The sequence below is a fragment of the Candidatus Polarisedimenticolaceae bacterium genome (genome assembly GCA_036376135.1).
Classification (GTDB): Bacteria; Acidobacteriota; Polarisedimenticolia; order Polarisedimenticolales; family DASRJG01; genus DASVAW01.
In genome coordinates this window covers 1-45,611 of the sequence record DASVAW010000008.1, presented here as the reverse complement: position 1 = coordinate 45,611, position 45,611 = coordinate 1, and the positions used below count along the sequence as shown (strand labels likewise).

Annotated in this window: 41 protein-coding genes; 29 read left to right on the top strand and 12 right to left on the bottom strand. The window is 71.1% G+C overall.

The genetic code is table 11. The features are described from left to right. The 4 genes from VF139_00705 to VF139_00690 all read left to right on the top strand — a co-directional run. Positions 1 to 295 (top strand): hypothetical protein (locus VF139_00705; protein HEX6849896.1); only part of this gene is annotated, 295 nt, incomplete at its 5' end. Continuing rightward, entirely contained in the window at positions 292 to 771 is a 480-nt protein-coding gene (locus tag VF139_00700; protein ID HEX6849895.1) for a pyridoxamine 5'-phosphate oxidase family protein, read from the top strand. The genes VF139_00705 and VF139_00700, both read left to right, overlap by 4 nt. A gap of 22 nt (positions 772 to 793) precedes the next feature. Next, positions 794 to 1,687 (top strand): carbon-nitrogen hydrolase, encoded by an 894-nt coding sequence (locus tag VF139_00695; GenBank protein ID HEX6849894.1) that lies wholly within the window; start codon positions 794 to 796, stop codon positions 1,685 to 1,687. Continuing rightward, a complete protein-coding gene (locus tag VF139_00690) occupies positions 1,684 to 2,730 on the top strand; it encodes an agmatine deiminase family protein (protein ID HEX6849893.1) in 1,047 nt (348 codons plus the stop codon). Before VF139_00695 ends, VF139_00690 begins: the two co-directional genes overlap by 4 nt. Here VF139_00690 and VF139_00685 read toward each other — a convergent pair. Both VF139_00685 and pgl read right to left on the bottom strand, forming a co-directional pair. Next, entirely contained in the window at positions 2,702 to 3,118 is a 417-nt protein-coding gene (locus VF139_00685; GenBank protein ID HEX6849892.1) for a hypothetical protein, read from the bottom strand. The two genes, VF139_00690 and VF139_00685, sit on opposite strands and share 29 nt — an antisense overlap. A gap of 76 nt (positions 3,119 to 3,194) precedes the next feature. Next, positions 3,195 to 3,899: a 6-phosphogluconolactonase gene (gene pgl / locus VF139_00680; protein ID HEX6849891.1), complete on the bottom strand. Its 705-nt coding sequence runs from the start codon at positions 3,897 to 3,899 to the stop codon at positions 3,195 to 3,197. 55 nt (positions 3,900 to 3,954) lie between these two features. Between pgl and bcp the strand changes: the two genes are divergently transcribed. Beyond that, on the top strand, positions 3,955 to 4,419 hold the full coding sequence (gene bcp / locus VF139_00675) for a thioredoxin-dependent thiol peroxidase (protein HEX6849890.1): 465 nt from the start codon (positions 3,955 to 3,957) through the stop codon (positions 4,417 to 4,419). Here the strand turns inward: bcp and VF139_00670 are convergent. Further along, the gene (locus tag VF139_00670; protein HEX6849889.1) at positions 4,416 to 6,155 is read right to left on the bottom strand and encodes a peptide-N-glycosidase F-related protein; all 1,740 of its coding nucleotides are present in this window, start codon (positions 6,153 to 6,155) and stop codon (positions 4,416 to 4,418) included. The two genes, bcp and VF139_00670, sit on opposite strands and share 4 nt — an antisense overlap. Positions 6,156 to 6,204: 49 nt before the next feature. Further along, on the bottom strand, positions 6,205 to 7,773 hold the full coding sequence (gene norR / locus VF139_00665) for a nitric oxide reductase transcriptional regulator NorR (protein ID HEX6849888.1): 1,569 nt from the start codon (positions 7,771 to 7,773) through the stop codon (positions 6,205 to 6,207). 107 nt (positions 7,774 to 7,880) lie between these two features. Here norR and ric point away from each other — a divergent pair, with 107 nt between their 5' ends. The 7 genes from ric to VF139_00630 all read left to right on the top strand — a co-directional run bounded on the left by ric (position 7,881) and on the right by VF139_00630 (position 18,260). Continuing rightward, positions 7,881 to 8,543, top strand: coding sequence for an iron-sulfur cluster repair di-iron protein (gene ric / locus VF139_00660; protein ID HEX6849887.1), 663 nt, complete (start codon positions 7,881 to 7,883; stop codon positions 8,541 to 8,543). A gap of 17 nt (positions 8,544 to 8,560) precedes the next feature. Beyond that, the gene (locus tag VF139_00655; GenBank protein ID HEX6849886.1) at positions 8,561 to 10,816 is read left to right on the top strand and encodes a nitric-oxide reductase large subunit; all 2,256 of its coding nucleotides are present in this window, start codon (positions 8,561 to 8,563) and stop codon (positions 10,814 to 10,816) included. A gap of 130 nt (positions 10,817 to 10,946) precedes the next feature. Next, positions 10,947 to 12,551, top strand: a complete 1,605-nt coding sequence (locus VF139_00650; GenBank protein ID HEX6849885.1) for a hypothetical protein — start codon at positions 10,947 to 10,949, stop codon at positions 12,549 to 12,551. Positions 12,552 to 12,668: 117 nt separating this feature from the next. Further along, positions 12,669 to 14,060 (top strand): hypothetical protein, encoded by a 1,392-nt coding sequence (locus VF139_00645; protein ID HEX6849884.1) that lies wholly within the window; start codon positions 12,669 to 12,671, stop codon positions 14,058 to 14,060. A gap of 51 nt (positions 14,061 to 14,111) precedes the next feature. Next, positions 14,112 to 14,693, top strand: a complete 582-nt coding sequence (locus VF139_00640; protein HEX6849883.1) for a sigma-70 family RNA polymerase sigma factor — start codon at positions 14,112 to 14,114, stop codon at positions 14,691 to 14,693. Between the two features lies 1 nt (position 14,694). Further along, positions 14,695 to 17,301, top strand: a complete 2,607-nt coding sequence (locus tag VF139_00635; protein HEX6849882.1) for a serine/threonine-protein kinase — start codon at positions 14,695 to 14,697, stop codon at positions 17,299 to 17,301. Beyond that, a complete protein-coding gene (locus VF139_00630) occupies positions 17,298 to 18,260 on the top strand; it encodes a DMT family transporter (GenBank protein ID HEX6849881.1) in 963 nt (320 codons plus the stop codon). Before VF139_00635 ends, VF139_00630 begins: the two co-directional genes overlap by 4 nt. Here VF139_00630 and VF139_00625 read toward each other — a convergent pair. The 3 genes from VF139_00625 to VF139_00615 all read right to left on the bottom strand — a co-directional run bounded on the left by VF139_00625 (position 18,241) and on the right by VF139_00615 (position 20,925). Next, on the bottom strand, positions 18,241 to 19,029 hold the full coding sequence (locus VF139_00625; protein HEX6849880.1) for a hypothetical protein: 789 nt from the start codon (positions 19,027 to 19,029) through the stop codon (positions 18,241 to 18,243). The genes VF139_00630 and VF139_00625 overlap by 20 nt on opposite strands. Positions 19,030 to 19,096: 67 nt before the next feature. After that, the gene (locus VF139_00620) at positions 19,097 to 19,591 is read right to left on the bottom strand and encodes a YkgJ family cysteine cluster protein (protein HEX6849879.1); all 495 of its coding nucleotides are present in this window, start codon (positions 19,589 to 19,591) and stop codon (positions 19,097 to 19,099) included. Further along, on the bottom strand, positions 19,588 to 20,925 hold the full coding sequence (locus VF139_00615) for a sodium:alanine symporter family protein (protein ID HEX6849878.1): 1,338 nt from the start codon (positions 20,923 to 20,925) through the stop codon (positions 19,588 to 19,590). Before VF139_00615 ends, VF139_00620 begins: the two co-directional genes overlap by 4 nt. 87 nt (positions 20,926 to 21,012) lie before the next feature. Between VF139_00615 and acs the strand changes: the two genes are divergently transcribed. Both acs and VF139_00605 read left to right on the top strand, forming a co-directional pair. Next, a complete protein-coding gene (acs, locus tag VF139_00610; GenBank protein ID HEX6849877.1) occupies positions 21,013 to 22,965 on the top strand; it encodes an acetate--CoA ligase in 1,953 nt (650 codons plus the stop codon). Beyond that, a complete protein-coding gene (locus tag VF139_00605) occupies positions 22,965 to 24,053 on the top strand; it encodes a PLP-dependent cysteine synthase family protein (protein HEX6849876.1) in 1,089 nt (362 codons plus the stop codon). Before acs ends, VF139_00605 begins: the two co-directional genes overlap by 1 nt. Here the strand turns inward: VF139_00605 and VF139_00600 are convergent. Together VF139_00600 and VF139_00595 are read right to left on the bottom strand one after the other, a co-directional pair. Continuing rightward, entirely contained in the window at positions 24,016 to 24,462 is a 447-nt protein-coding gene (locus tag VF139_00600) for a hypothetical protein (GenBank protein ID HEX6849875.1), read from the bottom strand. The two genes, VF139_00605 and VF139_00600, sit on opposite strands and share 38 nt — an antisense overlap. A 7-nt stretch (positions 24,463 to 24,469) precedes the next feature. Continuing rightward, entirely contained in the window at positions 24,470 to 26,185 is a 1,716-nt protein-coding gene (locus VF139_00595) for a M14 family zinc carboxypeptidase (GenBank protein HEX6849874.1), read from the bottom strand. A 77-nt stretch (positions 26,186 to 26,262) separates the two neighbouring features. Here VF139_00595 and VF139_00590 point away from each other — a divergent pair, with 77 nt between their 5' ends. Further along, positions 26,263 to 26,778, top strand: a complete 516-nt coding sequence (locus VF139_00590) for a ferritin (protein HEX6849873.1) — start codon at positions 26,263 to 26,265, stop codon at positions 26,776 to 26,778. A gap of 4 nt (positions 26,779 to 26,782) precedes the next feature. Beyond that, positions 26,783 to 27,598, top strand: coding sequence for a class I SAM-dependent methyltransferase (locus tag VF139_00585; protein HEX6849872.1), 816 nt, complete (start codon positions 26,783 to 26,785; stop codon positions 27,596 to 27,598). A 22-nt stretch (positions 27,599 to 27,620) separates the two neighbouring features. Here VF139_00585 and VF139_00580 read toward each other — a convergent pair whose 3' ends face one another. The 3 genes from VF139_00580 to VF139_00570 are packed head-to-tail and all read right to left on the bottom strand — an operon-like array spanning position 27,621 to position 30,345. Next, entirely contained in the window at positions 27,621 to 28,340 is a 720-nt protein-coding gene (locus VF139_00580; protein HEX6849871.1) for a DUF1295 domain-containing protein, read from the bottom strand. Continuing rightward, positions 28,337 to 29,317 carry an NAD-dependent epimerase/dehydratase family protein gene (locus VF139_00575; protein ID HEX6849870.1) on the bottom strand — a complete coding sequence of 327 codons (981 nt, stop codon included), beginning with the start codon at positions 29,315 to 29,317 and terminating at the stop codon, positions 28,337 to 28,339. The genes VF139_00580 and VF139_00575 overlap by 4 nt, the downstream gene beginning before the upstream one ends. Further along, positions 29,314 to 30,345 carry an NADH:flavin oxidoreductase/NADH oxidase gene (locus VF139_00570; protein HEX6849869.1) on the bottom strand — a complete coding sequence of 344 codons (1,032 nt, stop codon included), beginning with the start codon at positions 30,343 to 30,345 and terminating at the stop codon, positions 29,314 to 29,316. The genes VF139_00575 and VF139_00570 overlap by 4 nt, the downstream gene beginning before the upstream one ends. Positions 30,346 to 30,498: 153 nt before the next feature. Between VF139_00570 and VF139_00565 the strand changes: the two genes are divergently transcribed. The 13 genes from VF139_00565 to VF139_00505 all read left to right on the top strand — a co-directional run. Then, complete coding sequence (locus VF139_00565) at positions 30,499 to 31,773, top strand: PLP-dependent aminotransferase family protein (GenBank protein HEX6849868.1); 1,275 nt, start codon at positions 30,499 to 30,501, stop codon at positions 31,771 to 31,773. A gap of 139 nt (positions 31,774 to 31,912) precedes the next feature. Further along, positions 31,913 to 33,295, top strand: coding sequence for a 3-methyl-2-oxobutanoate dehydrogenase subunit VorB (vorB, locus tag VF139_00560; protein ID HEX6849867.1), 1,383 nt, complete (start codon positions 31,913 to 31,915; stop codon positions 33,293 to 33,295). 3 nt (positions 33,296 to 33,298) lie between these two features. Then, positions 33,299 to 34,747 (top strand): 2-oxoacid:acceptor oxidoreductase family protein, encoded by a 1,449-nt coding sequence (locus tag VF139_00555; GenBank protein HEX6849866.1) that lies wholly within the window; start codon positions 33,299 to 33,301, stop codon positions 34,745 to 34,747. Further along, positions 34,744 to 35,010, top strand: coding sequence for a hypothetical protein (locus tag VF139_00550; GenBank protein ID HEX6849865.1), 267 nt, complete (start codon positions 34,744 to 34,746; stop codon positions 35,008 to 35,010). Before VF139_00555 ends, VF139_00550 begins: the two co-directional genes overlap by 4 nt. 3 nt (positions 35,011 to 35,013) lie before the next feature. Beyond that, complete coding sequence (locus tag VF139_00545) at positions 35,014 to 36,135, top strand: alanine dehydrogenase (protein HEX6849864.1); 1,122 nt, start codon at positions 35,014 to 35,016, stop codon at positions 36,133 to 36,135. A 1-nt stretch (position 36,136) separates the two neighbouring features. Further along, a complete protein-coding gene (locus tag VF139_00540) occupies positions 36,137 to 37,438 on the top strand; it encodes an acetyl-CoA hydrolase/transferase C-terminal domain-containing protein (protein HEX6849863.1) in 1,302 nt (433 codons plus the stop codon). Between the two features lie 38 nt (positions 37,439 to 37,476). Then, positions 37,477 to 38,136 (top strand): hypothetical protein, encoded by a 660-nt coding sequence (locus tag VF139_00535; GenBank protein HEX6849862.1) that lies wholly within the window; start codon positions 37,477 to 37,479, stop codon positions 38,134 to 38,136. A gap of 11 nt (positions 38,137 to 38,147) precedes the next feature. Further along, positions 38,148 to 40,325: a DPP IV N-terminal domain-containing protein gene (locus tag VF139_00530; GenBank protein HEX6849861.1), complete on the top strand. Its 2,178-nt coding sequence runs from the start codon at positions 38,148 to 38,150 to the stop codon at positions 40,323 to 40,325. Next, positions 40,322 to 40,957, top strand: coding sequence for an RNA pseudouridine synthase (locus VF139_00525; GenBank protein ID HEX6849860.1), 636 nt, complete (start codon positions 40,322 to 40,324; stop codon positions 40,955 to 40,957). Before VF139_00530 ends, VF139_00525 begins: the two co-directional genes overlap by 4 nt. 29 nt (positions 40,958 to 40,986) lie before the next feature. Further along, the gene (locus tag VF139_00520) at positions 40,987 to 41,484 is read left to right on the top strand and encodes an RNA polymerase sigma factor (GenBank protein ID HEX6849859.1); all 498 of its coding nucleotides are present in this window, start codon (positions 40,987 to 40,989) and stop codon (positions 41,482 to 41,484) included. Continuing rightward, positions 41,481 to 42,014 (top strand): hypothetical protein, encoded by a 534-nt coding sequence (locus VF139_00515; protein ID HEX6849858.1) that lies wholly within the window; start codon positions 41,481 to 41,483, stop codon positions 42,012 to 42,014. Before VF139_00520 ends, VF139_00515 begins: the two co-directional genes overlap by 4 nt. Before the next feature lie 4 nt (positions 42,015 to 42,018). Next, complete coding sequence (locus VF139_00510) at positions 42,019 to 44,190, top strand: CHAT domain-containing protein (GenBank protein ID HEX6849857.1); 2,172 nt, start codon at positions 42,019 to 42,021, stop codon at positions 44,188 to 44,190. 70 nt (positions 44,191 to 44,260) lie between these two features. Further along, a partial coding sequence (locus VF139_00505; protein HEX6849856.1) for a VCBS repeat-containing protein occupies positions 44,261 to 45,611 on the top strand: 1,351 nt, incomplete at its 3' end.

Below are 45,611 nucleotides of genomic sequence, written 5' to 3'. Positions count from 1 at the left end.
GTGCACGGGGGCGTTCGTGCTCGCGCACGCCGGGGTCCTCGACGGTCTCGCCGCGACGACGTGGCACGGGCGGATCGAGCGGCTGCGCGAGCAGGCGCCTCGGACGAAGGTGCTCGCCGACGTCCGGATCGTGGACAACGGACGCATCATCACGACCGCCGGAGTCTCGGCGGGGATCGACGGCGCCCTGCACGTCGTCGACCGGCTGCTCGGCCGCGAGGCCGCCGAGAAGGCCGCCGCGTACATGGAGTACCCGTGGGCGGCCGCGCCCCCCTACCGTACGGAGCGACCATGAACCTCGACAACGACTCGATCCTCCTCCGCTCGCTCCTGCGCGACTCTCGCGTGCTCGCCCTCGGCGTGCTCGTCGACGGGGCGCCTTACGTCGGGCTCCTGCCGTACGTGATCGCCCCCGACTTCGCGACGCTCTACGTGCGGGCGTCGGGGATGGCGCTCCACACCCGGGGGTTGAAGGCGAACGCGCCGTTCTCCGCGCTGATCCATGCCCCCGATGCGGGCGCCCCAGACCCGCTCCAGGTTCCCCGCGTGACGTTCTCCGGATCCGTGAACCCCCTCGACCCGGACTCGGAGGAAGCCGCGTCGGTGGTGGGGCGCTACGTCGCCCGGTTCCCCTCCGCGAGGATGACCACGGGACTCGCCGACTTCGGGACGTACGCCCTCCGGATCCGCTCGGGTCGGTTCGTCGCCGGGTTCGCCCGCGCCCGCGATCTCTCGCCGGACGACCTGCGCGCCCTCGCCGCATCCTCGTGAGGTGTGGCAGGATGCCGCGGCCATGAGCACAAAGGACCGCAGCTTCAAGGTCGGCCTCGTCCAGATGGGGATGTCGACCGACCCGCAGGCCAACACCGCGAAGGCGGCGGCGAAGATCGCCGAAGCGGCTTCGGCCGGCGCCGAGGTCGTCTGCCTTCCCGAGATGTACCGGACCCCGTACTTCTGCCAGAAGGAGGACGCGGCCCTGTTCGACCTCGCCGAGCCGGTCCCGGGTCCCTCGACCGAGGCGCTCGGGCGCGCGGCGAAGGAGGCGGGCGTCGCGGTCGTGGTCCCGGTCTTCGAGAAACGGGCGCCCGGCCTCTACCACAACAGCGCCGCGATCCTCGACGCCGACGGAACGCTCGTCGGCCTGTACCGGAAGATGCACATCCCGGACGACCCGTCGTTCTACGAGAAGTTCTACTTCACCCCCGGGGACCTGGGCTTTCGCGCCTTCGACGTCAAGGCCGGACGCATCGGCACCCTGATCTGCTGGGACCAGTGGTACCCGGAAGGGGCGCGGCTCACCGCACTGCAGGGAGCCGCGGTCCTCTTCTACCCGACCGCCATCGGCTGGCATCCCCACGAGAAGGCGGCGCACGGCGCGGACCAGCGCGACGCCTGGCGGACGATCCAGCGCGGCCACGCCATCGCCAACGGGTGTTACGTCGCCGCCGTGAACAGGATCGGCCACGAGAAGCCCGACCCCGCCTCCCCCGGCCTCGAGTTCTGGGGAACGACGTTCCTCTGCGACCCCTTCGGCGTCGTCGTCGCCGAGGCCTCGACCGACGAGGAGGAAATCCTCGTGGCCGAGATCGACCTCGGGCGGATCGAGGAGGTACGGCGCAACTGGCCGTTCCTGCGCGACCGGCGCATCGACGCCTACGCGGGAATCGAGCAGCGGTTCCTCGATTGAGTCGCGACGCCTGGCGGATGCCCGCCGAGTGGGAGCCTCACGAGGCGACGTGGCTCGGCTGGCCGCACGAGACCTCCGACTGGCCGGGGAAGTTCGGGCCGATCCCCTGGGCGTTCGCCGAGCTCGTCCGCCTCCTGGCGGAAGGCGAGACGGTCCGCCTGCTCGTGAACGACGCGGCGCACGAGGCGAAGGCGCGCCGCCACCTGAGGCGCAACGGCGTCGATCTCGCCCGGCTGGACTTCCGGAGGTTCCCCACCGACCGCGGCTGGACGCGCGACTCGGGCCCGATCTGGGTCGCGTCGAAGGGCCGGAAGGCGATCGCCCGCTTCCGCTTCAACGCCTGGGCGAAGTACCCGAACTGGCGCAAGGACGACAAGGTTCCCGAACGCGCGGCGAAGGCGCTCGACGCGCCCCTGCTCCCGGTGAGGCACCGCGACCGTGAGGTCGTCCTCGAGGGGGGCGCGATCGACGTCAACGGGCGCGGCACGATCCTCACGACCGAGGAGTGCCTGCTCCACCCGACCGTTCAGGTCCGCAACCCCGGCTTCGCGCGCCGGGACTACGAGGCGGTCTTCAAGGCGACGCTCGGCGCGTCGAACACGATCTGGCTCGGTTCGGGGATCGCGGGCGACGACACCCACGGCCACGTCGACGACCTCGCGCGCTTCGTCGACGCGAGGACGATCGTGCTCTGCCGCGAGCGCGACCGGAACGACCCGAACCACGCGGTCCTGGAGGAGAACCGCGAGCGACTCGAATCGGCGCGCCTCGAGGACGGATCGCGGCCCGAGGTCGTCTTCCTCCCGATGCCGCGCCCCGTCGTCTTCGACGGCCTGCGCCTGCCGGCAAGCTACGCCAACTTCCTCATCGCCAACGCCGGCGTGCTGGTCCCGACCTTCAACGACCCCGCCGATCGACTCGCGCTCGGGATCCTCTCCGAGCTCCTCCCCGACCGGCCCGTGATCGGCGTCCACGCGCGCGACCTCGTCTGGGGGCTCGGGACCCTGCACTGCCTCAGTCAGCAGGAGCCGACGATTCGCTGACGACGAACCCGGCGCTCGACAGCTCGAGCTCCTTCTGCCCGCCGATCTGCGCGCGCACCTCGCACTCGAACCGCGCGGGACCCGGGCCCGCTTCGGGCGGGATGATGAAGAAGACGCTCAGCTCGTACGCCCCCTGATAGCCGATCACCCCCGGATCGTCGATCCCGGTCAGGTTCAGCACGTACCCGTTCGCGAAGACGACGCGGGTGTCCATCTGCACGCGGACCTCCCCCAGGCCGCGGGTCCGGATGAAGCACGACCCCTCGTTCGCCGTGCCGAGCGGGACGGAGTCCCACTGGACGTGCGTGGCGACGTCGACGAGGTCGGCGGCGTTCGCGGGAATCGTGGCGACGATCGCGAGACATGTCAGAAGCGCAACTCGATGCATGCGAGACCTCCTTGAGCCGGGGACGATTACGTCGAGATGCGGCCCGGCGGTACCCGCATGTGCAGCGAACGGGACTTCAGATCCGCCCGCGCGCCGCCCGGTCCACGAGCCAGATGAGCTCGCCGTCCTCGGGCTCGACGAGCTCCGCCGGGAGGCGCGAGGGGTCGCGCGGCCCCTGGAGCACCACCTCGAGGGCGTCCTTCTTGTCGTGGCCCACGACGAGGAAGACGACGCGCCGCGCCGCGTTGATCGCGCGGGCGGTGAGGGTCAACCGGTGCACCCCGAGCTTCTCCACCCAGGTGGAGACGGCGAGCTCGTCGGTCGCCTTGAGCGCGGTCGTGTGCGGGAAGAGCGAGGCGGTGTGACCGTCGGGTCCGAGGCCGAGCATCACGAGGTCGAGGCGGCCGAACTCCCGCAGCATCGTCGCGAAGGCGGCCGCCGCGGCCTCGGGACCCGCGTCGGTCCTCCAGCGCTTGAGGTTCGCCTCCGGAAGCGGGCCCGCGTCGACGAGGCGCTCGCGCGCAGTGCGGTAGTTGCTGTCGGGATGGTCCGGGGGAACGCACCGCTCGTCCCCGGGGAAGGCGACGACCTTCCTCCAGTCGATCGCCTCGCGGTGCTCGCGCGCGAGGAGCTCGAACGCCGCCTTGGGGGTCGACCCTCCCGACAACGCGACGACGAACCGACCGCGGGCCGCGATCGCCTCCTGCGCGGATCGAACGAAGAGCGAGGCGGCTTCGCGGGCGACGGCGGCGGGATCGTCGAGCACGGTAACGCCGGACATGCGCGGAGAATACCCGATCGGCTAACGTGCCGCCGGTGAACTTGGAGGATTCGGCATGGCGACGCTGAAGGTCGGCGACAAGGCTCCCGCGTTCGCGCTGAAGGGCCAGAGCGGGAAGACCGTCAAGCTCTCGGACTTCAAGGGGAAGAAGGTCCTCGTCTACTTCTATCCGAAGGCCGACACCCCGGGGTGCACCAAGCAGTCGTGCGAGGTGCGCGATGCACGCAAGGACCTCGCGAAGCTGGGGATCGTCGCGGTCGGGATCAGCCCCGACACCCCGGAGGCGCAGAAGAAGTTCGACGCGAAATACGGCCTGAAGTTCCCCCTCCTCGCCGACCCGGACCACGCGGTGGCCGAGGCGTGGGGGGTCTGGGGGAAGAAGTCGATGTACGGGAGGACCTACCTCGGGATCGTCCGCTCGTCGTTCCTCGTGGACGAGAAGGGGAAGATCGCCGGAGCCTGGTACAAGGTCTCCCCCACCGACACCGTACCGAAGGTGATGGAGCTTCCGGCCGGCTAGGGCGTCCGGTACCAGTACAGCGCCATCGAGATCTGCCAGCTCCCGCGCATCACCTCGACGTCGTAGCCGAGGTCCGCGCTCTGGCCGGGAGTGAACTGCGCGGTCAGGTTCAGGTCGTTGTCGCACGGCGCGTTGGTGTGGCACGCGATGTATCCGGGGCACCACGACGCACGCGAGAAGGTGCACGACGGCCAGCCGCAGGCGTTCCAGGTGCTGCACGCGGTGATGCTCCCCGGCGAGCAGTCCGTCCGCCACGGAACCCCCTGCCAGATCGGCGAGCCGTTCTTGAGGATCCGGTTGTTGCGCTGGCAGAACTCGTCGCAGTTCTGGCACGAGCCGCCGGGACACTGCGAGGACGTGGTGCACGCGCCGCCGTTGTTCGAGCCGCCGTTGCAGTAGAGGTTCCCGCCGTGGCCGCTGGTGAACAGGCGCATCATCACCTTCTGCGCGTCGGCGGGGATCGTCACGTTCTTCGTCGGCGTCATCGGGGCGCCGCCGTAATGGACGATCGTGATCCCGTCGGCGGGCTTCTTGGGCGAGGCCTCCTCGGGGCGTTTGCTCATCTTGAAGTCGACGGTGACCCACCAGCCCGCCTGGACGAAGTGGCCGATCTCCGCGCCGACGTATTTGCGCCCCGAGAGCAGCGGCTCGAAGGGGGTGACGTCGAGGGTGAGCACGCGAGGCGGCACCACGCCCGAGCCGTTGGGCGCCGGGGCGTCGGTGCCGAACGGCGTGATCGCGCGCATCAGCTCGAGGTTCGTCGGCTGGATGCACGACTGGCCGTTGGTGAGGCACGCCTCGTCCTCGACGAGGAAGAGGTTCGCGATGCGGTCCCAGGGATCGCCGCAGGGGTTGTACCCGCCGGGGTTCGTCCCCCCGCACTTGTCGGTCGTGCCGTTCACGCCGACCTTGCACAGGCGCGAGTCGATCGTGTAGGTGACCGTCACCTTGGTCCAGTCGCCCGCGGGGAAATCGACGGGGACGTTGAGCTGCCAGCCGTCCGCGCGCTGGACCGCTCCCTCGCGCGGCGGGCACTTCGCGGCCCCCCAGCACAGATAGTCGGCGTTGTGTGCGCGGACCGTGACCCGGCCGGCGACCCCTTCGACCCCCTCGTTGGAGAAGGCCGACTCGACACCCCGGAAGTCGTACGCGACGACCGCCACGTAATACGCGGTCTCGAGCTGAAGGCCGAGGATCGAATAGGAGCTCACGTTCCCGACGTCGATCCGCGTCTCGTACGCGCGCGGCGCGCGGCCGTAGTAGACGGCGTAACCGGCGACGTTCCCCGATGGGGCGGCGCCGCTCCACGTCATCGTCACGGCAGAGTCGGTCCATCCCGTCGTCAGCGTCGGCGGGGTGGTCACCCCCGACGCGGCGGGGGCCGATTCGTTCCCGGCGACGTCGCGGGCGGTCACGCGGTAGAAGTACGAGTCCACGCCGGCGATCGCGCCGGGGTCGACGAAGGTCGTCCCGGCCGAGGTTCCGACGCGGTTCGTCCCGTTGGTCAGGTCGGCCGCGAAGTCCGGGGTCGTTCCCCGGTAGACCCGGTACTCCGCGACCGTCTCCGGGGCGCCCAGGGCGTCCGAGGAGACGGCGGTCCAGCTCAGCTGGACGTCCGAACCCGACCGGTCCGCCCGAAGGTCGGCGACCTCCGCCGGCTTCGTGACGTCGGCGGCGAGTGCCGCGGAGGCGGCGAGCAGGACGGCCGCGACGGCCGGGACACACACGTGGCGCATGGAGAGCCCCCTCCCGGGTTGACCGCGTGTGTGTACCCCGAAGGCCCGGTTATCGCAACCCGAGTCTTCGCGCGAGGTGGTGGAGATTGCTCCGATGCAGCCCCAGTTCCCGGGCCGCGGAGGCCCAGGAGCCTCCGCTCCGCTCGAGCGCGGCCCGGATCTCGGTCCGCCGGAACGCGTCCACGCGGTCCGCGAGGGGGAGAACGCCGCGGGAGTCGGAGGGGGACGACGCCGTCACGGGCACGAACAATCCCGCGCCCAGATCGAGGTGCTCCACGCCGACGACCACTGCCTCGCGACCGGGACGTCCGGCGGCCGCCCGCAGGACCCCGCGGCTGACGACGTTCTCCAGCTCCCGCACGTTCCCCGGCCAGCTCTCGGCGGCAAGGCGCTCACGCGCGGCGTCGGTCAGGCGGACCGGCCCCAGGCCCAGCCGGCGGCGCTGGGAATCCAGGAAGAACGACGCGAGCAGGGCGACGTCCTCCCGTCGCTCCCGAAGGGCGGGGACGTGGATCGGGAACGCGGCGAGCCGGTGGTACAGGTCGGCGCGGAAACGACCTTCGGCGACCTCCCGCTTCAGGTCGCGGTTGGTCGCCGCGACGATCCGCACGTCCACGCGCACCGCGCGGTCGGAACCGACCCGCTGGATCTCCCCCTGCTGGAGCGCGCGCAGGAGCTTGGGCTGGAGGGTCGGCGGCAACTCCCCCACCTCGTCGAGGAACAACGTCCCGCCGTCGGCCACCTCGAACTTGCCGGCCCGATCGCGCATGGCGCCGGTGAAGGCGCCGGCCACGTGGCCGAACAGCTCGCTCTCCGCGATCGATTCGGGAAGCGCCGCGCAGTTCACGTGGATGAGCGCCTCTCCGGCCCGCGGCGACGCGTCGTGGATGCGACGTGCGACGAGCTCTTTTCCGACGCCGGTCTCGCCGGTGACGAGCACCGAGAGGTCCGAGCCGGCGACGACGGCGATCTCCTCGAGCAGCCGGCGGATCGCCGCCGAGATCCCCAGGATCTGCCCGCCGGACGCTTGCGCGGTCGTCTGCAGGTCGCGCGCGACCTGCCCGCGGTGCGCCGCGGTCCGCTCGAGGGCCTCGATCAGCGCGGTCGTGCGCATCGCCGCCCCCGCGAGCGCGCCGAGCGTCGCCACCGTCCGGCGGTCGAGCGCGTCGAAGGCGTGCGGCTCGAGGGCGTCGGCGGTGAGCGCCCCGACGACCTCGCCGCCGTCCACGAGGCGGCAGCCCAGGCAGGCGTGGATCGCGTCGAGGGCGTGGGGATCGCCGTCGATCAGCCCGTCGAAGGGATCGGCGAGCGGGCTGTCCTCGGGGAACTGCACCGGGTCGTCGGATCGGAGGATGACGTCGAGCCGCGGGTGCTCCCGCCGCGGGTAGCGGCGTCGCAGCGCCTCGTCGGAGAGGCCGTGCGCCGCGAGGGGAACGAGTTCGTCCCCCTCCAGCCGGAGCAGACAGGCGGCATCGCAGGGGATCACGCGTCGCACGCCGGCGAGCAGGCGGGCGTACCGGTCGCTTGCCGCAAGGGACGCGGTCAGATCGCGGGCGATCTCCAGGAGCGCGTCCGACTCGGGGGATGGTTGTCCTTTTGACAGCGAAGTAGTCGACACAACAACACCTCGTGGTTGTCATGAAGGTAACACTTCTCGCAAATCGTTGACAGGTCCGAGCTTCGGTTTTGGCACTCCCCGTGCCTTGTTCCAGCGCGGAGGAACCGATGAACACCCAGCAAACCACCCTCGCCGAGCTCGCCGCGACGCGCCCCGCCGCGGCGCGGATCTTCTTCAAACACGGCCTCGATTTCTGCTGCCGAGGCCGCCGCCCGCTGGCGGAAGCCTGCCGGGACAAGGGCCTCGACCCGGAAGCGATCCTCCGCGAGGTCGAGCGCGCCGAACCTTCCGCCGACGACGTGGCCGCGTGGAGCGAGAAGCCTCTCGCCGCCCTCGTCGGGCACATCCTCGCCCGATACCACGACCGCCTCCGGGAGGACCTCCCGATCCTCGTCGCCATGGCCGCAAAGGTCGAGATGCGCCACGCGGAGAAGGCGACGACCCCGTTCGGCCTCGCCGACCACCTGCGTGCGATGCAGGCCGCCGCGTTCGACCACCTCGAGAAGGAAGAGCGCGTCGTCTTCCCGCACGTCCTCTCCGGAAACGGGGCGTCTTTGGCCGCGGCGATCCAGTGTCTCGAGCAGGAGCACACCGACCACGGGACCAACCTCGCGCACACCCGCGAGCTGACCGGGAACCTGGTCCCTCCCCCCGAGGCCTGCGCCACGTGGCGCGCCCTGTACTCCGGGCTCGAGTCCCTCGAGCGCGACCTGATGGAGCACATCCACCTCGAGAACAACGTCCTCTTCCCGCGCGTTCTCTGCGCCTAGACCCAAGGAGCTTCGTGATGAACCCGACCCGCAAGGCGTGGTGGCTGCTCGGCGCCGCCCTTCTCGTCGCCTTCTCCCTGCTGGGTTTCTTCGGCCGCGAGGTCTACCGCCAGGCCCCGCCGATCCCCGAGCGCGTCGTCACCGACGACGGCCGCGTCGTCGCCACGAAGGCGGAGATCCTCGACGGCCAGGTCGTCTGGCAGTCCACCGGAGGTCAGCAGCTCGGCTCGGTCTGGGGGCACGGCGCCTACCAGGCCCCCGACTGGTCGGCCGACTGGCTTCACCGCGAAGCGCAGGAGCTGCTCGCGATCTGGAAGGAGCGGGACGGGGACCACGGCTACGACGCGCGCCTGAAGGCCGAGCTGCGCACCAACCGCTACGACGCGCGAACCGGGACGATCACGATCTCCGCCGACAGGGCCGAGGCGTTCCGACGCGTGGCCGCCCACTACGACGCCCTGTTCGGCGGCGACCCGGCGCTCACGCAGCTCCGGGAGGCGTACGCGATGCGCGCCGCGACGGTGCCCGACCCCGAGCGCCGCGCGAAGCTCACGCAGTTCTTCTTCTGGACCTCGTGGGCGTGCGCGACGCAGCGCCCCGACTCGGCGATCACCTACACGAACAACTGGCCCCACGAGCCGCTCATCGACAACCGCCCCACCGGCGCCAACATCGTCTGGTCGATGGTCAGCATCGCGCTCCTGCTCGCGGGGGTCGCCGCGATCGTGTGGCGCACCGCCTTCCGCAACGCGAAGGAGCCGCACGTCGAGCCCCCCGCGCGCGACCCGCTCGCGGCGATCGCGCCGACCCCGTCGATGAAGGCGGTGGCGAAGTTCCTCGGGGTCGTGATCGGCCTGTTCGGCGTGCAGGTGCTGCTCGGCGCGCTCACGGCCCACTACACCGTCGAGGGGCAGCACTTCTTCGGCCTGCCGCTCGGAGAGCTGATCCCGTACTCCCTCAGCCGCACCTGGCACATCCAGACGGGCCTGTTCTGGATCGCGACGTCCTTCCTCGCCGCGGGCCTGTTCCTCGCCCCGGCCGTCGGCGGCCGCGAGCCGCGGTTCCAGCGCCTGGGCGTCAACCTCCTCTTCGGCGCCCTGCTGCTCGTCGTCGTCGGCTCGCTCGCCGGCGAGGCGTTCTCGATCCACCAGAAGCTCGGCCTCGACACGGGGTTCTGGTTCGGTCACCAGGGGTACGAATACGTCGATCTCGGCCGCGGCTGGCAGATCGCCCTCTTCACGGGCCTGCTTCTCTGGCTCGGGCTGATGCTGCGCGGCCTCGCGCCGGCGCTGAAGGCGAAGGACGCGATGCGGCCTCTCGTCCTGATGTTCGCCGGCGCCTCCGCGGCGATCGGGCTCATGTACGCCGCCGGTTTCTTCTTCGGCGCGCGCACGCACCTCACCGTGATGGAGTACTGGCGCTGGTGGGTCGTCCACCTCTGGGTCGAGGGGTTCTTCGAGGTCTTCGCGACCGCCGCCCTCGCGTTCGTCTTCGCCAGGATGGGCCTCGTCTCGAAGTCCCACGCCGGAACCGCCGTGATCGCGTCGAGCGCGCTGTTCCTGTTCGCGGGGATCCCCGGGACGTTCCACCATCTGTACTTCAGCGGCACGCCGACGCCGATCCTCGCGATCGGCGCGACGTTCAGCGCCCTCGAGGTCGTCCCGCTGGTTCTCCTCGGGATCGAGGCGTTCCAGACCAGCCGGATGCAGCACGCCGCGCCGTGGATGGCGCGGTACCGGTGGCCGGTGCGCTTCTTCGTGGGCGTGGCCTTCTGGAACCTCGTCGGCGCGGGGATCTTCGGCTTCCTGATCAACCCGCCGATCGCGCTGTACTTCATGCAAGGGCTCAACACGACCCCCGTCCACGCGCACACCGCCCTCTTCGGCGTGTACGGCCTGCTCTCGCTCGGTCTGGTGCTGCTCGTCGCCCGCCTGCTCACCGGCGACCGCGTGTGGAAGGAGCGCCCGCTCGCGATCGCGTTCTGGCTCATGAACGTCGGGCTCGGGCTGATGGTCGTGATGAGCCTGCTCCCGATCGGGCTCGCGCAGACGTGGGCCTCGGTCGAGCAGGGGCTCTGGTTCGCGCGCAGCGCCGAGTTCCTCCAGCAGCCGTGGATCGAGCTCCTGCGCTGGTTGCGCCTGGTCGGCGACACGGTCTTCCTCGTGGGGGTCGGGTCCCTGACGTGGTTCATGCTCGGCCTGTGGACCGGCTGGAGCTACGAGCCCGCCGAGGCTCCCGCCACGATGCCGGACGCGAACCCCGCGTTGCCTTGAAGTTTCACGGGTTTTCCGGTTTGGAGTCCTGCGAAACCCGCGCAATCGCGCGGGTTTTCGCATTTGGCTATTGCCGTCGCAATGAGCCCTTCGTACCGTGCAGTGGACCCCGATCTTAAAGGAGTTCCACATGAAAATTCTGGCATTGCTCGCGACCGTTGCGGTCGCGGCTTCGACCGTTCAGGCGGCCGCTCCGGGCGGCAACGGACGGCTCGCGTTCCAGACCCCCGACGGAGACTCCTCACGGGTCGCCGTCGTGAACGCCGACGGGTCGGGTCTGCGCGACCTCGTCGAGGGCGCGGCTCCCGCGTGGGCGCCGGCCTCCCTCCGGATCGCCTACGCCGCGGACGGCGTCCTGCGCGTCGCCGATCTCGCGGCCGGCACGAGCGCCGACCTCCTCTCCGCCGCGGGGTTCGCGTTGTCCTCCCCCGCGTGGAGCGCGGACGGGACGAAGCTCGTCTTCGTCGGCGAGGAGATCGCGACAGGCCGGGTCGATCTCTGGTCCGCGAACGCCGACGGCACCGGCCTTGCGCGCGTCACCGACGACGACGCGGTCGACGCCGAGCCGACGTGGACGCCGGACGGCGCGAAGATCGTGTTCGCCACCGACCGCGACGGGAACTTCGAGATCTACTCCGTCAACCCCGACGGCACGTCGCCGGCGCGCCTGACCAACGACGCGGCCCCGGACCGCGATCCCGACGTCTCCCCCGACGGCACGAAGATCGTGTTCGTGCGGGACGCCGACGCGCTCGAGGCGGCCTTGTGGACGATGGACCTCGACGGCGCCAATGCGGCCGCGTTCACCGACGGGAGCTTCCCCGCGGTCGCCCCGGCCTTCTCGCCGGACGGCCTGCTCCTCGCGTTCGCCGGTGCTCCCGAGGCCGACTTCGAGATCTGGACGATCGGCGTCGACGGCAACGGCCTCGCGCTCGTGACCGGGGGCGAGGGAGACCAGACCCTTCCGTCGTGGCAGTCGATCGTCGCGGGCGAGAACGCCCCGCCGACCGCGGACGCGGGGGACGGCGGCGAGGTCGAATGCACCTCGCCGGCCGGAGCCGACGTCGCCCTGGACGGCTCGGCATCCTCGGATCCGGACGACACCGACACCACGAGCGACATCGTCCTCTACGAGTGGTTCGAGGACTTCGGCAGCGACACCGAGGTCTTCCTCGGCGCCGGCGTGAACCTGACGGTGCCGTTCGACTTCGGCCCGCACGCGGTGACGCTGCAGGTCACCGACTCCGTCGGGCAGTCGGCGACCGTCGAGGTCGTCTTCGTGATCGTCGACACGACTCCGCCGGTGATCCGGCTCAAGGTCACCCCGAACGTGATCTGGCCCCCCAACCACAAGATGGTGCGGATCCACGCGAACGTGGAGGCGACCGACGTCTGCAGCCCCGAGGTCGTGGTGAAGCTCGTCTCGGTGACCTCGAACGAGCCCGACAACGACACCGGCGACGGGAACTTCCCGAACGACATCCAGGGGGTCGCGGCGGGGACCGCCGACTTCGATTTCCTCGTGCGCGCGGAGCGCAAGGGGAACGGCAGCGGCCGCGTGTATACCGCGACGTACAGCGCGACCGACGCCTCGGAGAACACCTCGCAGGCCGCTGCGGACATCCGCGTCCCGCACGACCAGCGCGGCATCCGCGCGGAGGCGACCGACGCCGCACGCGGCTCGAAGAAGAAGGGTTCGGCGGTGCCCCGCGGCAGCGCCAGCCGGCAGCGCTAGTTCCGACGAACCGGGCGGCGGCATGGGACGCGCAGGCGCCCCATGCCGCCGCGTTCGTTCCCTCCCGCAGGCCCGCGTCTCCTCGCCGCTAGAATGGCGCGCTCCGGAGGAGACCCGATGCACCGTCCGCTCGCGCCGCTCGTCCTCGCCCTCTCGCTCGCCTCCACCGCCTTCGCCGGCGAGTGCCCCTCGGCCGTGATGGCCGCGTCCAAGGCCGCCGTTCCCGACGGGCGGATCACCTCCTGCCACGTCCTCCCGAAGGAGGAGGGGAAACCCTGGGCGCTGCGGGTCTCCACGGCGAAGGGGCGCGCGTTCCTCCGGATCTCGGCGCAAGGGGAGCTCCTGCGCCTCGAGCGCGAGGCGGGCTACGCGGCCCTTCCCGCGCCGTTGTGGTCGCGTTTCGCGAAGGAGCACCCGGGCGCGAAGATCACGGCGGTCCGTCGGGTCGAGAAGGGCGACCCCGCCGGGTGGATCGTGGACCTCGGCAAGGACGAGGTCTTCTACCCGGACGCCGTCGCGTTCGTCGTACGCGCGGGCAAGCCGTTCGGGAAGACCTTCCCCGGCGAGGAACGCCTCTCCGACGTTCGCCAGCTCACCTTCGGCGGCGAGAACGCCGAGGCCTACTTCAGCCCCGACGGCACCAAGCTGATCTTCCAGGCGACGGTCGCTCCGAACCGTTGCGACCGGCAATACGTGCTCGATCTCGCGACCGGCGAGGTGACGCAGGTCTCGAGCGGAAAGGGGCGCACGACCTGCGGGTACTTCTCGTACCCCGACGGGAAGAAGATCGTCTACGCCTCGACCGAGGCCGGGGGCGACCCCTGCCCCGCCGACCCCGACCGGTCGAAGGGGTACGTCTGGGCCCTCTACGACACCTACGACCTCTGGCTCGCCGACGCCGACGGCAGGAACGCGACCCGGATCACCGACGGGAAGGGGTACGACGCCGAGGCGACATGGTGCCACAAGGGCGGGAAGATGATCTTCACGTCGGTGCGCGACGGAGACCTCGAGCTCTACGAGCGCAGGGACGACGGGACGGTCACGCGCCTCACGCACACGCCCGGGTACGACGGCGGCGCCTTCTACAGCCCCGACTGCTCCGAGATCGTCTGGCGGGCGGGGCGCCCCGAAGGCGAGGCCCTCGCGGAGTACCGGTCCCTCCTGGCCGAGGGGCTCGTCCGGCCGAGGAACGTCGAGATCTACGTGGCGAAGGCCGACGGGTCGGACCCCAGGCGGCTGACCAACAACGGCGCGGCGAACTTCTGCCCGTACTTCACCCCGGACTCGAAGCAGGTGATCTTCGCCTCCAACGCGACCGCGGGGGGGCGCGAGTTCGACCTCTACCTCGTGAGCCGCGACGGCGGCCCCCTCGAGAGGGTCACGACCGCGCCCGGGTTCGACGGCTTCCCCTACTTCAGCCCCGACGGGAAGTGGCTCGTGTGGGCGTCGAACCGCGCCGACCCGAATTCCCGCGACACGAACCTCTTCATCGCGCGGTGGCGATGAGGCTTGCTAGAATCGCCGAACCGTCTCGAGGGGCCTTGGAAGAGGTAGAACTTGAGTGCGTCCGGCGAGGTGACCCGGCTGCTGCAGGCGTATCGCGAGGGGGATCGCGAGGCCTATGACCGGCTGTTCCCGATCGTCTACGAGGACCTTCGTCGCATCGCCAGGGCGCACCTGCGGCGCCAGCGGTCGGGGCACACGCTCGGCACGACCGGGATCGTCCACGAGGCCTACCTGAAGCTGGTCGAGCCCGCGAGCGCGGGCTTCCAGGACCGCAATCACTTCCTCGCCGTCGCGGCCCGCGCGATGCGCCAGGTGATCATCTCCTACGCGAGGCGCCACGCCGCCGGGAAACGCGGCGGCGGCGAGCGCGCGCTCCCCCTCGAGGAGCGCGACATCCCGGTGCAGAGCCAGGCGGAGGCGATCCTCGACGTCGACCGCGCCCTCGCGAGGCTCGAGGAGTTCGAGCCGCGCCTCGCGCGCGTGGTCGAGTGCCGTTTCTTCGCCGGACTCGACGAGGAGGAAACGGCGGCCGCGCTCGGCATCACCACGCGGACCGTGCAGCGCGACTGGATGCGCGCACGCGCGTGGCTTCGCGAGGAGCTCGAGGGGCAGGCTTCCCCCGGAGAGGCGTGAGATGGACACGGCCGAGCGCCGGAGGCGCGCGGACCGGATCTTCGACGCCGCCCTCGACCTGCCTCCGCGCGAACGCGAGGCCTTCGTCGAAGCGCAGTGCGGCGGCGACGCGGCGCTGAAGGCGCTCGTCGACCGCCTGCTCGCCTCGACGTCCGACGACGGCGAAGCCTCCGGGATCCGCGCGGCGGGGGCCCTCGAGGGACCGCTGTGGGACCGCGTGGTCCGCGACATCGACGAGGACGCCCCCCTCGAGGCGGGGACGTTCGTCGGACGCTACCGGATCCTGCGCGAGGTCGGCCGCGGCGGCATGGGGGTCGTCCACCTCGCCGAGCGCGCCGACGGCGCGTTCGAGCAGCGGGTCGCGCTCAAGCGGATCAAGCGGGGCGTCGACTCGGACGACGTCCTCCGCCGGTTCGAGCGCGAGCGGCGCATCCTCGCCAGGGTCACCCACCCCGACATCGCGCACCTGCTCGACGGCGGCGTGGACGCCGAGGGCCGCCCGTACCTCGTGATGGAGTTCGTGGACGGCAAACCCATCGACGCGTGGTGCGACACGTACCGCCTCGATCTCCCGGCGAGGCTGCGACTGTTCCTGCGGGTCGCCAAGGCGGTCCACGAGGCCCACCGGAACCTCATCGTCCACCGGGACATCAAGCCGTCGAACATCCTCGTCACCGAGGGAGGCCACCCCAAGCTCCTCGACTTCGGCATCGCCAAGGTCCTCGACGACGACTCCGCCGGTGAGGCGACCCACACCGGCGCCCGCCCGATGACCCCGGCCTGGGCGAGCCCCGAGCAGCTCTCCGGAGGCGCGGTCACGATCTCCTCGGACGTCTACCAGCTCGGGCTGCTCCTGTATCGATTGCTCACCGGCCGCACCCCGTACCGCGCCGGCGCGAACCGCGCGCCGGAGCAGATCGCCCGCGCGGTGATGGAGGACGAGCCGACCCGGCCGAGCGCGGCGATCGCCGACCCGACGCTCGACCCCGCCGCCGGGCTCGACGGCGGCGCCGCCGCCGAGGAGGTCGCGCGCCTTCGCGGGACGACCCCCGCCCGCCTCGCGGGGGAGCTGCAGGGCGACCTCGACACGATCATCCTGACCGCCCTGCGCAAGGAGCCCGAGCGGCGGTACGCCTCGGTCGCCGGTCTCGTCGACGACGTGCAGCGCCACCTGGACGGGCGACCGGTCTCCGCGCGCCCGGACACGTTGTTCTACCGGGCGGGGAAGTTCGTCCGCCGGAACAAGCTCGCCGTGGGCGCGCTCGCGATCGCGATGGCGAGCCTGCTCGGCTTCGCGGTGACGATGGGGGTGCAGAACGCGCGCGTCACCCACGAGCGCGATCGCGCGAACACGGAGGCGGAGACCTCGCGGCAGGTGTCGCAGTTCCTGACCGACCTGTTCAAGGTCGCGGACCCCAACGTCTCGCGCGGGGGGGACATCACCGCGCGGGAGATCCTCGACCGGGGCGCGAAGTCGATCGACGAGAAGATGCCCGAGCCTTCGCTCGTCCGCGCGCGCCTCAAGCGCACGCTCGGCGACGTCTACGAGAATCTCGGCCTCTACCACGAGGCCGAGCCGCTGCACCGGGAGGCGTACGAGGACACCGTGCGGTTCAAGGGCGAGGACGACGAGGAGTCGCTTTCCGCGAGAACGGACTGGGCCACGATCCTCTGGAGGCTCGGGAGGTACGCCGAAGCCGAGCCGATGCTCGTCGACGTGCTCGGGCGTCGGAGGGCTTCGCTCGGCATGGGGCACCCGGACACCCTGCGCGCCGCGAACGCCGTCGCGAGCCTGTGGCACACCACCGGCCGCTTCGCCCAGGCCGAGCCCCTCTACCGCGAGGCGTTCGAAGCCTCCCAGCGCACGCTCGGCGACTCGGACCGCTTCACCCTGGGACTCGCGAACAACCTCGCGAACGCGCTCGACAACATCGGCAAGAAGGACGAGGGGCTCGAGCTCCGGCGCTGGGCGTACGACAACATGCGCCGCGCCCTCGGCCCCGATCACAAGGACACCCTCGGCACCGGGATGAACTACGCGACCGATCTGAGGGACCACCGCCGGTACGAGGAGGCGCGGGTCCTCATGGAGTCGATCGCGACCGCCCAGCGGCGCGTCCTCGGGGATCGGCACCCGGACGTGTTGAGCACCCAGCGCGAGATCTCGATCCTCCTGCTGGACCTCGGCCGCCCCTGGGAGGCGGCGAAGCTCGGGGAGCAGACCCTCGAGGCGTGCGACCGGACGCTGGGCCCCTCGAACCCGCAGACGATCCTCGCGGCGTTCGGACTCGGCAGGATCTACGCGGCGATCCCCGCCCGCGCGGTGCAGGCGGAGGCGACGCTCCTGCGGGCGACCTACGCCTGGGACGCCTCGCTCGGCCCGTCCAACGACTACTCCTACCAGGCCCTGGAGCTGCTCGCCGCGATGCACCTCCGCGCGGGTCGACGCGCGGAAGCGCTCCATTTCCTGGGCGCCCTCGTCGATCGCGGCTGGGGCGGCGCCGAGTTCCTCGCGGACCCGGAGCTCGAGCCGCTGCGGGGGGACCCCCGCCTCGAGCGGCTGCGCGAGATCGTCTCCCGGCGCGTCGAGGCGCAGCAGGCGCCGTGATCCCTCCCTCGTGGCTGCGGGCTCCCCGCTCCCTCCTGCTCACCGGGCTCGCCGACGTCTGGACGGCGCTGCGCGAGGGCAAGCCCCCCGGAGAGAGCGCGCGCGGCGGCGTGACGCTGATGATCGCCTCGGCCGCCCTCTTCGCGCTGATGGCCGCGTTCGTGAAGAAGTACCTCCCCGACACGCCGACGCAGGCGGTGGTGTTCTCGCGCGGCGTGATGATGGCGGCGGTCTTCGTCACCCTCGCGCGCAGCTCCGGGGCCCCGATCCGGGGGAGGCGGCCCGGACGCCTGCTCCTGCGCGGGATCTTCGGGTACCTCGCCCTCTCCTGCTACTTCTTCTCGGTGCAGCACCTGCCCCTGGGCGACGCGGTGCTCCTGCAGTACAGCCACCCCGCCTTCGTCGCCGCGCTCGCGCCCCTGCTCCTTCGCGAGCGAAGCGGCGGCGCGCACTGGGCGCTCGTCGCGCTCGCGCTCGCGGGGATCGCGCTCATCGTCCGCCCCACGGGGGACTTCCGCGTCGCGGGGCTCGTCGGAGTCGCCGGGTCGCTGCTTTCGGCCCTCGCGTACATGACCGTGCGCGACCTCGCGAAGTCCGAGCACCCGATCACGATCCTCGTGTGGTTCCCGCTCGCGACGATCGTGCCGTCGTTCGTCGCGGCGGTGGCGGCGGGGAACGCGTCGCTTCCGAGGAACGGGACCGAGGTGGCGGGACACCTGCTCGTGACGGCGTCGGCGCTGCTCGGTCAGGTGGCGCTGACGCTGGGGCTCGCGCGCGTGGCGGCGGCGAAGGCGACGGCGGTCACGTTGACCGGACCCGTCTTCGGGCTCGCCTTCGGCTGGCTGATGTTCGGGACGGTGCCGGACGCGGCGTCGATCGGCGGCGCGGCGCTCGTGACGGGGGCGGTGGGCCTTCTCGGCCGCACCGCCCCCCGGGGGGCTACTGACCGCAGGTCGTGATCCGCGCGTTGTCCATGCCGACGTTCCAGTCCTGGAGCAGGCTGAAGTACTCCGGGTGCTGGAAGGTGATGTGGACCTCGTCCACGTGGGAGATCACGCGCTCCCAGGTGGCGTTCGCGTCGTCGCCGGTCGGGCAGTTGGTGATCGTGGGCTTCGACCATCCCCAGCAGGGAACGCCCAGGTCGGGGCAGGACATGTAGACGCAGTCCCCTTCGGTGCAGTCCGTGCGGTTCGGGGACGGCAGCCCCGCGCTCTGCGACGGGATCGCGAAGTCGTAGGAGAGGAACGACGGCTTGTTCTGCTCCTTCGGGTTCGGCATCGAGGTGTCGCCGGTGAAGAAGACGTAGCAGTCGTCGTACGGATCGCCGGGCGTCCCCTCGTTGTTCACGAGCATCACGCTGATGTAGCGCTCCTCGAAGGTGTTGAGGCTGGCGCGGAAGGCGATGAAGTCCGCTCCGATCGCGCCGACGCCCCGCGCCCGGAAGTCGCCGGTGAAGGCGGAGAGGATCGCCGGGTCGGTCGACGCGACGGGATACCCCGCGGTGACGAAGGAGTTGTGGAGGAACGCGCCGGGGTTGCCTCCCTTGGGGTCGATCCCCTCGCGGGCGCTCCCGCGGCTGAACGACCAGCCGGCGGCGTTCGAGTCCTTGGAGAAGGACTCCTTGACGGTCGTCGACGAGGCGGAGTCGGCGCAGATGTCGGCGGGCGGAGCGGCGGCCGCGACACCGGTCGCGGCGACGAGCAGACTGGCGGTCAGGATTCGCTTCATGAGAGCCTCCTTGGTGGTCCATCGGAGGCTACGGCGCGGCCGGGGATCGGGAAATGGGACGTTGGTCCTAGCCCGTGCGGAGCAGGCTCCGCAGCGTCACGCGCCGCATCCCCGGATCGAACGCCGCCGCGATCGCCTGAAGCCGTTCCTCGTAGGGACCGATCGACCAGCAGTCCGCCGGATCGAGCTCCTCGAGGGGAGTGCCGGCCTCGTTGAGGGGGCAGATGTCCCGCATCTCGACGACGTCGTCGCCGCGCTCCTCGAGCCAGCGGAGCGGGAGCCCCTGCGTGCGGCACACGTACGGCCGGTCGGCGTAGATCCGGCAGGCCGCTTCGGCGTCGAGGAAGGCGCACGCCCCCTCGGGATGCGGGGGCTGCATCAGCACCTCGGGGGCGTTGCGTCGGATCCGCCCGGCCTCGACCTCGAAGACGGTGATCCCGTCCACGCAACACGCCGCGCACCCCCGGCGGCACTGGAGTCGGCCGGGGTGCTTCGCGGCGGTCCCCGCCGCCTCGCGATCGACCTCCGCGTGGAGGGCGAGCAACGCGTCGAGCGGGCTCATTCGTGCGTGTCCGCGTCGAGGTTGTCGCTCCAGAGGTATTTCTTCGTCTCGTTCGCGACGACGCCCGAGAGCAGCAGGAGCGAGACGAGGTTCGGGACCGCCATGAGCCCGTTGGCGATGTCGGCGAAGGCCCACACCGCGGGGAGCGAGGTCACCGAGCCGACGAACACCGCGCCGACCCACAACACGCGGTACGGCTTCACCGCGCGGTGTCCGATCAGGTACTCGATCGCCTTCTCGCCGTAGTAACACCAGCCGAGGATCGTCGAGAAGACGAACGTGAGCAGCCCCACCGTCAGGACGATCGGACCGACGACGGGGAATCCCTCGAACGCGGCGTGGGTCAACGCCGCTCCTTTCAGCCCTTGCGTCCAGTCGCCCGTGTTGACGATCACGAGCCCCGTCATCGCGCACACGACGACGGTGTCCCAGAACGTCCCGGTCGAGGAGACCAGCGCCTGCCTCACGGGGTTTTTCGTCTGGGCCGCGGCGGCGACGATCGGCGCCGAGCCGAGCCCCGACTCGTTCGAGAACAACCCGCGCGCGATCCCGAAGCGGATCGCCTCCTTCATCCCGGCGCCGAGGAATCCGCCCACCGCCGCCTGGCCGGTGAACGCGGTCGTCAGGATCGTCTTCAACGTCGCGCCGAGCGTCTCCCACCCCATCGCGAGCAGGACGGCGCAGCCGAGCACGTAGAAGATCGCCATGAACGGGACGAGCCGCTCGCAGACGATCGCGATCGAGTGGATGCCGCCGAGGATCACGACCGCCGTGAGCACGGTCAGCACGATCCCCGTGAGGTACGGGGAAACGTGGAACGCCTCGTTCGCGAGCGAGGCGATCGAGTTGGCCTGGACCATGTTCCCGATGCCGAACGCCGCGACCGCCGTGAGCCCCGCGAAGATCAGGCCGAGCCAGCGCATACCCAGGCCGCGCTCGAGGACGTACATCGGGCCGCCCGACATCATCCCCCCCGGGCCTCGCACGCGATACTTCACCGCGAGGACCGCCTCGGCGTATTTCGTCGAGATCCCGAAGACCCCGGTCAGCCACATCCAGAGGACCGCGCCCGGCCCCCCCGCGGCGACCGCCGTCGCGACCCCGACGATGTTCCCCGTGCCGATCGTGGCGGCCAGCGCCGTGGTCAGGGCGCCGAACTGGCTGACGTCCCCCTCGCCTTCCCGCTTCCGGCTCAGCGAGAGCCGGATCGCCGTCGGCGTGTACCGCTGGATGAGGCGGAGCCGGAACGTCAGGAAGAGGTGGGTCCCGAACAGAAGGACCAGGAGCGGAAGCCCCCACACCCACCCCGAAACGGTGTCCAGTAAATTGACCAATGTCGCCTCCGGGCGCCGGAGTATACGGCGCCTTCCGGGTGTACGATTCGCGGGCTTTTTTGGGCGCCGCGCCCGGGAGGAGCTGCCGTGGCCGAGGAGATCTACGACGTCAAGCCTCACATCCAGGAACGCGCGTGGATCAAGTCGATGGAGGAGTACCAGCGCCTCTACCGGCTCTCGCTCGACAACCCCGAGTGGTTCTGGGCCGAGCAGGCCAAGGCGCTGACCTGGTTCCACCCGTGGCACACCGTCTTCGACGCCGACTACGAGGAGGTCGACTTCTCGTGGTTCGCCGGCGGGCGCATGAACGCCTGCTTCAACTGCGTCGACCGTCATCTCGCCACCCACGGCGACCGCACCGCGATCATCTGGGCCGCCGACGAGCCGGGCGTCTACAAGCACATCTCGTATCGCGAGCTGAAGCACCAGGTCTGCCGGGTCGCCAACGTCCTCCATTCGCACGGCGTGAAGAAGGGCGATCGCGTCTGCATCTACATGCCGATGATTCCCGAGACCGTCTACACGATGCTCGCCTGCGCGCGCATCGGCGCGGTGCACTCGGTGGTCTTCGGCGGGTTCAGCGCGGAGTCGCTGCGCGACCGGATCGTGGACGCGCGCTGCAAGATCCTCGTGACCGCGAACGAGGGACTGCGCGGCGGGCGGAAGATCCCGCTGAAGGCGATCGCCGACCGGGCCGTCGAGGGGATGTCGATGGTGGAGACGGTGCTCGTCGCGCGCCGGACCGAAAAGGACGTCCCGATGGAGTCCGGGCGGGACTACTGGCTGGACGAGGAGTGTCACAAGCAGCGGTCGACCTGCACCAACGAGTGGATGGGCGCGGAGGACCCGCTGTTCATCCTCTACACGTCGGGGTCGACCGGGAAGCCCAAGGGAGTCCTGCACACCACCGGCGGCTACATGACCTACGCCGCGATGACCCACAAGTACGTCTTCGACTACCACCCCGGCGACATCTACTGCTGCGCGGCGGACGTCGGCTGGATCACCGGGCACTCGTACATCGTCTACGGGCCCCTCGCCAACGGCGCCACGACCGTGATGTTCGAGTCGATTCCCACCTACCCCGATCCCGGGCGCTACTGGCGGACCGTCGACGATCTGGGGATCAACATCTTCTACACGGCGCCGACGGCGCTGCGCGCCATCGCGCAGGCCGGGGACGAGTTCGTCAAGCGCTACAAGCGCTCGTCGCTGCGGATCCTGGGGACCGTCGGCGAGCCGATCAACCCCGAGATCTGGAAGTGGTACCACGACGTCGTCGGAGACTCGCGCTGCGCGGTCGTGGACACGTGGTGGCAGACGGAGACGGGCGGCATCCTCATCACTCCGCTCCCGGGCGTGACCCCCACGAAGCCGGGCTCCGCGACCCTCCCCTTCTTCGGCGTGAAGCCTCTCGTCGTCGACCCGGCCGACGGACGCATCCTCGACGGAAACGGGGTCTCGGGCGCCCTGTGCCTCGCCTCCCCGTGGCCGGGGCAGGCGCGCACGGTGTGGGGCGACCACCACCGCTTCAAGGAGACGTACTTCACGCAGTACAAGGGTTATTACTTCACCGGCGACGGCTGCCGCCGCGACGAGGACGGCTACTACTGGATCACCGGCCGCATCGACGACGTCCTCAACGTGTCGGGGCACCGCCTGGGCACCGCCGAGATCGAGAGCGCGCTCGTCGCCCACGATTCCGTGGCCGAGGCCGCGGTCGTCGGCTTCCCGCACCCGATCAAGGGGACCGGGATCTACGCCTACGTGATCCTGGGCTCCGACTTCGTCGGCCAGAACGCCGACGCGGTGGCGGGCTCGCTCAAGGAGCAGGTGCGGCACTCGATCGGCTCGTTCGCCGCGCCGGACGTCATCCACGTCGCGGACGGGCTTCCGAAGACCCGGAGCGGGAAGATCATGCGCCGCATCCTCCGGAAGATCGCCGCGGGCGAATACACGGGGCTCGGGGACACGACGACCCTCGCCGATCCCGACGTCGTGGACAAGCTGATCTCCGAGCACAAGAACCGGGTGGGTTGATGCCCGCGACGGCGCTGAACGCCCGCTTCGCGGGGTTGCGGGACCTGATCGGGAACACCCCGCTCCTGAAGGTGGACTTCGAGTTCCGCGGGAAGCGTCGGCGCGTCTGGGCGAAGGCCGAGCACCTGAACCTCAGCGGCTCCATCAAGGACCGGATGGCGCTGCACATCATGGCGCGCGCCTACGAGACGGGAGCGTTGGCTCCGGGGGTTCCCATCTTCGAGGCCACGAGCGGGAACACCGGAATCGCCGTCGCGTCGATCGGTCGCGCGCTCGGCCACCCCGTCACGATCTTCATGCCCGACTGGATGAGCCGCGAGCGGATCGACCTGATCCGCAGCCTCGGGGCGGAGATCCGTCTCGTGAGCCGGGAGGAGGGCGGATTCCTCGGGAGCATCCGCATGTCCGAGGAGGCCGCGGCGGCGGCGGGTCGCGCGTTCCTCCCGCGCCAGTTCTCGAACGAGGACAACGTCGAGGCGCACGAGCAGACGACGGGCCCCGAGATCTGGTGGCAATGCGAGGCGGCGGGGAAGACCCCCGACGCGTTCGTCGCGGGGGTCGGGACCGGCGGCACCGTCATGGGAGTCGGCAAGGCGCTGCGCGCCCTCCGCCCGGCGATCCGCGTCCACCCCCTCGAGCCCGCGAACTCCCCGACCCTCTCGACCGGGTGCAAGGTCGGCAAACACCGGATCCAGGGAATCTCCGACGAGTTCGTCCCGCCGATCTGCCGCCTCGACACCCTCGACCGCGTCGTCAGCGTCGACGACGGGGACGCGATCCTGATGGCCCAGAAGCTCGCCCGCGAGCTGGGCCTTCCGGTCGGGATCTCGTCGGGAGCGAACTTCGTCGGCGCCCTCGAGATCCTCGAGGAGCTCGGCGGCGACGCCACCGTCGTCACGGTCTTCTGCGACGACAACAAGAAGTACCTTTCGACCGATCTCCTCCGCGAGGAGCGGATTCCCGACGGCTCCGCCGTTCCCGAGATCCACCTGGTGTCGTTCGAGGCGGTCCGCCGGGTGTGTCGCACGTGCGATCCCGCGGTCGCGGCGGTCACCGGTGCGGCGGAGACCCTTCCGCCGAGGTCTTGATCGCCGCGAGCTCACGCTCGAAGGTCTCCCCCAGCAGGCGCGGGAGCCTCGCGCCGGCCCAGCGACGCAACGGTCGCCGGCCCAGCGCCTGCTCGTAGATCCGGACGACCTCGGTGCTCCCTTCGCGCGGCTCGAGCGTCAGGGTCTCGAAGGCCTTCCCCAGCCCGCCGTAATCGAGCTCGATCCGCAGCCGCTCGTTCGGGACGCGCGCGACGACCGCGCGACGGACGCCGTCGCCGCGCGGGGAGGCGGCCTGCGCCTCGAGCAGCGCGTACACGAGCTCCGGGGGGCGCCCGACCCGCACGCGACGCTCGACGCGCACCTCCGACGGGACGAAGACGCTCCCGACGACGACCGCGACGAAGACGAGCGAGATCGCCAGACCGACGACGCGGACGACGGCCGGCATCCTCCGTTCAGAAGGCATCGACCTTGACCACGGGGTAGACGTCCTTGCGGTCGTCCCAGGAGGCGTGGCGCCGGTGGAAGAACTCGAGGCGTGCGTTCGGATCCGCGGCGAACTTCGGATCGGACAGCCGCCGCTCGAACTCCGCACGGACGGCGGGATCGTCGCGGAGCATCGCCGCGGCGACCTCCTCGGTGACGTAGGACTCCATGTACTCCTTGCGCTCGAAGATCGCGTCGAAGTACCCCCACGAGACGAGGGAGTCCGGCGCCTCCGGCTCGAGCAGCTGGACGAGCAGCCGCGCTCCCGGCTGCGCCGCGGGTACGAACAACGAGCCGGGCGCGACGTCGCGCGTTCCGCCGGTCCACGAGCCCTCGGCTTCGACCCGTCGCCGCCCCTCGTACGGAGCGACGGCGAAGGTCGTCGAGGCCGCCCGCCAGACCTCGACCGTCACGGAGGTCCTCGCCGCGCCGATCGTCTCCGTCCGGAACCCGTGCGCCGCGAGCTTGTCGCGTACGAGCGGCGCCCACGCCGGGGGCACGATCCATCCGGCCTTCGGCAGGCGCGCCGTGCGCGCCGCCTTCACCCCGGTGCGGAGCGGGATCCGCCACGTCTCCGGCTTCGTCTCGTCGTAGTCGACCGTCATCCCTCCGGAGATCGCCGACGGACGGCGCGCGTAGGCATACCCGAGGAACTCGATCGTCGCGACGGGATCGTCGTGCGCCCACGCGATGCCGAGCTCCGCCGAGGAGTCGGGAGCGTCGATCGCCGCGCGCCACGACGTCCCGTCGCGGGCCGCGAGCTCGAGGGTCGCCTCGAGGACGTGGCGGGTCGCGTCGACCCGCTCGGCGTACCGGTGCCAGCTGTGGGTCTCGACGAGCAGCGCCATCCTCCCCCGCGCCGCCCAATAGGGGGTCGACAGTCGCGGCGGCGCGACCCCGACCGCGAACCCCGACGCGGGGTCGTCGTCCTTCTCGAACGCCGGGTAGAACTCGAGCGGACGGTGCCCGAGCGCCTCGAGGCGCGAGGCGATCTCGTGGCGGAGCTTGCGCGCGGGCTCGCGCAGAGGGTGCCGCGGCTCCTCCGCGGGGTCCACCAGGATCGCGACGTCGTGGCGGAACTTCGCGCCGTCGGTCACGTGGAGATCGACGTAGAGCTCGGGGTCCCATGCGTTCAGAAGCGCGAGCATCGCGTGCATCTCCGGAGCCTCGGCCTTCGCGTAGTCCCGGTTGAGGTTGAGGTTCTGGGCGGTGGTCCTCCAGCCCATCGCCTCGGGACCGCGCTGGTTGGGGCGGTGGTTCGGGCCGAAACGCTCGTGGCCGTCCACGTTGAAGACCGGCACGAACACGAAGGTGATCCTCGACAGGACCCCCGCCCCGGTCTTTCCGTTCAGGACGTCCCGCAGGACGGCGAACCCCGCGTCCTTCCCGTCGATCTCCCCGGCGTGGATCCCGCCCTGCGCGAGGACGACGGTGCGCCCCTTCGCGCGCGAGGCCTTCGGGTCGAACGCGCCGTCCGCCGAGGCGACGAGGGCGAGCATCGGCCTCCCCTCGGGGGTCGTCCCGAACCGGGTGCAGCGGACCTTTCCCGGGAAGGCCTTCTCGAAGGCGGGGCACAGGCGCTCGACCTCGGCGTACCGCCCGGTGCGCACCCAGCCGGACTTCTCCGCTTCGGTCGTGAGATCGGGGGGCGCGGCGACCGCCGCGGCGAGCAGGAACGCGATCATGGGACCTCCGGAATCCGGGCAGACTACACCGGCTTCGCGCTACCATGCCCGGCCATTCAGGAGGAACCCGACCCATGATGAGCAAGACGGTTCAGGAAGCCCTCAACCGCCAGATCCACTCCGAGTTCAAGGCCTCCTACACGTACCTGGCCATGTCCGCGTGGTGCGACCGCAACAACTGGAAAGGCGCGGCCACGTGGATGCGCCTGCAGAGCCAGGAGGAATACGCGCACGCGATGAAGCTCCTCGACTTCATGCTCGCGCGTCACGGGAAGCTCGAGTTCAAGTCCATCGACGGCCCGAAGGGGGAGTTCAAGCACCTCGTCGAGGTCTTCGAGAACGCCTACAAGCAGGAGCTCGAGGTCAGCAAGCAGATCGACGCGCTCTACGAGCTCGCCGGCGAGCAGAAGGCCTACGCCGCCATGGTCCAGCTCGAGTGGTTCATCACGGAGCAGGTCGAGGAAGAAAAGACGATGCGCGAGATCGTCGCGCGCCTGAACCTCGTCAAGGACGACCCGGCTTCGCTCCTCGACATCGACCGCGAGCTCGGCACGCGCGGCCCGGATCCCGCGGGCGCGGAAGCGGGCGCCTGACCCCTTGCCGCGTTACGACCGGCACGCGCTCTACGAAGCCTCCGTCCAGAGCGTCGACAGCGACGTCGCCTTCTTCGCCGGGGTGTACCGCCGGAAGCGCGGGCGCCCCGCGAGGATGCTGCGCGAGGACTTCTGCGGCACCGCCGCCCTCTCGGCGGCCTGGCTTCGCCTCCATCGGAACAACCGCGCCGCGGGGGTGGACCTCGACCCCGAGGTCCTCGAATGGGCGCGGGAGCACCGGGTCCCGAAGATGGGGGACGCGGCCTCGCGCCTGTCCCTCGTTCGCGCCGACGTCCGGTCGAACCGCGTCCCGAGGGCCGACCTCACCCTCGCGCTGAATTTCTCGTACTGCGTCTTCAAGGAGCGGCGCGACCTGCTCGGCTACGTCCGCGCGGCGCGCGAAGGGCTGAAGCCCGGCGGCCTTCTCGTCCTCAACGTCTTCGGCGGGACCGAGGCGATGGAAACGCTTTCGGAGCGGTCGAGGAAGAAGGGATTCGTGCAGGACGACGGCACGCGCGTTCCGTCGTTCACCTACGTCTGGGAGCACGAGCGCTTCAACCCGATCGACCACCACATCCTCTGCCACATCCACTACGAGTTCCCCGACGGGAGCTCGATGCGCAACGCCTTCACCTACGACTGGCGCCTGTGGACCCTTCCCGAGATTCGCGAGCTGTGCGCCGAGGCGGGGTTCGCCTCGACCGACGTCTACCTCGAGGGCTGGGACGACGAGGCGAACGCTTCGTCGCACGTCTACCGGAAACGCACGCACTTCGAGAACCAGGCGGGGTGGCTGGCCTACGTCATGGCGTGGCGCTGAAAAGGGGTCAGGCCCCTTTTTCTTACAGAATCGCCCGTCGCCCCTTCGGATACTCTTCGAAGGTAGAGACGTACCAGCGATGGTGCGCAAAGGCCCGCGGCACGAGGTTGGCGACCGTCCACGCCGCGAACGACGCGGGCCACAACGTCCCCGCCGCGATCGCGAACCCGATCCACTCGACGACCTCGCCGAGGTAGTTCGGACAGCTCACCCAGCGGAAGAGAAAGCCCCGCGGGATCCGGTACCCGGACTCCCCCGGCTTCCTGAGCGACCGCAGGATCGCGTCCGACTTCACGTGGATCAGGAAACCCGCGGCGAAGAGCGCCATCCCGCCGACGAACCTTGCGCCGACCTCCCGAACCCCGTCGACATGGAACATCCCGTACCCGTTGAGCGAGCCGTTCACGAGGTTGAAGCCGAACGCGCTCGCCGCGATCGACGCGGGCATCGGCGCCTTGTTCCCCGCGCCCAGGAACGGGAAGATCAGCGTGCGGTAGACGTAGTGCCCGACCCAGGCCGCCATCAGCGCGACGCTCGCGGGATCGGATCGATACGGGCTCGCGAACCAGAACCCCGCGATCAGCACCGGCGAGGGGAGCTCCATCACGATCCATCCCATCCAGGCCGGGAGCATCGGCCCCCATCCCCTCCGGGCGTGACGGCCGTACGGGGCGTCCACCTTCAACAACACGGCGAAGGTGATCGCGGCGATCGCGATCCAGGTCCAAGTCGCGACGATCACCACATCCCCTTCGTCCGGAACCACGCCAGGGTGTCGGCGATCGTCGCTTCGATCGGGCGCGGCGACCACCCCAGCTCCGCGATCGACCGCCGAGGGACGATCTCCCGGTGGCAGCGCAACGCGCGGATCGCATCGGGGGTGAACAGCGGCTCCGCGCCGACGAGGCGCGACGCCGCCAAGGCGAGCGGCGCGACCGCGGCGGCGACGCCGAGGGGCACGTTCATCCGCGGGGGCGCGGCGCCTCCGCAGGCGTGCACGATCGCCGCGACGTCGGCGATCGGCTTCCAGGTCCCCGAGAGGAGGTAACGCTGACCCGCGTTCCCCTTCTGCTCGGCGGCGATCGCCCCCCTCGCGACGTCGCGCGCGTCGACCCAGTTGTACCCGCCGTGGACGAGCGCGGGCATCCGCCCCTTCGCGAGGTCGAGCAGGACGCGCCCCATCCGGGACGGCTTCTCGTCGTGCGGCCCTACGATCGCGGTCGGATTCACGATCACCGCGTTGAAACCGCGGGCCACCGCCTCGCGCACGATCCTCTCCCCCGCCGCCTTGCTGCGGTCGTAGGCGGGGAGCCACTCGAAGTCGGCGGGCTCGGCGTCCTCGTCGATCGGCGCTCCCGCCCCCGGGTCGTGCAGGGCGTGGATCGAGCTGAAGTGGACGAGGCGGCCGATTCCCTTCGCGCGACAGGCCTCGACGACGTTCCGCACGCCGTCGACGTTCGTGCGCAGGACGGCGCCGTCCTCCTCCCCGACGATCGAGATCCGCGCGGCGAGGTGGAAGACCGTCCCCGCTCCGGCGAAGGCGCGCTCGAGCGACGCCACGTCGCCGACGTCGCCGCGAACGGCCTCGACGTCGAGCCCCTCGAGGGCGCGGACGTCCTCGCGGACGAGGCACCTCACGGCGCGTCCCTCGTCGAGGAGCGCGCGGACGAGATTGGCCCCGGCGTGCCCCGAGGCCCCGGTGACGACGGCGAGTCTCAGATCTTGGCCCTCAGGTACTGGACGGGCCAGTCGATCGAAGCGCCGAGCTTCGAGGCGGCGTGCAGCGGCCAGTACGGATCGCGCAGTATCTCGCGGGCCAGAAGGACGACGTCGGCCTTCCCCTGCGCGACGATCGATTCCGCCTGCTCGGGCTCGGTGATCATCCCGACCGCCCCGGTCGCGATCCCCGCCTCGCGGCGGACGGCGTCGGCGAAGGGAACCTGGTAACCCGGCCCGGGCACGAGCTTCTGGTGCGGGACGAGCCCGCCGGAGGAGCAGTCGACGAGGTCGATCCCGATTCCCCTGAGCCGCTTCGCGAGCTCGATCGTCTGCGGGAGGTCCCAACCTCCTTCGGCCCAGTCGGAAGCGGAGACGCGCACGAAGACCGGCTTCGCCTCCGGCCATGCGTCGCGCACCGCGCGCGCGACGGCGAGGGGCAGGCGCATCCGGTTCTCGAGGGAGCCGCCCCAGGCGTCCTCGCGCCGGTTCGACAGCGGCGACAGGAATTCGTGGAGGAGATAGCCGTGCGCCATGTGGATCTCGACGACCTCGAACCCGGCCTCGAGGCCGCGCCGGGTCGCGTGGAGGAACGCCTGCACGACCCCGCCGATCTCCTCCGCGGTGAGGGCGCGCGGCACGGGCCATCCGTCGTCGTAGGCGATCGCGCTGGGGCCGACGACCGGCCACCCGTCGACGGGTTTTCCGCCGCGCCACGGGAGGTCGGTCGACGCCTTTCGACCGGCGTGCGCGAGCTGGATCGCCGGGACCGCGCCGTGCCCGCGCACGAAGGCCGCGATCCGCGCGTACCCGGGGACGTGCGCGTCCGACCAGATCCCCGCGTCCCCGTTGCTGATGCGTCCCTCGGGAACGACCGCGGTCGCCTCCTGGATCACGCAGCCGGCGCCGCCCACCGCGCGGGAGCCCAGGTGCACGAGGTGCCAGTCGGTCGCGTGCCCGTCGAGGCTGGAGTACTGGCACATCGGCGAGACGAAGACGCGATTGCGGAACGTCGTCGCGCGGAGGGACATAGGCGAAAAAAGCGCGCTCGGCATCGATTCCTCCGCGGCGAAGGGTAGCGGAAGCGCCTGAATTGTGCGGCCGATCCGTGCACGCGACGGTCCTTTTATCCGGCTCGACATTTGCACGTTCTCTGTTCCATCCGAGCCCCCAGGAGGCCGGCCGTGCCGCCGCATCTCGTCGCTTCGTCCGCGTTCCCGGAAACCGCCAAGGAAACCCGCTGGTCGGACCGACTGGCGCAGCGCGCCGTCGCCTCTCAGGCGTCGGTCATCCGCGAGCTGCTCAAGCTCACGCAGAAGCCGGACATCATCTCGTTCGCCGGCGGGCTCCCAGCGCCGGAGATCTTCCCGGTCGCGGAGGTGCGCGAGGCGTGCGAGCGCGTCCTGCGCGACCACGGCGCGGAGGCGCTGCAGTACAGTCCCACCGAGGGTTACCCGCCGCTGCGCGAGCTGCTCGTGCGGCACATGAAGCGTTACGGGATCGACGTCGACGTGCCCAACGTCGTGGTGACGACGGGCTCCCAGCAGGCCCTCGACCTCATCGGAAGGGTGCTCATCAATCCCGGAGACCGCGTGTTGTGCGAGGAGCCGACCTACCTCGGCGCCCTTCAGGCGTGGAACGCCTACCAGGCGCAGTACCTCGCGGTCCCGATCGACGACGACGGCCTGCGCGTCGAGCTCCTCGAGCAGGCGATGCGCGCGGGGCCGAAGTTCCTCTACGTCCTCCCGAACTTCCAGAACCCCGCGGGGGTGACCCTCTCCCTCGATCGGCGCCACGCCCTCGTCGCCATGGCGTCGCACTACGGGGTCCCGATCGTCGAGGACGACCCGTACGGCCAGCTGCGCTACGAGGGAGAGCACCTCCCGTCGATCGTCGCCCTCGACGCGGAGTTCCACGGCTGCGCCCACGGAGAGCGCACCTTCCGCGGAGACGTGTTGTACCTGGGGACCCTCTCCAAGACGCTCGCACCCGGCCTGCGCATCGGCTGGATCGTCGCCCCCGAGGAGATCGTCAAGCGCATCGTCCAGATGAAGCAGGGGGCCGACCTCCACAGCTCGACCTTCGCCCAGGCGGTCGCGTACGAGGTGGCGCGCGGGGGGTTCCTCGACCGGCACGTGCAGCACATCCGCTCCGTCTACCGCGAGCGGAGGGACGCGATGCTCGCCGCCCTCGACCGCTGGTTCCCGCGCACGGTGCGCTGGACGAGGCCGCAGGGCGGGTTGTTCCTGTGGCTCTCCCTTCCCGAGGGGGTGAACACGACCGAGCTCCTGCACGACGCGCTCGCCGAGAAGGTCGCCTTCGTCCCCGGCGGGTCGTTCTTCCCGGGGCGCGTCGACGCCCCCCACTGCCGTCTGAACTTCTCCCACTCGTCACCGGACAGGATCGAGGAGGGGATCCGACGGCTCTCGCTCGTGGTCGCGCGCCGGCTGCGTGCGTGAGCGCGCCGCAGAATCTGCGGACGAGCCGCCGGCGTCGAAAAAAAGTTCGGGCGCGGGGAGTTTTCCGGTGGATTGCCGCGCCGCGAAGGGTGGCCGGACCTTTGCAGTTTCCGTCCACCCCGCTTGAGGAGGTTGTGAGATGACCCGAGTCCAGGAAAAGCCCAAGCCCGTCCTGATCCCCGACTACTGCAAGGGGTGCGGGCGGTGCATCGAGGCGTGCGCGCAGCACTGCATCGAGCTGGGTACCGAGATCAACCCGGCGACGGGGCTCATCCCCGTCACCTTGCACCTCGAGAACTGCACGGCGTGCGGCCTGTGCCTGCAAGCCTGCCCCGAACCGTACGGCCTCGACACCACGATCCGGCAGGAGGTCGGCTTCGAGCTGATCGACCCCGCGACGCTGCACGGCCCCCGGCCGACCTCGGCGTCACCCGTGGCCGACCGTCCCGACGCTCGGGTGCCGCTTCCCTTCTCCCGCCCGATGGTGCTCAAGGGAACGTACGCGTCGTCGGTGGGGGCGCTGCTCGCGGGGTGCCGCCACTTCTACGGGTACCCGATCACCCCCTCGACCGAAGGCGCCGAGCTGATGGCGAAGCTCCTTCCCGAGATGGACGGGATCTTCCTCCAGGCGGTGAGCGAGGTGGCGACGATCAACTACATGTACGGCACCGCCGGCGCGGGGCTGCCGACGATGACCTTCACGTCGTCCCCCGGGTTCAGCCTGATGCTCGAGGGGATCTCGTACATGATCGGCGCGGAGCTCCCCGCCGTCGTCGTGAACGTGATGCGCGGCGGACCCGGCCTCGGCAACATCGCCCCCGAGCAGGCCGACATCAAGCTCGCCTGCCGCGGGCTCGGCCACGGCAACACCCACGCGATCGTGCTCGCCCCGTCGACCCCGCAGGAGATGCTCGACCAGACGATGCTGGCGTTCGAGCTGGCGTTCCGCTACCGGAACCCGGTGATCCTCCTCGCGGACGGCTACCTCGGGCAGATGACCGGCAAGGTCACGCTCCCCGAGACGATGGTGAGGCCCGGGATCCCGAATTGGGCCGTGTACGGCGATCGCGACCATCGCGGGAACCTGATCTGCTCGATCCGCCTCGACGAGCACGACAACGAGGTCTTCAACCGCGAGCTGATCGCCAAGTACCGCCGCATCCAGGAGCGCGAACAGCGGGCCGACCTCTTCGAGACCGAGGACTGCGACGTCCTGCTCGTCGCGTGCAACACCCCGGCGCGCATGGCCAAGGGGGCGGTACGCGCGCTCCGCGAGGCGGGCGTGAAGGCCGGCCTCTTCCGGCCGCAGACGTTGTGGCCGTTCCCGGTCGAGGCGCTCGAGCGCGCCGTCGCCGGCGCGTCGCGCCTTTGCGTCGTCGAAGCCTCCGATGGGCAGCTCGAGGACGAGGTGCGCCTCGCGGCGAGCCACGCCGGACTCGCCCTCCCGCCGATCCTCGGCGTGAGGCGTTACGGCGGCGTGCTCCCTTCCGTCACCGAAATCGTCGAACGGGTCCTGGAGTAAGCGATGTCCACGAGCGTCTTCTACGACAGCTTCGAGCGTCACGACCACGGGCGCGGGCTCAAGGCCCACGCCACCCACTACTGCCCCGGCTGCGGGCACGGCCTCGTGCACAAGTACCTCGCCGAGGCGATCGACGAGCTCGGGATCCAGGACCGGACGGTCGCGATCTCCCCCGTCGGCTGCTCGGTCTTCATGTACTACTACCTCGACGTGGGGAACTCCCAGGCGGCGCACGGACGCGCCCCCGCGGTCGCGCTCGGCCACAAGCTCGCGAACCCGGGCTCCATCGTCGTCAGCTACCAGGGGGACGGCGACCTCGCGTCCATCGGCCTCGCCGAGATCTTCCAGGCGGCGCAGCTCGGGATCCCGATCACCGTGTTGTTCGTGAACAACGCGATCTACGGGATGACCGGCGGTCAGATGGCGCCCACGACGCTGCCGGGACAGACCACGGCGACCTCGCCCCACGGCCGCGGCCGGTTCATGGGCGCGCCGATGAAGGTCGCCGAGCAGATCGCGCTGCTGGACGGTCCGGTGTACGTCGAGCGCGTCGCCCTCTACGACGCCAAGCAGCGGGTCCGCGCCAAGAAGGCGATCGCGAAGGCGATGAAGCTGCAGGTCGAGAACAAGGGGTTCGCCTTCGTCGAGATCCTCGCGGAGTGCCCGACGCACCTGAAGATGACCCCGCTCGAGGCGGAGAAGTGGGTGAAGGACGTCATGGTGCAGCACTTCCCCCTCGGCGTGAAGAAGGACGTGCCCCCCGAGCCCTGGCCCGAGTGGAAGGCTCCGTCGTACGACGGCGAGGTCGTGGCCGCGAAGATCGGCGCCTCCGGCGAGAAGCTCCCGCGCTTCGCCCGGCGTTTCCCCGAAGGGTTCGGCGACGACATCGGCCTCAAGCTCGCCGGATCGGGGGGCGACGGCGCCCAGACGGCGGCGATGCTGCTCACCCTCGCGGCGATCCACGAGGGATTCGACGCGACGCACATCCCGAGCTACGGCCCCGAGTCGCGCGGCGGCACGTCTTACGCCGACGTGCGCATCGCGCGCGAGGAGGTCCTCTCCCCGTCGGCCCCCGAGCCGCACCTGCTCGTCGCGTTCAACGCCCCGAGCCTCGCGAAGTTCGGACCGACGGTGAAGCCGGGCGGGATCATCGTCTACGACAGCTCGGTCGTGCACGACGTGCCGCCGGTCGCCCCGGGCGTTCGCCTGGTCCCCGTCCCGGCGTCCGAGATCGCCAGGGACCTCGGCCGCGTCGTGGTCAAGAACATCGTCGCCCTCGGCGCGCTCGCCGGAGCGGCCGACCTCTTCCCCGAGGAGACGTTCCTGACCACGATCCGCAGCGCGCTCAAGGACAAGTGCGCGCTGATCCCTCTGAACGAGCAGGCCTTCGCGTCGGGCGTGAAGGTCGCCCGCGAGTGCCTCGCCGCCACGTCCCCGGAGGTCCGCCCATGAGCCTGCAACAGGTCGATCCCCACGAGACGGAGTGGTCGGAAACCCGGATCTTCCGGGAGATGGAGCAGATCCCCGACAGCCCGCTGCGGCGGGAGCTGGTCCGGCTCCTCGGCGAGCTCGTCGCCTACTGCGCGTCCCCGCGGTGCGCCGAGTGCCAGGGGGACGGCGTCCCGTGTGGAAGCCTGCTGCGCCCGTGCGACGGCTGCCCGGACTGCGTCGGACGGATCACCGAGCTCCGGAACGTGCTCAAGTCCGGGGTCTAGGCCGTGGACATCGGCGTCCCGAAGGAGACCCGCGCACGCGAGCGCCGGGTCGGGTTGACGCCGTCGGGGGTGCAGACCCTCGTCCACCACGGTCACCGCGTCTGGGTCGAGACGGGGGCCGGCGAGCGCTCGGGGTATCCCGACCAGGAGTACTCCGCGGCGGGGGCCACGATCGCCTACGGCCGGCAGGAGGTCCTCGTCCGGGCGGCGCTCGTCGCGTCGGTCTTCGCCCCCGAGCCGCGCGAGTTCGCCGATCTGCCTTCCGGCCAGACGATCTTCGCGTTCTGGGCGCTTCCTTCCGCCCGACGGGACGACCTCGACGTCCTGCGCGAGCGCGGGGTCACCGCCATCGGCGTCGAGGCGATGGAGGATGCCCAGGGGCGCTCCCCCATCATGCGCGCGATGTCGGAGATCGCGGGGCCGATCGCGGTCACCGTCGGAGCGGGGTTGCTGCTCAACGCGTTCGGCGGCAAGGGGATCCTCCTCGGCGGCGCCCCCGGCGTCCCCCCCGCGCACTTCGTCGTGGTCGGCGCCGGCACCCTCGGCCGGACCGCCGCGCGGATCGCCTCCGAGCTCGGAGCGAACGTCATGCTCCTCGACCGCGACGTCGAGCGCCTGCGCGACGCGCTCCGGGAGACCGGACACCGCGTGGAGACCCTCGTGTCGACCCCGCCGAACCTCGAGAAGGCCCTGTCGTTCGCCGACGTCGCGTTGTGCGCGGTCGCCGAGCACGGCCGGCGCGCGCCGATCGTCGTCACGCGGGAGATGCTGCGCAAGATGCGGCCGCGCTCGGTGCTGATGGACCTCTCGATCGACATGGGCGGCTGCTGCGAGACCTCGCGCCCCACGGAGTTCCCGGACCCCGTGTACGAAGCCGAAGGGATCCGGCACTTCTGCGTCCCCAATCTCCCTTCGATCGCCTCGCGCTCGTCGACCCTGGCGTGGACGAACGTCTCGCTCCCGTGGCTGCTCGAGATCGCGAGCCTGGGGGCGGAAGCGGCGATCGCGCGCAGCTCGGAGCTGAGCGCGGCGACCTACCTCTGGCGGGGGCGCGTCGCGATGCCCAGCCTCGCCGAGGCGTTCCGGCTCCCGTGCGAGCCCCTTCCCCAAGCGGACCGAGGCTGACGTGGCGTGGAGCGCGGTGTACCGCGAGCGGGTGACCACGGCCGCCGACGCGGCCTCCTCGATCCGTTCGGGGGACCACGTCTGGGTCCACGCCGGGTGCAACAGCCCCGACGAGCTGGTGCAGGCGCTCGTCGCGCGCGCCGGCGACCTCCGGGACGTCACCGTCGCGCACCTGCTGACGCTCGGCCGCGCCGACTACGCCGAGCCGCGCTTCGCCTCGTCGTTCCGGCACCGGGCCCTGTTCACCGGCCCGAACGTGCGGGAAGCGGTGAACGACGGGCGCGCGGACTTCGTCCCCGTCTTCCTCTCCGAGATTCCCGGCCTCATGCAGCGGGGGCTGCTCCCGGTGGACGTCGCGTTCCTGCACCTCGCCCCTCCCGACGAACACGGCTTCTGTTCGTTCGGCGTGGGGGTCGAGTGCTCGAAGGCCGCGGCCGAGCGCGCCCGGACGGTGATCGCGCTCGTCAACCCCCGGATGCCGCGGGCGCTCGGCGACGCGTTCATCCACGTCTCGCGCCTGACCCACGTCGTCGAGATCGACCGTCCGGTCCTCGAGTTCCCCCAGGCGCCGGAGATTGGGGACACCGCGCGAGCCATCGGCGCGCACATCGCCTCGCTGATCGAGGACGGCGCGACCCTGCAGATGGGGATCGGCGAGATCCCGGACGCGGTCCTCCTCTTCCTCGACCGCAAGCGCCATCTGGGCATCCACACCGAGATGTTCTCCGACGGCGTCGTCGACCTGTTCGAGCGCGGCGTGATCACCGGCGAGGCGAAGACGCTCCATCGCGGGAAGATCGTCGCGTCGTTCGTGATCGGCGGGAAGAAGACCTTCGACTTCCTCGACAACAACCCCTTCGTCGAGTTCCACCCCTCCGACTACGTCAACGACCCGTTCGTGATCGCGCAGAACGACAAGATGACCGCGATCAACTCCGCGCTCGCGGTGGACCTCACCGGTCAGGTCTGCGCGGACTCGATCGGCACGAAGATCTACTCCGGCTTCGGCGGCCAGCTCGACTTCATCCGCGGCGCCGCGCGATCCCGCGGCGGAAAGCCGATCATCGCCCTCCCCTCGACCGCGCGCGACGGCGCGGTCTCCCGGATCGTGGACACCCTCGCCCCGGGCTCGGGCGTCGTGACCACGCGCGGCGACGTCCACTACGTCGTCACCGAGCACGGGGTCGCGAGCCTGTACGGGAAGTCGCTGCGGGAGCGGGCGAGGGAGCTGATCGCGATCGCCGACCCGAGGTTCCGGGACGAGCTCGAGGCCGCGGCGAGGAAGCGGAGACTGCTCTCGTAGCTGGCGGACCGCACCCGCATCCCGCGTATCCTCCCTCGATGATCAGCGCCGTGGTGCTCGCCGCCGCCGCCCGTCTCGCCCTCGACCCGGCCCTCGCCGGGATCGAGCCCCTCGCCGTCGAGGGGGCGAACCCCCGGCGGTGGGAGAGGCCGCTCGCGTTCGGCCCCTGGAAAGCCGTCGCCGTCGACGAGCCCGGAACCTCCGGGTTCGCCGCCCAGGCGCTCCACCTCGGAGGCGGCACGGCGACCACCCCGTACCGGTTCCGGGTCGAGGGTCGAGACGGCGCGCTCGACGTCGAGTGCTTCGCCAAGGACACCAAGGCCTGGTTCAAGGGGATCCAGGTCGACGTCCGCCAACCCCGGAATCGCCCCGCGCTCGCCTGCGCGTACCGGGCCGCCGACGGCGAAGTCACGACCTTCCGGATGACGACGGAGGGGAACGGGCGGTTCGAGGGGAAGGTCGAGTCGACGGCCACGATCGAGGTCCGCTCGCAACATCGCCTGGAGGGGAGCCGGATCCCGATGGGCGATCCCGCGGGGTATGTCCTTCTGCGCGACGGAACGGCGATCGGCGCGGTGGAGACGATCAACCGCGGCCGCGTGTGGCTGCGCGAGGGAAGCTCGATCGAGGCGGCGACCGCGGCGGCCTTGCTGCTCTTCGTCCCCCCCGACGCGGGCGAGATGGAGATCGAGCGGTAAGATCCGGCTCGATGCGCCGCACGATCGTCGTCCCGCTGCTCGTGCTCCTGGGCTGCCCGCGCCCGGCCGATCCCCCCCCGCCCTTCGACGAGGCCCGCACCCGCGAGATCCTGGAGACCCGCTCGTACACGGCGGGAACGCCGAAGTCGGTCGAGATCGCCGCGGACGGCGCGCGGGTCACCTTTCTGCGCACGGGACCGCGCGACGCCGTCAGCGCCCTCTACGCCTTCGACGTCGCCTCCGGGACGACGCGTCGGGTCGCCGGCGGCGAGCCGGAGCAACTCACCGTCGAGGAGGCCGCACGGCGCGAGCGCCAGCGGATCTCGACGAGCGGAATCGCCTGGTACCGGCTCTCCGACGACGGCCGCTTCGCCCTCGTCCCGAAGGAGGGGATCTCGGTCGTCGACCTCGAGTCGGGCGAGACGCGTCCGGTCCCGGGGGCCGAAGGGGCCGTCGACCCGCGGTTCTCCCCCGACGGACGGCTCGTCGCCTACGTGAAGGACCACGACCTCCACGTCGCCGACCTCGCCGCGGGGACCTTCCGCCCGGTCACCACCGGCGGAACGGCGGAGCTCCATTACGGCGCCGCGGAGTTCGTCGCCCAGGAGGAGATGGGCCGCCACTCGGGGTACGCGTGGTCTCCCGACTCGCGCGTCCTCCTCTGCCAGGAGACCGACGAACGACCGGTCGAGGTCTTCCACATCGCCGACCCCGCCGACCCCGCGAAGGAGCCGCTCGCCTTCCGCTACCCGCGTGCGGGCCGGGCGAACGCCGTCGTGCGCGTGGGGATCGTCGCCGTGGGCGGCGGCGCCACCCGCTGGATCGCGTGGGACCGCGAGCGATTTCCCTACCTCGCGCGGATGTTCTGGAGCGAGAACGCGCCCCCGACGCTGCTCGTCCAGTCGCGCGATCAGCGCGAGGAGGTCCTGCTCGCCGTGGACCCCGCGACCGGCACGACCCGCGAGCTCCTCCGCGAGACCGACGACGCGTGGCTCAACCTCCACGACGGCGTGCCGCGCTGGCTACCCGACGGATCCGGGTTCCTCTGGATCTCCGAGTCGGACGGCGAGATGCGGCTGCAGCTGCGCCACGCGGACGGGACGCTTCAGCGCGTGCTGAATCCCGGCAACGTGTTCCGCCTGCGATCGCTCGTGCACGTCGACGCGGTTCGGCGCGTCGCGATCGTGCAGGGCTCGGACGACCCGAAGACCGACCACCTGTGGGAGATCCCCCTCGACGGCGGAGCGCCCCGCGCCCTCACCTCGGGACGCGGCGAGCACGAGGGGGTTTTCGCGAAGGGGTCGCGGACGTACGCGGTGACGTCCCAGTCGCTGGAGTCGCCTCCCGTCGTGACGGTGTTTCGCGGCGACGGGTCCCGCACCGGCATCCTCCCGTCGGATTCGATTCCCCTGCCGTCGCCCCCGGACGTCACGTTCCTGCGTGCCGGAGGCCTCGAGGCCGCCGTCGTGCGTCCGCGCGACTTCGTCCCCGGCCGGAAGTACCCCGTCCTGGTCTGGATCTACGGGGGCCCTTCCGCCGGCGAAGTCCGCGACTCCGTCGGCGCCTCGGAGTTCGTGCGGCTCCAGGCGATGGCCGATCGCGGGTGGATCGTCTTCACCGCCGACAACCGCGGGATCGCGAATCGCGGCCGCGCCTTCGAGCGCGCGATCCGCGGCGACCTCGCCACCCCGCTCCTCGAGGACCAGGTGCGCGCCCTCCGGGAGGCCGCGGCGCGGGTCCCCGAGATGGATCTGCGCCGCGTCGGGATCTACGGCTGGTCGTACGGCGGTTACGCGGCGGCGCTGGCCGTCGCCGCGCGCGGCGACGTCTTCCACGCCGCCGTCGCCGGGGCCCCGGTCGTCGACTGGCTCGACTACGACACGCACTACACCGAGCGTTACCTCGGCCTTCCCGCGGACAACCCCGAGGGCTACCGGCATTCGAGCGTGCTCCCGTACGTGTCGGGCCTGACGCGACCGCTGCTGATCGTGCACGGCACCGCCGACGACAACGTCTACTTCCTGCACTCGCTCCGGCTCGCCGACGCCTTGTTCCGCCTCGGGAAGCCGGTCGAGCTCGCGCCGATCGCCAACACGACCCATCTCGCGCGGCGCGGTCCCGAAACGGGTCTCGCCCTCGAGCGGCGCACCGCGGAGTTCTTCGACGCCCACGTCCGGAACCGTCGATGAAGGTCCTCGCCGAGGGGCCCGGCTGGATCGCCGTCGACAAACCCGCCGGCGTCGTGGTCGTCCCGGCGCGCGACGAAGACCCGGAAGGCTGTCTGAGGCGCATCGTGGAGCGCGAGCGCGGCGAGCCGTTGTGGGTCGTGCACCGCCTCGACCGCGGGACCTCCGGGGTCGTCCTCTTCGCGCGGAATCCCGAGGCCCACCGGGCCCTGTGCGCGGCCTTCGAGCACGGCCGGATCGAGAAGACCTACCTCGCCGTCGTCTCCCCCGCCCCCGCCGAGGATACCGGCGCCATCGACGTGCCCCTCCATGCCGCCCGCAAGGGGAAGATGCGCCCCGCCGCACCCGGCGAGCCGGGGGCGCACCCCGCGCGCACCGACTGGAGGGTCGTGCGCCGCGAGGGGAACCGTGCGCTCCTCGAGGTCCACCCGCGCACCGGCCGGCAGCACCAGATCCGGGTGCACCTGCGCTTCGCGGGGATGCCGCTGCTCGTCGACCCGCTGTACGGCGGAAAAGGCGAGGGGCGGCTGACGCTGCACGCGTGGCGGATCCGGTTCGACGATCCCCAAGAGGACGCGCCCGTGGAGGTGGAGGCGGAGATCCCCGCCGACCTGGGTGTATCCTCCCTGCGCTAGCCTTCCTTGGCCCCGAAGCGAGCGGCGGCATGACCTCTCCGGACTATGCCGAGATCCGAGGCCGCCTCGTTCGCGCGGTGCGTCAGGTCTGCCCGGGTTGGCTGCGCGGCCGCGCCGAGGACATCGTCCAGAACGCCCTCGTGAAACTCCTTCAGGGAAGCGCCCGTGAGGCAAGCACTCCACCGGCGGCGTCCTACCTATGGAGGGTCGCGTATTCGGCGACGGTGGACGAGATCCGACGGCTGAGGCGGCGCCCCGAGGTGCCTTGGGATGCGGAGGATCCCGGTCGGGCCGAGCCGGCCGATCCGTCGGGGACGGACCCCTCGGGGCTCGACGACGCCGTCGACGCCTGCCTCCGGGGGCTCCTCGAGCCACGACGGATCGCCGTCGGCCTCCACCTCGCCGGCTTCTCGGCGAAGGAGATCGCGGTGTCGCTGCACTGGACCGACAAGGCCGCGCGCAACCTGGTCTTCCGGGGGATGGTCGATCTGCGCACGTGCCTGTCGGGGAAGGGATTCCGCGCGTGAGCGAAGACTGCCCTGCCCCCGCCGAAATCTGGGACCTCGCGAGCGGGACGCTGGATGCGGATCGCGCGCGCGCGGTCGCCCTGCACGTCGCCGACTGCCGTTCCTGCCGTGAGGCCGCCGCGCTCGCGCGCGAGGTGCTCCCGCCGCGCTCGTCGTCGTTCCGGACGGCGTGGTGGACGGCCGCGGCGGCCGCCGTGGCGGCCGTCGCGCTCGGAGCCTGGTTCTGGCGCGCGCCCGAGCCCGCGGTCGCGCCGATATTCCGGCTCGACGCCGCGCCGACGATCGAGTCCCTCGGGGCGCCGGGAGACCCCGTGCTGCGCTGGACTCCGATCGAAGGGGCCACGTACGCGGTCACGCTGGCGCGAGCGGACCTCACCGTGCTCGAGGTTCGAGGCGGGCTCGCCGTCCCCGAGCTCGCCGTTCCTCCGGGGATCCTCGCTCCCGGAGAGCCGCTCCTCTGGCAGGTCGTCGCCCGCACGGCCGACGGGAGGACGATCCGCTCGAGGACCTTCCGGGTGGCGCGCGAGTGAGCCCGTGATCGCCCTCGCGTTCGCGGTCGTGGTGCTCGCGGCGGAGGGGCCGTCGTTCGAGGCGTCGATCGAGGAGGCCCGGCGCGCCCACGCCGCCGCGGAATACGCGCGGGCCGAGGGGATCCTGGACGACGCCGAGCGCCGCCTCGGCCCTCCCGGAGACGGCCGCCTCCGGGCGAGGCTCCTCGCCCTGCGCGGCGCGACGGCGATGGCGACCACGCGCTGGCCGGCGGCGCTGCTCGCCTTCCGCGAGGAGGCGGCGCTGTGGGCCGCGCTCGGGGACCGGCACGAGGAGGCCGCGGCGCTCGCGAACGTGGCGCTCGCCTTCTCCAAGACCTTCCCGCGCGGGGAGATGACCCGCGAGCAGAAACGGGAGCTGACCCCCTACGTCGAGGCCGCGATCCGCGCCGCCGAGGCCGGGAACAACGCCCAAGTGCTCGGAACGTCGCACCTCTACCTGGCGCAGCTCGTCGAGGATCGGGCGGAGATCCGTCGTCACCTCGAAGAGGCGATCGACGAGCTCGACCGCGCGGGCGAGCTCTCCAATCGGCTGATGGCGATGCGGTTCCTGGCGGAGAGCCTCGCGCGGTACGAGCCGAGGGACCCGGCGCGCGCGACCCGGCTGCTTGGCGACGCTGTCGCGCTGGCGGAGTCGAAGGGGGACCTCCAGGCGATCGTCCGCACGCGGATCATCGTCGCCTCGCTCGCGTGGCTCGGGCCGGACCGCGAGGCGGCCTGGCGGGCGAGCCTCGACGCCCTGCGCGCGATCGAGGAGCTCCGGAGCCGGCAGTCGGCCGCCGAGGTCCGGTCGCGCCTGTTCTCGCAGTGGACCTTCTTCTACCAGCGGGTCTTCGGGCACCTCGTCGGCCCGCCTTCCCGCGTTCCCGACCGGCTCGACCTCGAGCGCGCGTTCGCGGTCGCGGAGCGCCGTCGCGCCAGGACGCTCCTCGAGGAGATGGACGCCGCGGAAGTGACGATCGCCGACGACGGCGAGCCGCCGCCGCTCGCCTCGGTCGAGCGAACGCTCCGCGCCGACGAGGCGATCCTCGCCTTCTCCCTCGGCGACCTCGTGGGCAAGGGGTACTACGACAACGGCGGCTCCTGGCTTCTCGTCCACACGCGGGAGCGAACGCGCGCCTATCGCGTCCCGGAGCTCGCGACGCTCGAGCGGGAGGTCCCCCTCTTCACGGGGCTGTTCCCGGCCAGAGACCGGACGGAGGTCGACGGTTCGGCGCGACTTCACGGGGCGCTCCTTCGCGAAGCCCTCGACGACCTGCCGGCGTCGACCCGCCGCCTCGTGATCGTCCCCGAAGGGCCGCTGCACGAGCTCCCGTTCGCGGCGCTGCGCCCCGCTCCCGCCGATCCCCCGCTCGCCGCGCGCTACGAGATCGAATCGTCCCCCTCGGTCACCGCGTGGTACCGGCGGCACCTCGACACGGCCCCGGAGGTCGATGGGCGCGCGCTCGTCCTCGCCGACCCCGTCCAGGACGCGGCCACGGGGACGGTCCCGCTTCCGAATGCGCGTCGCGAGGGGCGCCTGGTGGCGCGGCTGCTCGGGCACGGCTCGAGGGTGATCGAGGACGCCGACGCGAGCGAGGCTCGTCTGAAGCGTTCCGCCTCGGAGCGGTTCGGCCTGTTCCACCTCGCCGCCCACGCGCGGATCGACGGCGACCATCCCGAGCGCTCGTGCATCCTCCTCTCCCGCGGCGACGCCGGCGAGGACGGGCAACTGACGATCCGCGAGGCCGCGGAGCTTCGTATCCGCGACCGGGTCGTGGTGCTCGCGAACTGCGGGAGCGCCTCGGGCGAGGTGGTCGAAGGGGACGGCGTCCAGAGCCTGGTCCGCGGGTTCCTCGCCGGAGGGACGCGCACGGTGGTCGGGAGCCTCTGGCCCCTCGCCGACGACGAGGCCGCCGCGTTGTTCGCCCCCTTCTACCGCGCGCTCGCCCGCGGGGAGACGGTCGCCGCGGCGCTCGCCGCCGCCCAGCGCGAGCGGATCCGCGCCGGGGCGCCGCCCGCGGCGTGGGCCGGCCTCGTCCTCGTCGGCGACGGCGAGACACGCCTTCGCTTCTCCGAGTCGCTCGGACGCGACGCCGCGTGGTTCGCGATGTTCGGACTCGTGCTCGCCGTCGCCGCGGGTGCGTGGATTCTCGTCCGTCGTCGCCGTCCGGCCTGAGTCAATCCCGCTCGCGCGGCCGTCTTTCCTTCCCATGGGGCGTTTCCCGCCGCTCCGGGGAGGGGTTGCCATGAAGTCCATCCGCTGGGGGTTCGTTCTCCTCGCCCCGCTGTTGCTGGTGCCCCCGACCCGCGCTCAAGGCCTGGCGCTCGAGTGGTCCTGGACGACGGCGGGCTCGGGGGATCCGTTCCCGAACCACGTGCACGTCGTCTCGACTCCGCTCGTCATGGACATGAACGCGGACGGCACGCCGGACGTGGTGTTCACGGCCACCGATTCGAGCAGCGGCGCCATGATCCTGCCCGGCGTGGTCCGGGTCGTGAGCGGCGACGACGGGCGGGAGCTCGTCGTCCCGGGCGTTCTGGTGAACGCGACGTGCACGGTCGCTCTCGGCGACATCGACGGCGACGGGCGGCCCGAAATCGTGACCGTCGACGAGAGCGGAGGGAAGCTCCTGGTGCTCGAGCACGACGGCACCCTCAAGTGGAAGGCGACGTGGTTCCTGTCGGACGTCTGCGCCGCAGGCGCGCCCTCGCTGGCCGATCTGGACGGCGACGGAACCCCGGAGATCGTGATGGGTCGGCAGGCCGTTCGGAACGACGGGACCCTTATGTGGACCGGTACCGGGACGAGCGGCAAGCCGATCCTCGGTCCGCACTCCGTCGTCGTCGACCTCGACCTCGACGGCGATCTCGAGGTCCTCGCCGGTCCCACCGCCTACACGGCGGGCGGCGGCGTGTTGTGGACCAACCCCGCCCCCGACGGCTACACGGCGGTCGCGAACCTCGACGGCGATTCCTTCCCGGAGGTGGTCCTCGTCGAGGGGGGGAGAGTGCGGCTCCTGGATGGGGAGAGCGGAACGACCCGCTGGGGTCCGGTTTCCATCCCCGGCGGCGGGCTGGGAGGGCCACCGACGCTGGCGGACGTGGAGGGCGACGGCACGCCGGAGATCGCCGTTTCGGCCTCCTACCAACTCGCCGTCTTCGAGTCCGACGGACAGTTGAAGTGGAACGCCGCGATCTCCGATGCGAGCTCACAGCGAGCGGGAATCGCCGCGTTCGACCTGGACGCGAACGGCGCGGCCGAGATCGTTCACCGGGACGAGTACTTCCTGAGGGTCTTCCGGGGAAACGACGGTGCCGTGCTCCGGCAGACCGCGCTCAGCTCGTGCACGTGGACGGAGTATCCGACCGTGGCCGACGTGGACGTCGACGGGAGCGCGGAGATCCTCGTCGGCGCCAACTCCAACTGCGGCCTGGGAACCGACCACGGCGTCTTCGCGTTCGAATCCGCCGGGGATCCCTGGGGCCCGGCGCGACCGCTCTGGAACGAATACGGGTACCACGTCACCAACGTGAACGACGACGGAACGGTCCCCGCGGTGGAGAAGCGTCACTGGCTCTTCCTGAACGGCTTCCGGC

Bases quoted from the DNA above. Each gene is read 5' to 3' on its own strand.
- VF139_00700 (HEX6849895.1), top strand. From the start codon at position 292: ATGAACCTCGACAACGACTCGATCCTCCTCCGCTCGCTCCTGCGCGAC.
- VF139_00695 (HEX6849894.1), top strand. From the start codon at position 794: ATGAGCACAAAGGACCGCAGCTTCAAGGTCGGCCTCGTCCAGATGGGG.
- VF139_00685 (HEX6849892.1), bottom strand. From the start codon at position 3,118: ATGCATCGAGTTGCGCTTCTGACATGTCTCGCGATCGTCGCCACGATT.
- pgl (HEX6849891.1), bottom strand. From the start codon at position 3,899: ATGTCCGGCGTTACCGTGCTCGACGATCCCGCCGCCGTCGCCCGCGAA.
- bcp (HEX6849890.1), top strand. From the start codon at position 3,955: ATGGCGACGCTGAAGGTCGGCGACAAGGCTCCCGCGTTCGCGCTGAAG.
- VF139_00670 (HEX6849889.1), bottom strand. From the start codon at position 6,155: ATGCGCCACGTGTGTGTCCCGGCCGTCGCGGCCGTCCTGCTCGCCGCC.
- ric (HEX6849887.1), top strand. From the start codon at position 7,881: ATGAACACCCAGCAAACCACCCTCGCCGAGCTCGCCGCGACGCGCCCC.
- VF139_00655 (HEX6849886.1), top strand. From the start codon at position 8,561: ATGAACCCGACCCGCAAGGCGTGGTGGCTGCTCGGCGCCGCCCTTCTC.
- VF139_00650 (HEX6849885.1), top strand. From the start codon at position 10,947: ATGAAAATTCTGGCATTGCTCGCGACCGTTGCGGTCGCGGCTTCGACC.
- VF139_00645 (HEX6849884.1), top strand. From the start codon at position 12,669: ATGCACCGTCCGCTCGCGCCGCTCGTCCTCGCCCTCTCGCTCGCCTCC.
- VF139_00635 (HEX6849882.1), top strand. From the start codon at position 14,695: ATGGACACGGCCGAGCGCCGGAGGCGCGCGGACCGGATCTTCGACGCC.
- VF139_00625 (HEX6849880.1), bottom strand. From the start codon at position 19,029: ATGAAGCGAATCCTGACCGCCAGTCTGCTCGTCGCCGCGACCGGTGTC.
- VF139_00620 (HEX6849879.1), bottom strand. From the start codon at position 19,591: ATGAGCCCGCTCGACGCGTTGCTCGCCCTCCACGCGGAGGTCGATCGC.
- VF139_00605 (HEX6849876.1), top strand. From the start codon at position 22,965: ATGCCCGCGACGGCGCTGAACGCCCGCTTCGCGGGGTTGCGGGACCTG.
- VF139_00600 (HEX6849875.1), bottom strand. From the start codon at position 24,462: ATGCCGGCCGTCGTCCGCGTCGTCGGTCTGGCGATCTCGCTCGTCTTC.
- VF139_00595 (HEX6849874.1), bottom strand. From the start codon at position 26,185: ATGATCGCGTTCCTGCTCGCCGCGGCGGTCGCCGCGCCCCCCGATCTC.
- VF139_00590 (HEX6849873.1), top strand. From the start codon at position 26,263: ATGAGCAAGACGGTTCAGGAAGCCCTCAACCGCCAGATCCACTCCGAG.
- VF139_00570 (HEX6849869.1), bottom strand. From the start codon at position 30,345: ATGTCCCTCCGCGCGACGACGTTCCGCAATCGCGTCTTCGTCTCGCCG.
- vorB (HEX6849867.1), top strand. From the start codon at position 31,913: ATGACCCGAGTCCAGGAAAAGCCCAAGCCCGTCCTGATCCCCGACTAC.
- VF139_00555 (HEX6849866.1), top strand. From the start codon at position 33,299: ATGTCCACGAGCGTCTTCTACGACAGCTTCGAGCGTCACGACCACGGG.
- VF139_00550 (HEX6849865.1), top strand. From the start codon at position 34,744: ATGAGCCTGCAACAGGTCGATCCCCACGAGACGGAGTGGTCGGAAACC.
- VF139_00535 (HEX6849862.1), top strand. From the start codon at position 37,477: ATGATCAGCGCCGTGGTGCTCGCCGCCGCCGCCCGTCTCGCCCTCGAC.
- VF139_00530 (HEX6849861.1), top strand. From the start codon at position 38,148: ATGCGCCGCACGATCGTCGTCCCGCTGCTCGTGCTCCTGGGCTGCCCG.
- VF139_00525 (HEX6849860.1), top strand. From the start codon at position 40,322: ATGAAGGTCCTCGCCGAGGGGCCCGGCTGGATCGCCGTCGACAAACCC.
- VF139_00520 (HEX6849859.1), top strand. From the start codon at position 40,987: ATGACCTCTCCGGACTATGCCGAGATCCGAGGCCGCCTCGTTCGCGCG.